A 57,189-nucleotide genomic window follows, 5' to 3' on the forward strand; every position below is an offset into this window, starting at 1 on the left:
CCGCCAACTTCAATCTGATCACGCCGAATCTGTGCGACGACGGTCACGACTCGCCGTGCGTGAACGGCCAGCCGGGCGGCCTGACGAGCGCGAACACGTTCCTGCAGAAGTGGGTGCCGATTATCACCGCTTCGCCGGCGTTCCAGCAGGACGGCCTGCTGATCATCAACTTCGACGAAAGCAGTTACGCGTCAGTGAGCCAGCCCGCAGCGGGTCAAACGCAACTGACTTTCGCGGGTACAACGTGCTGCAGCCAGCAGCCGGGTCCGAATCTGCCGGCTTTCCCGGAGACTTCGTCGCTGACGTACAAGGGGGCGACGATCACCTTGACCAAGCAGAGCTTCGGCGGCGACCGCACCGGCGCGGTCATGATCTCGAAGTTCATCAAGCCGGGCACGGTGTCGACGGTGCAGTACAACCACTACTCCATGCTCAAGAGCATTGAAGATATCTTCCAGCTCGACCATCTCGGTTACGCGGCGCAGGCAGGCCTCGTAGGGTTCGGCAGCGACATCTTTACGAACCTCTAAGCCGATGAGGGTTTCCGCAATGCGATTCGCAGTGCTCGTTGCGCTGGCGGGCGCTGTAATGCTGCCGATAGCAGCGCATGCGGCGTCTGCCGACGCGAAGCCGGTCTATAGCGACGCCGCCGCGCTCGGCAAGCTGATGTTCTTCGATGCATCGTTATCGGCCTCGGGCAAGATGTCGTGCGCGAGCTGTCATAGTCCGTCGCACGCGTACGGGCCGCCCAATGGCCTCGCAGCGCAACTGGGCGGGGCAGATATGCACTCGCAGGGCACGCGCGCTGTGCCGAGCTTGCGCTACGTTCTGAACCGCACGCCCATGTGGAGCCACGCGCAGGCGGCCAGCATGTCCGAGCGGCTGAGCGAAACGGACAATGCGCCGGTGGGCGGATTCGGCTGGGATGGACGCTTCAACCGCTTGCGGGATCAAGCGAGTTTCCCGCTGCTCAATCCGGATGAGATGGCGAACAGGGATCCGGCGGCAGTGCTCGTCAAACTCGAGCGCGCGCCGTACGCGGCACGCTTCAGGGAAGTGTTCGGCCAGAATATTTTTGCCGACCCGGCCAGGGCGTTCACGCAGGCGATGTACGCCATCGAGCGCTTCGAACTTGAAGACCCGAGCTTTCATCCGTACACCAGTAAGTTCGATTACTACCTGGATGGAAAGGCGCAACTGACGGCAAAAGAACTGAGAGGCAAAAAGCTGTTCGATGATCCGTCGGGCGGCAATTGCGCCTCCTGCCACATCGATCAGGCGGGTGTCGACGGTTCCCATCCGCTGTTCACCGATTTCAATTTCCAGGCGCTCGGTGTGCCACGCAATCCGGAGTTGCGGGCGAACGCCGATCCGAAGTACTTCGACATGGGTTTGTGCGGACCACTACGCACCGATCAGTCCAGCGACACGAGCAACTGCGGCCTGTTCAAATCGGTCTCGCTGCGCAACACGGCGACGCGCCAGGTGTTCTTCCACAACGGTCGCTTTCACACGCTAAAGGACGCGCTGCGTTTCTACGTTCAGCGCGACACCAATCCGGCGAAGTGGTATCCAAATGACGCCCACGGCAAGGTCGACAAATTCAACGACTTGCCGGTTGCGTTACGCGTGAACGTCGACACGACCGACGAACCGCTCACGCGCAAAGCAGGAGAGCGCCCCGTCTGGTCTGAGCAGGACATCGACGACGTCGCCGCGTTTCTTTCGACGCTGAATGACGGGTACAGGCGATAGAGGGGGCACGGTCAAGTTGACGAGCGCCGCCTACATTTCTGACGCAACTTTCTGCGCGCGAAACCTCAGGCCGACGCGCGCTCGATCAGCGTAAAACCCACGTCGACCTTGGCGCGCTTGCTGGCGCCGGTCTCGATCTTTTCGATCAGCATTGAAGCTGCGAGCTTGCCAATCCTTGTGCCGTCGATGCGGATCGTCGTCAGCGGTGGCTCCGTGTCGGCGGAGAAATTCTGGTCGCCATAGCCGATCACCTTGAGCCGTCCCGGCACCTCAAGCTTGCGCGCGTGTGCTTCCATGAGCACACCGAGCGCCATGATGTCAGCGCCGCAGAAAATCGCGTCGATCTGTGGATGTTCGTCGAGCAGCTTCGCGAGCGCGCGCCGTCCGTCGCCGAGATGGGCGGGCGAGGCCACGGCCGCCACGGGAATCTCGCGGTCGCTGCCGAACGCGTCCGCAACGCCGCTGGATCATCGATTCGAACGTCGCCGCGCTCATCGCCGACAACGTGGCTGTCGAAATGTTGCCGGCCTCGCCGGGCAATGATGCGCGTTATCCCTCGCATCCGCTGCATGATTTGTGCTTGTTCCGTCTCGGTGTGCATCTCGGCGAGCTGTGGCATTTGAGCGGACTCGCCGACTGGCTGCACGCCAACGGCCGCAACCGATTCCTGCTCATGGCGCCGCCATTGCGGCTGCCGCGCGCGGTCGGCTCGCCCGCGACGCCGGTCGCGACGGCCTGAGTGCGCACTGAGCTTGAGAGGAATTGTCCCGTACGGGTCATGCGTGCGAAACTGCAGCCAGGTCCGTCGTTAACAGACTGATCGCCCGATCTTGGCAATCCATAAGGAATGCTACGAGCCATTTTCATGGACCAAAATAGGCCGTGATGTCACCGGCTGCCGTGTTGACGGTCTTTGTTCAATCGGCCTTCGCGGCAACGCCCCAAGAAGAAGCGCGCTCGCTGTCCGGGCACTTCGTCGCAGCATAGAATAAATAGACGTAGGCGGATTGACGCCACGATCGTGTGAGAGAAGGGTATGGAGTTACCGGCTGCCAGCGTCTATGCTTGTGTTACCCCTTGTCGGCCCATTGTGTCAAAGATCCCTGTCGCGCGAATCAAAAGCGACCGGGGCGTCATTAAAGGGGGAAACTCAACACGGAGAAAACCAAATGACTGTTTCGATCTCGCGACGTGCCCTGATGCTGTTCGCCGGTCTCGCACTATCGGGCACGATGACGCTCGCACAAGCGGCACCGGTTTCTTTTACCGTACCGCTGACGGGCGACCAGGAGGTGCCTCCAGTGCAAACACCGGGCAGTGGCACCGCCAACCTCACTTATGACGCCAGTACGCACGTGGTGACGTGGAACATTACCTTTAGTGGCTTGACGGCTCCGGCGACCATGTCGCATTTCCACGGCCCAGCCCCGGTCGGAAAAAACGCCAACGTGAAAATCTGGCTGTCACAGAAAGGGTCGATGGAATTGACGAGTCCGTTCAGCGGTCAGGCCACGCTGTCAGCGGATGAAGCCCAGATGTTCGAATCCGGCAATATGTACGTCAACGTCCACACCAAGACCAATCCGAATGGAGAGATTCGCGGCCAGGTCATGCCGCCGAAGGGCAACTGACGAAACCACCGGCGCCCCGAGCCCGGTTATAGTCCAGTCGCGACAGGCTCAGAGATAAGCCGCGAGCAACAGCACCACAGCGGTACTGATCATGAGGAGCAGCAGCGCCAGCCACGCTGGCGCCTGCCGCGGCGCGGACACGGAAGCAGGCAACGCCTTGTATCCGTTCAACATCGGACGCACCAGGTCGTGTCCCTTGACCACCGCGTAGAGCGCGATCACCAGCACGTGCAGCGCGACTGCCGCCAGCAGCAGATTCCACACCACCGCATGCAGCGTCGAGATCGCATTAGCAAACCAGGCGGGTACCCATTCGCTCAACGGCCCGTTGTCCGCCACCTCGTTGTTGACATAGAGGCCGCTTAGCGTCTCCAGCAACAATAACGTGAGCAGCAGCAGAACCATCCAGCCTCCCGCCGCGTTGTGGCCGACCTGCACATCCGGCTCACGGCGAAACAGGTGCGGCAAATGCCGCAACGCGGACACCGGCGAAGTCACGAAGCTTCTGAACCGCGCAGTCTCGCTACCGAAGCAGCCCCACAGCAACCTGAAGAGCAGCAGCACCAGCACCGCTTCGCCGCTGCGCACGTGCCAGTCGATCCAGTTCAGCTTCAGCGTCGTGTAAGCCACTGCGACCAGCACCACCAACAGCCAATGAAACAGCCGGGTCGGAGCATCCCAAACGAGCACGCGGCGATTGACCGGTCGCACCGCCGGAGTAACCGGTTCGTCAGCGTTCATACGTCACGCCTCCTCAAGCTTTGTCTGGGTGCACAGCGGATACTCCAATCGCTAGTCTCTTCAAGTGCTCCATTCATGATATGACATGCAGGAAGGCACCACACGCGTGCAATGCGGGCGCCATGATCCTCGCGACGCATATCGAACACCTGGCAGTCGATGTTTGGCCGCTCGTCTATCGGTTGACAGCGCGGTTAGATTCGTAGGAGTATGTCGTGAAGTGCATACGCACATATTAACCACGTCGCAGCCCTTTTGCCTCGATAGCAGGTGAAATGGACAGATGAATTGGCGGCCGACGCTGCCAGCGAAAAAACGCAACGTAACAGAATTCGGAGAATCAACATGACCAGCGAAAGCGCACGAAGAATTGTCCTGGCGTCCCGCCCGAAGGGACAACCCACCGCAGACGATTTCCGCCTTGAGCCGTTTCCCGTTCCGAAGCCAGGCGCCCAGCAACTGCTGCTCAGAACACTCTATCTATCTCTCGATCCCTATATGCGGGGACGCATGGACAGCGCGAAATCCTATGCCTCGCCGGTTGCTATCGGCGATGTCATGACAGGCGAGTGCATCGCGCAGGTCGTCGAGTCCAATCATGCGGGGTATGCCGTCGGAGATATCGTTCTCGCTCACGCTGGCTGGCAGACGCATGCCATTTCCGATGGCGCAGGCGTTCGAAAGATCGATTCCACCGACGCACCTTTGACAACCCGTCTCGGGGTACTCGGCATGCCGGGCTTTACGGCCTATTCCGGCATGCGCGTCATCGGCCAGCCCAAAGCGGGGGAAACGGTCGTTGTCGCGGCTGCCAGCGGCCCGGTCGGGGCCACTGTCGGGCAACTGGCCCGGCTCGCGGGCGCCCGCGCCGTCGGCATCGCGGGTGGGCCGGAGAAATGCGCTTTCGTGCAAGACGAACTCGGCTTCGACTCATGCATTGACCATCGGGCGCCTGACTTCGCGGAACGTCTTGCCAACGCATGCCCGAACGGCGTCGATGTCTACTTTGAAAATGTTGGGGGCGCCATCTGGCGCGCAGTGGCACCCTTGCTCAACAAGTTTGCAAGAGTGCCGGTATGTGGCCTTATCAGCCAATTCGGCGTGTCCGAATATCCTGGACCCGATCGGCTGCCCGGCACCATGCGTGACGTCCTGAGCAAAAGCCTCACCATCCGCGGATTCATCAACTACGATTTCGCCGAGTTGTATCCGGACTTCCTTCGCGAAGTCGGCGCCGGCATCAAGAGCGGCGCGATCAGGTACAAGGAAGACATCGTCGATGGATTCGAGAACACGCCGACGGCCTTCATCGGCATGTTGAACGGTCGAAATTTCGGCAAGCTGCTGATCCGGGTTGCAAGCTGATAGGGAACTGCTGCAACGTCTGCCCCGCTTATGCTGCCACCGTTTCGTCGCTATGGAACGGGTAGTCGGTGTAGCCGACGTCTGCGCCGCCGAAGAAGCTGTCCCGGTCGTACGGATTCAGTGGCAATTGAAGACGCAGGCGCTCGGGCAGATCCGGGTTGGCGATGAAGTCGCGGCCAAAAGCAACCAGGTCGGCGTCGCCTGCCTGCAGAATGGCTTCGGCCGTGTGACCCTTGAACCCGCCGGCAGCAATGATGATGCCTTTGTAGTGCTGACGGATCAGTTGCGCGGCGACCGGGTTCTGATCCTTGCTTTCATCATCCACGTTGCCCACTACGCGCGGCTCGATCAGGTGCAGGTACGCCAGATTCAGTTTGCCCAGTTCCTCCGCGACATAAGTGAAGAGTCCCGCTGGGTCGCTGTCGGACATATCGCCAAAACTGCCGCTCGGACCGAGGCGCACGGCCACTCGGTCGCTACCCCAAACCGAGATGACGGCCCGTGTGGCTTCCATCAGGAAACGGGCACGGTTCTCGAACGAGCCGCCGTAGATGTCGCTGCGCTTGTTGCTGCCGTCCTGCAGGAACTGATCGAACAGGTAGCCGTTGGCGGCGTGCAGTTCGACGCCGTCGAAACCGGCCTCTTTGCCCCGAATCGCGGCGGTGCGGAAGCGCTCGACCAACTCGGCGATTTCGGGGATCGTCAGTTCGCGGCTCGGCGTGTTCGGGATCCAGCCCGCTTCGGTATAGGCCACGCCGCCGTGTGGCACGGCGGACGGCGCCACCGGCTGCGCGCCGCCCGGCTGCAACTGGCTGTTGGACTGGCGCCCGGCGTGATACAGCTGCAGGAAGATGCGGCCTCCCTTCGCGTGCACGGCGTGCGTTACCTGCTTCCAGCCGGCGATCTGGCTATCGTCGTAGAGACCAGGCGCGCCGAGGTAGCCGTTTCCATTGGGCGCTGCGATGGTGGCTTCGCCGATCAGGAAGCCGCCTTCCGACGCGCGCTGGGCGTAGTACTCGGCCATCAAGGGGCCGGGCCTTGCGCCTGCTTCAGCGCGCATGCGGGTGAGGGGCGCCAGCACCACGCGATGGGAAAGTTCGTACGGACCAATTCTGACTGCGGAATGAAGTTTGGACATGATTGCCTCGAGATTGAGTGGCTGGTGATGCTCGATCAACAGCGGGCTTTCGACCTTGAGGAGCAGTGTATGGGTGGACGCGGATAAGAAAAATAGGCTAAGGTTCCAGACATATCGGACAAAAATGTCCTTAATCGGCCTCGGATGCGGCAATGGACAGTCTCAGTGGCATGTCGGTGTTTGTGCAGGTGGCGGAGACTCGCAGCTTTACCGAGGCGGGACGGCTGCTCGGCGTGTCGTCGTCGGCGGTCGGCAAAAGCATTGCGCGTACCGAGGAGCGCCTTGGCGTGCGGCTCTTTCACCGCAGCACGCGAAGCATCACCCTGACGGCTGAAGGGGCGTTATTCCTGGAGCGATGCCGGCGCATCCTCGGCGAGGTCGAAGCCGCCGAAGCCGAGTTGTCCGATGCCGCCGGCAGTCCACGGGGCAGACTGCGGATCAGCACGCCACAACTGTCCGAATTGATCGTGCCGGCGCTGGATGGCTTCATGACGGCCTACCCGGACATCGAACTCGATGTCGATCTCTCCGATCGCATGGTGGACATCATCGACGAAGGCTTCGATGCAGTGATACGCACGGGGGAGCAGCACGATTCGAGGCTGGTATCGCGGCGCCTCGGCTCCTGTGGTCAGGTTCTGGTCGCTTCGCCCGGCTATCTCGAGCGGCACGGCATACCTGCGCATCCATCTGAACTCGTGCGGCACGCCTGCTTACTCCATAAGTTTCCCGCTAGTGGCAAGCTGGAACGCTGGCCGTTTCAGCTCGCTGCATCTGAAGCAGAGCCGGAGTTGCCGCAAACCTTCGTCAGCAACACCGTTGAAGTGCTGGCCTTTCTCGCGGTTCAGAACAAGGGGCTTGCCTTCCTGCCGACCTTCCTTGTGCGCGATGCGCTCGCGAGCGGTGCGTTACAGATCGTGCTCGACGATTTCATCGACCAGACCGTCACTTTCTGGATCCTGTGGCCGGCAAGCCGTTACGCGTCGCCGAAGCTGCGTGCCTTTATCGACTACGTCAGCCAGAATCTGCGGATCTAGCTGCCCCTCAAACGCCGCACCACCTCAGCGCGTCAACCGCGAAACTTCGCGAGACGGCGGCGCCTGCAGCGCGGCGGGCTCGTTCGGGTCGGACATTTGACCGATACCGATGCGGCGGCCAGGCTGGGATCATTGTCGCCAAGCCAATACCGTCGACAGTGAGGTCGTCTTGAGCCACGCAACCATCCATCCCGTATGGGTTCGCATTTTTCACTGGATCAATGCCGCGGCCGTCATCGCAATGTGCCTGAGCGGCTGGCAGGTGTACGACGCGTCCCCGATCTTCAAGGCTATTCGCTTTCCGGCGTCCGTTACGCTTGGCGGCTGGCTAGGCGGCGCGCTGCTTTGGCACTTCGCGGTCATGTGGATCCTCGTCGCAAACTTCGTCGCTTACGTGGTCTTGAACTTCGTCACCGGACGGCTGCGCAGGAAACTCTTTCCCATCAGCATCCGCGCGATCGTTGGCGACCTCATTGCAGCGGTGAAAGGCAAGCTCAGTCACGGCGATCTCAGCCAATACAACGCCGTGCAGAAGTTTGCCTATCTCGCCGTGATAGCCGATATCGCGCTGCTGGTGGTGTCGGGCCTGGCTATCTGGAAGCCGGTGCAGTTCCCGGTTCTGCGAACGTTGATGGGCGGCTTCGACAACGCGCGCATCGTCCACTTCGCCGCAATGAGCGGGCTCGTTGGCTTCTTCGTGGTGCACGTGGTGATGGTCGCGCTCGTTCCACGCTCTTTGCTCACCATGATTCGGGGCCGCTAACCATGACTCCACGCAAACCTCTACAGACGCTCGACGCCGAGTCGATCATCAAGGATGCGCGACGCGAACTGCAATCGTCGTCACGGCGCCTCTTTGGCAAGCGAATCCTGACATTGGGCGGACTGGCGCTATTGTCAGGCTGCGATTTGACGAACGACAAGTCGGTCAACACCATGCTGCGCAGAATGTCATCCTTCAACGACGACGCGCAAGCGCTGCTATTCGATTCGCGCAAGCTGGCGCCGACCTATCCGGAATCGATGATCACCCGGCCGTTTCCGTTCAATGCCTTTTACGACATCGACCAGGTGCCCGACGTGGATGCGCAGACTTATCGTCTCGAACTCAGTGGACGTGTCAAAGGCAAACGCATCTGGACGCTCGATGAACTGCATGCGTTGCCCCAGCAGAGCCAGGTGACGCGGCATATCTGCATCGAAGGATGGAGCGCAATCGGCAAGTGGGGCGGGGTGCGATTTTCTGATTTCCTCCTGCAAGCCGGCGCCGATACCACCGCGAAATACGTCGCGCTGCACTGCGCCGACAACTACTGGACGAGCATCGACATGCCGACCGCGTTGCATCCGCAAACGCAGCTCACGCTCACCTACGACGGCAACATTCTGCCCGCGAAGTATGGATTCCCGATGAAGCTGCGCATGCCAACCAAGCTCGGCTACAAGAATCCAAAGCACATCGTTGCCATTACCGTAACCAATGAGTTTCCTGGTGGCTATTGGGAAAACCAGGGCTACAACTGGTTCGGTGGTTCCTGATCCACTCGCCGCAACTATCTCTTAACCGCAACAACCAATACGGAGTACTTATGTCAATTAAACTCAAACTCGCTGCTTCCTTTGTCGCGTTGACGTTCGCCGGCGCGGCTTTCGCTCAATCCTCCGCTGACAAGCCCGAACGGATCCGTGGCGACATCGTGTCTCTTTCGGGTACCACCCTGAAGGTGCATCGCCGCAGCGGCGACACCGTGACGATCGAAGTGAAGGACTCGACGGGCGTGAATGCCGTGAAGGCGATCCAGCTTGCCGATATCAAGCAGGGTTCTTATGTCGGCGCGGCGGCGATGCCCGGCGCTGACGGCAAGTTGACCGCGAAGGAAGTCGTGGTCTTTCCGGAGGCCGCACGCGGCACCGGCGAGGGGCATTACGCGTGGGATCTCGGCACAAACAGCACAATGACGAACGCAAACGTGGATACCGTTGTGCAAGGCACCAGCGGCCGCGATCTCAAGCTGTCGTACAAGGGCGGTAGCAACTCCATCAACGTGCCGGCCAATGTTCCGGTCGTGACGCTGATTCCCGCGACGCGCACCGACTTGACGACAGGCAAGAAGGTGTTCATCGTGGCAATTCCGGAGAAGGACGGCACCTACGACGGCAAAGTGGTCGTGGTCGAGAAGGACGGTGTAGTGCCGCCGATGTAAATCCGAGCGGGAGGGGCGGCTTCCAGTGGGTTGTCACGCTCCCTGGCGCCGCACTCCTGGTTACTTTCTGATTGCGGATAGGCTTGCGCTTCGCAGTGTCACGACAGTCGAGATCAACTCGAGCCACGTCGCCTATATCTCGCATCCGGCCGAAGTCGCGAAGCTGATCGAGCAGGCCGCAACAAAGTCCGGCAAGCAATGATTGAACGCGATACGCGGCCTGTGATTCGAGTGATTGCCCGGCGGCGTATCGCGCTAGCGCTTAAGGTCAGCCGCCAGCCGGAATTCCCGGCACCGCAACCCCAAAAGTCTGCAGCAACAGAATCACGTTGAGGACCAGAATCACCACGGTCCCCACTATCGCCGTGCCGGACACCAGCCGGCTGTTCACAAACACGCCCATGATCTCGCGCCGGCTAGTAAAGATCACGAGCGCAATCATCGGCACCGGCAGGGCAAAGCTCAGTACGACCTGGCTGTAGACAAGCGCATCGGTTGCATTGACACCTAACGCCACGACAATGAACGCAGGCAGCATGGTCGCAAGACGGCGCAGCCAGACCGGAAGACGAAAACCCACGAAGCCTTGCATGATCATTTGCCCCGCCATCGTTCCGACCACCGAACTCGAAACGCCGGAGGCCAGCAGCGAAACCAGAAAAATCCCGGCCGCGCCGGCGCCGAGCAAAGGCGTCAATGTGTGATAGGCCGTCTCGATCTGTGCCACTTCAGGATGACCCGCGTGAAACGCCCCGGACGCCATGATGACCATCGCCATGTTGACGAGCCCGGCGAGCGTCAGCGCGATCACGACTTCGCGGTTCGAAAAGCGCACCAGCTTCCGGCGGGCGGCATCGGTGCGCGCGGGTGCGCGATTTTGCGTCAGGCCGGAGTGCAGGTAGATCGCGTGCGGCATCACCGTGGCACCAATAATGCCGACCGCGACACCGAGTGCGCCGGAACCATGCAACTGCGGCACGAACGCTCCGTGTACCGCGGCTCCCCACGTTACATGGACAATCGCCAGTTCGATCACATAAGACAGGGCGATGGCACCGATGAGACCGCCGATAATCAGCTCGATCGGCCGGAAGCCCTGCTTCTCGGCCATCAGGATCGCGTAGGTAACGAGTCCGGTCACCCCCATGTCGACGAGCAAGGGCAGGTGAAACAGTAGTGCCAGACCAATCGCGCCACCGAGAAATTCGGCGAGATCTGTCGCCATTGCCGCGATTTCGCTGATTCCCCACATCGCATAGACCACCGCAGCCGGAAAATGCTCGCGGGACATCTCGGCGAGATTGCGGTTCGTGACGATGCCCAGTCTTGCCGAAAGCGCCTGGAACAGCATGGCGATGACGTTGGCAGCCAGCACGACCCAAAGCAGCGAGTAGCCGTACTTGGCCCCCGCCTGAAGGTTCGTGGCGAAATTGCCCGGATCCATGTAAGCGATGGAAGCCACGACGGCAGGGCCGGCAAACAGCAGAGCTGACCGGATGCCGAACTTGCGTCCAGCCACGACCTCGCCGATGGCCAGGGTGGTTCGTTCGGTCATCCCCAGGCGTGCGGCTGGTGTACTCATCGCAGAAATCCTCTCGCGTGAAACAGGCTGTCGGTGCTATGGCGATAGCCGGGGCCACGGGACGGGTGCTGCACCCTGGACGACAATCCATGCCAGCCGCTTCGCACTACGTCTGCATAATGCGTCGAGGGGCAGGAAAAGACCAATTGAACGTTCTCATCGCTTCGATAAGGAAGCCGCGAAGCGTGCTCAACCCTTTCAGGCCCTACTCCGGCGCGGACGCGTGGCGTTTGCGATATTCAGCGGGAGTGACGCCAACGTGCTTGGAAAATGTCCGCCTCAGTGTATCCACGCTGGTGTAGCCGCACTTCGCCGCGACCTGTTTGGGGGTGTCGTGGCCATTCTCCAGAAGTTTGCGGGCCGCGGAGATACGCGCCGCCTCGACCCACGCGGCAGGGGTCATACCGACTTCAGCATGAAAGAGCCGTGCGAAGTGGCGCGGGCTAATCCCCGCATGTCGTGCCAGATCAGCTACGTTGTGATCGAGCTCCGGGTTGGCGGCGACCCAACGCTGTACCTCCTGTAGAACGGAGCGTCCAGCAGGACGTGCCTCGCCTTTCTGACTGAATTGCAACTGCCCGCCGGGGCGCTTGAAAAACATCACCAGCTGAGCTGCAACACGCCGTGCCACGTCGCGCCCGAGATCTTCTTCGACCAACGCCAAAGCAAGATCCAGCCCGGCCGTGACGCCCGCGGCGGTGCGCAGCTTGCCATCCCTCACGTACAGCGCGTCTTCGTCAATCGTCAGAGAGGGATGTGCCTCGGCTAAAGCCTCGGCCACGGCCCAATGAGTCGTGACATGACGTCCGTCCAGCAAGCCGGTCGACGCGAGAAAAAAGGCGCCCGTGCAGATTGAACCGTACCGCCGGCTGCGTAGGGCTGTTGAGCGCAACCACGCGACGATCCCGGTGGAAAGCGTGACCTGTCCGGCGCCAGGCGCACCTGCTACCAGCAGTGTGTCGATGCGTTCGTCCACGTCTGGAGCGACCCAATCCGCGAGTAGCCGCGCGCCGGACGAGCTGCGGATCGGACCGGACTCACAGGAAATGATACGCAGTGCGTAGAACTCCTTGCGCGCTTCAATATTGGCTTGTGCGAACACATCAAGCGGTCCGGAGACGTCAAGAAGCTGAACCCCTGGCAGGGCAAAAATAGCGATGATTCTGGACATGGCCAATTCTCACGTATGCACTCGGTCAAATACCGCATTCATGGCAGTGTGTCTGATAATCGCGCGAAATGGCAGAATTTGTCGTGCTACGTCTATTGAAGACATCTATCGGGTTGAGGAGAATCGATCATGTTTTCTATGGAGATCAATCATGACTTTGAACGTTGCCGGAATCGCCGTCCCCGATAGTCAACTGGCTCGCGAGATCACCGAACTCGTCCGCGATACTGCCTCGCCCTTGCTGTTTCATCACTCCAGCCGTGTGTACTACTTTGGAGCCCTGGCAGGCAAGCATCGCGGCCTGAAGTTCGACCCGGAACTGCTTTACTGCGGATGCATGTTCCACGACATGGGCCTGACACACAAGCATAGCAGCGCATGTGAGCGCTTCGAGGTGGACGGTGCAAATGCTGCGCGCGATTTTCTGAAGAGCCATGGAATCAATCAGCAGGACATCGACACCGTATGGACTGCAATCGCGCTGCACACGACCCCGGGCATTCCGCAGCACATGCATCCGGTCGTCGCTCTTGTCACCGCGGGAGTGGAAATGGACGTCCTGGGGCTGACCTATCCCGACTATAGCGAGGTTGAACGGGAAGCGGTGGTCCACGCTCATCCGCGCACGCCGCACTTCAAGGAAGACATCATCCAGGCGTTCTACGACGGAATCAAGCATAAGCCGGATACGACTTTCGGTAACGTCAAGGCGGACGTGCTTGCCGACAAGGATCCGCATTTCCACGCCGGGAATTTCTGTAGCGTCATCAGGTCATCGGCCTGGGGCGGTTGAACTGAGCAGCGCGAGGTCTGATCCTCGTGAGTCCATCGCGCTGTGCGTACCACGTCGGCGCTCGTCCGTCATTGTTTAGGATAACTGTCATGGCCGAAAATTCGTCCAATCGGAAATTGACCCACGCAACGGGGGCACCCGTCAGCGACAACGTCAACATTCAGACGGCCGGTCCGCGCGGTCCGGCGCTCTTGCAGGATGTCTGGCTGATCGAGAAGCTCGCGCATTTCGACCGCGAGGTGATTCCCGAGCGGCGCATGCACGCCAAGGGTGCCGGCGCGCATGGAACGTTCACTGTGACGCACGACATCACGCGTTACACGCGAGCGAAGATCTTCTCCGAGATCGGCAAGCAGACACCGATGTTCGCACGGTTCTCGACGGTAGCCGGTGAACGTGGCGCGGCGGACGCCGAGCGCGACATCCGCGGTTTCGCGCTGAAGTTTTACACGGAGGAGGGCAATTGGGATGTCGTGGGCAACAATACCCCCGTGTTTTTCTTCCGCGATCCGCTGCGTTTCCCCGATCTGAATCATGCCATCAAGCGCGATCCCCGCACGGGGATGCGCAGCGCCGACAGCAACTGGGACTTCTGGTCTTTGCTGCCCGAGGCATTGCATCAGGTCACTGTCGTTATGAGTGAGCGCGGTATCCCGCGGAGCTTCCGGCACATGCACGGCTTCGGGAGCCACACCTACAGCTTCCTGAATGCCGCGAATGAGCGGACATGGGTGAAATTCCACTTCCGCACCAATCAGGGCATCGAGAACCTGACGGACGCGGAGGCGGAGGCCATGGTAGGCAAAGACCGCGAGACGCATCAACGTGATCTTTACAACAGTATCGAAGCAGGGGACTTCCCGCGGTGGACCTTGTCCGTTCAGGTCATGACGGATGCGCAGGCCAAGGCGTTCGCGTTCAACCCTTTCGATTTGACCAAGGTGTGGCCGAAGGCAGCTTTCCCACTGATGGAGGTCGGATATTTCGAGCTGAACCGGAACCCCGACAACTTCTTCGCGGAAACGGAACAGTCGGCGTTCTCGCCGGCCAACATCGTGCCCGGGATCAGCTATTCGCCGGACAAGATGCTGCAGGCGAGATTGTTCTCCTATGCCGACGCTCAACGTTACCGCCTTGGGGTGAACTTCAACCATATTCCGGTGAATGCGCCGAAGTGTCCTTTCCACAGCTATCACCGTGACGGTGCGATGCGCGCGGATGGCAACCTCGGCGGCACGCCTTCGTACTGGCCAAACAGCAAGGGCATCTGGACCGATCAGCCGCAGCTCAACGAACCGCCGCTGGAAATTGATGGCGCGGCGGCGCATTGGGATCATCGGGTCGATGAGGATCACTACCAGCAGCCAGGCGATCTGTTCCGCAAGATGAGCGCGGCCCAGCGTCAGACGCTCTTCGACAACACGGCGCGCGCGATGGGCGATGCGAGGGATGAGGTGAAGCAGCGCCACATCGATAACTGTGCCAAGGCCGATCCGGCGTATGGCGCGGGTGTCGCCGCCGCGGTGGCGCGCTTTGCTGCTGGAGCGTTGTAGGGCACACCGTCAAGGCAATGAGGTGAGTGACGGACAAGATTGCAAGCCGGGCGCCGGCCAGGTCAGCGGTGGTACCGCTGACCTCGGCCACTCCATTCAAACCACCATATTCCCCGGCTCGCCACCCACAAAGCGGTCAATGTTATCCATCAACTGATCCGCCAGCCGTTGCTGCGCTTCGTCGGAAGCCCAGGCTACATGCGGTGTCACGATCACGTTCGGCCGCTTCGCGATTCGCATCAGCGGATTGTCGTCATCGGGCGGCTCGCCTGAAAGCACATCAAAGCCGATGCCGCCAATCAGCCCCTCATCCAGTGCGCGTACCAGCGCCTCTTCATCGACAAGCCCGCCCCGCGCCGTATTGATGATGAGCGGCTTGCGCTTCATCGCACGGAACTCCGGCATCGCCAGCATGCCGCGCGTCTGAGGCGTCAGCGGGCTGTGTATCGTGATGACGTCGCTGGTCGCAAGAACTTCATCCCATGGCGTGTAGAGCGGCCCGAGCCCTTCGCGGCCCTTGTGCGCAGCGAAAAGCGGACGCATGCCGAAGGCTTTCGCGATCTCCGCGACACGTTGCCCAAGCACACCCTCGCCGATAATGCCGAGGGTCATCCCGCCCAGATCATGAATCGCGTGATTGAAGAAGCAGAACTGGCCTGACTTCTGCCATTCGCCGTTGAGCACGTCGTCGCGATAGGCGATCAGATTGCGCCGCAATGCGAGCATCAATGCGAAAGTATGCTCAGGCACCGTGTTCACCGCATAGCCACGAATATTCGACACACGGATGCCGTGCTGTTTGCACGCTTCCTTGTCGACGCAATCGGTACCCGTCGCGGCAACGGCTATGAGCTTCAACGAAGGCAACTGCGCGATCACCTCCGCCGTCAGCGGCACCTTGTTGGTGATCGCGATGGTCGCGCCGTCCAGGCGCGCGGCGATCTGATCGGGGGATGTATGGTCGTACTCGATGAGCTGATGTTCGAATGCCGGACGCGAGAGCCTGATTTGCGGCGCGAGCGTCGCACGGTCGAGAAAGACGATCTTCTGCATGCCAAGTCCTGGTGAGCTGATGAAAGGGAATTAAAGACGACGCTTCGCTTCAGCGGCGATATGCCCGGGTGTGATGCCGAAGCGCTCGTACAGCGCCTCGGCGGGGCCCGATGCGCCGAACCCGCTCATGCCGACAAAGCCGCCGCGCTCGCCGAGGTAACGGTCCCAGCCGAAACGCACGGCGGCTTCGACACCGATGCGCACCGTGTCAATGCCGAGCACTGCCTGGCGATACGTGGGGTCCTGTTCGTCGAACAGCTCCCAGCAGGGCAGCGAGACGACCGCGGCCGGGATGCCTTCCTGCTGCAGACGTTCACGCGCTTCGACGGCGAGTGCGACCTCCGAGCCCGTTGCGAGCAACGTAACGAGACGCTTGCCGCCTTCGGCTTCGGCAAGCACATAGCCGCCGCGCGCGCAGAGGTTATCCATGCTGTAACGGTTGCGCACGAGTGGCAGGTTTTGACGCGCGAACACCATCGTGCTTGGGCCTCGGCGATGTTCATAGGCGAGCGCCCAGCATTCGGCGGCTTCGACGGCATCGGCTGGGCGGAAAACCCGCATGTTCGGCATCGCGCGCAACGACGCGAGAATCTCGACGGGTTGGTGTGTCGGCCCATTCTTGCCAACGCCGATCGAATCGTGGCTGAACACGAATTTCACCGGCAGGCCCATCAGCGCCGCCATGCGCATGGCGGGCCGTTCGTAGTCCGAGAACGCGAGGTAGGTGACGGCGAGCGGTATCACGCCGCCGTGCGCGGCCATGCCGTTAGCCATCGCGCCCATCAGATGCTCGCGCACGCCGCAATGCACGTACGCGCCGCTGCGATCCTCTGCGGTGAATGCAAGCAGGCTGCGCTTGTGGCTCGTCGGCGCTTCGAGGTCCGCGCAGCCGACCATGCGCTCCGGCAACTGCGCGAGCAGATCGTTGATCTCTGCGGAGATCATGATGCCGGCCTGGGCTTCGCCTCGTTCGATGGTTTGCTTTTTATAGTCTTCGAGCACCCGTTGCCAGCCGTCCGGCAAACGGCCCGCCTGAATGCGCTCGAATTCCGCGCGCTCCTCGTCGGGCAGCGCGACCAGCCGTTCGTGCCAGTTCAGGTATTCGCGTTCACTGCGTCGTCCGGCGGCGCGCCACGCATCGAGCGCGTCGTGCGGCATCTCGAACGGCGCGTGCGGCCAGCCAAGCTGCTTGCGTGCCGCATCGGCATCGGCAGCGAACAGTTTGCCGCTGTGCCCGCCACGCTGCCCCTGCAAACGCGCAAGGCCGCGTGCGATGACCGTGCGGCATGCGAGCATCGAAGGGCGCGGATCGCATTTCGCTTCCGCGAGTGCTGCCGAGATGGCATCGATATCGTGTCCATCGACTTCGATCACGTGCCATCCGGCGACGCGAAACCGTGCGCTCACGTCTTCGCTGATCGACAGCGATGTGCTGCCGTCGTCGGTGATACGGTTGTCGTCCCAGCACAGAATCAGCTTGCCGAGTTGCAGATGCCCCGCGAGCGAGATCATTTCCTGGCCGACGCCTTCCTGCAGGCAGCCGTCGCCGACGAACGCATACGTGTAGTGGTTCACGATGCCCTCGCCGAATTTCGCGTTCAGATACGCCTCGGCGACGGCCATGCCGAACGCGTTCGCGATGCCTTGTCCGAGCGGCCCCGTCGTCACTTCGATGCCTGATGCGGTATCGAGCTCCGGGTGGCCCTCGCAGTGCGAACCCATCTCGCGGAAACTCTTGATCTGGTCGATGCCGAACTGCGCGTATCCCGTCAGATGCAGCAAGGCATAGAGCAGCATCGAGCCGTGTCCGTTGGAGAGCACGAAGCGGTCGCGGTCGGGCCATTGTGGATCGGCCGGATTGAACTTCATATGCTGCGTGAAGAGCGCCGTCGCGATTTCGGCCATACCGAGCGGGACTCCCTGATGGCCTTCTCCGGCGCGCACGATGGCGTCGATGGCAAGAAAGCGGATCGCGTTGGCGAGCGGTCGCGTTTCGTGCAACGGCCCGTGTGCGGACATGAGTGCGGACATGACTTCTCCTTGCCGCAGCGCCCGTCAGGCGGCGGCGATTGCATGAGTGATAGAGGGAGGCGCGCTGCGTCCGTGAGAAGACGCAGCGCGATGCGTCAATGCAGGAACCCGATCGAGATCCAGGGCACCGCGGCGACCACGATCAGACCGACCACGAGCGCCGCGATATAGCCGATGATCGGCTTCATGCCTTCGTCGGGATGGATGCGGCTCACCGCGCACGCCGAGTAGTAACCGACGCCGAACGGCGGCGCAAAGAGGCCCACGCCCATCGACAGGATCACGACCATCGCGTAGTGCACCTCATGCACACCCATCTGCCGGGCGATCGGGAACATCAGCGGGCCGAACAGCACGATGGCGGGAATGCCTTCGAGCACGCTGCCGAGCACGACGAATACGAGTATCGACGCAGCCATGAACATGAAGGCGCCGCCGGGCAGTGCGCCCAGCGTCTGTGCCAGTTGCCCCGAGAAGCCGGACTGCGTGAGCGCCCATGCCATGCCCGTCGCCGCGCCGATAATCAGCAGGATCGAGCCGGACAATGCGGCCGTGTCGATCAGCATCGGCTTCAGGCGCGCCCACTCGAAACGCCGGTAAATGAACAGGCCCGCAAACACCGCATACGCAATGCCGATCGTCGATACCTCCGTCGCCGTCGCGACACCCTTGACCACCGCGAGGCGGATCACGAACGGCAGCGCGAGTGCGGGCAGCGCAATGGCCAGCTTGAGGACGATTTCACCGCGTGTCGCGCGGCGCACGCCCGACAGGTCGTCGCCGCGATAGCGCCACCAGACGACGGCGCATAGCGTGATCGCGAGCACGATGCCGGGCAGCATGCCGCCCGTGAAGAGCGCGGAGATCGACACGCCTGTCACCGAGCCGAGCGTGATCAGCACGAGGCTCGGCGGAATGGTCTCCGTCTGCGCGCCGGTGGCGGCGAGCAGCGCGACAAGATCGCCGGGCTTCGCGCCGCGCGCCTTCATCTCGGGGAACAGCACGGGCGCGATGGCGGCCATGTCGGCGGCCTTCGAGCCGGAGATGCCCGACACCAGATACATCGCACCGACCAGCACATACGACAGACCGCCGCGCACGTGCCCGAGCAGGCTCGCGAGGAACGAGATCATCGCGTTCGCCATTCCCGTCATCTCGATCAGCTGGCCGAGAAACACGAAGAGCGGCACCGAGAGCAGGATCAGGTGCGACATGCCTTCGTCCATGCGGCCGACGACGACGCTGAGCGGCGTGCTCGTGGTGAGCGCCAGATAGCCGAAGGTCGCGAGTCCGAACGAAAAGGCGATCGGCACGCCGCCCAGCACGCACAGCGCCACCAGGCCGACAAAGAAAATCAGCAGGTTCAGGTTGCCCAGATCGTGCAGCAGCGGACTCACTGCGACGAAGCCGCCGGCAATCGCCGCCACTAGCGCGAGCGCCGCGATTGTCATCTGCCAGGTCGCGGTGCGCAGCAGCCGCAGACAGGCGACGGCGAGCATCAGCGCGCAGCCGACGGGCAGTGCCGCGGCGCGCCAGGTGTTCGAGATATCGAGCGCGGGCGTCGTGATGAAGCCTTCATCCTGTGCGAACTCGACGGCGGGCCCGATCACCAGCAGCAGAAAAGCAAGTGGCGCGGCGATCGCGACGACATCGAGAAAAGCGCGCGCTTGAGGCGACGCCTTGCTGACCAGCGCCGTCATCCGCATATGCTCGCCGCGCCGCAAGGCGATCACGGCGCCGAGCATCGCGAGCCACAGGAACAGCATCGACGCCAGTTCATCGGACCAGACGAGCGGCGCATGCAGCAGATAGCGGCTCGTGACGCCCGCCAGCAGCACGAAAATCTCGGCGACGACCAGAAGCGCCGCCGGTATCTCGACAAGGTACGCGAGCATGGTGTCGAAGAAATCGACAATGCGGCGCGGCGACGGATGAGGGAAAGTGATGGTGTGCATGGTGTTCATACCAGTTTTCCGGCGTATTTTTCGAGCAGGCTCCAGCCTTGGTCCCCATACTTGCTTTTCCAGTCGCCATAGAAGCTGGTTTTGCGCAACGCGTCGCGGAACGACTGGCGGTCCACGTCGACGATATTGACGCCCTTTGCCTTCAGGTCGTTGCGCAACGAGCCGTTGAGCTTCGCAATGTCGGCGCGTTGCAGCATCCCCGCCGCTTCGAATTCGCGAGTGACGATGGCGCGCATGTCGGCGGGCAGCTTCTCCCATGCACGGCGGTTGCCCAGTATCCAGTAGCCGTCCCACACGTGCGACGTGAGGCTGATCGACTTCTGCACTTCGTAGAGTTTCGCCGTCGCGATGATGGGCAGCGCGTTCTCCTGCCCTTCGACGACACCCGTTTGCAGCGCCGAATACAGCTCGTTGAAATTGATCGGAGCAGGGCCCGCGTCCAGCGCCCTGAACAATGACGTCAGCATCGGCGCTTGCGGCACGCGGATCTTGAAGCCCTTCAGGTCGCCAGGCTGCTTGATGACGCGCGTTGACGAACTCACTTGCCGGAAGCCGTTGTCCCACGGGCGCGACACGGTGACGATGCCGGTCTTCTCGATCTGCGCGCGGATGTAGGCGCCGAGGTCGCCGTCCATCGCTTTCCAGACGGTGTCGTAGTCGGGGAAGGCAAAGCCCGTGTTGACGATGCCCGCCGCGGGCGCAAGCGTCGCGAGAATCGACGACGCCTGGTTGAAGAATTCGACACCGCCGCTTCTCACCTGCGACAGCAGATCGGTATCGGAGCCGAGCTGGTTTGCGGGGAAAACCTTGATGTCGAGCTTGCCGGCTGTCGCGGTACGGATCTTGTCGCAGGCCTGCTGAGCCCGGATGTTGACCGGGTGCGTCGGGTCCTGTCCGGTCGCGAGCTTGTACGAGAAGTCGGCAGCCGAAGCACGGCTGATCGACAGGCCCCAGAGCGGCGCCGCCGCGGCGATGCTCGCGCCCGCTTTCAGAAACGTGCGCCGGTCGATGCCGCTACCAATGGTCGAGCGGTTGCTCATGATGTGCTCCTCCAATACGGATAGGTATATATCGGGTTACAGGTTTTCCCTGCTCCCGGACAGCACGCTCTGCGGCGTTTGTGCCTGCTCCCGGCAACTGCATCGTCGCGCGCGGCTGGCCGGACCCTGCCACGCGCCGCGGATGGCTGAACCGGCGTCAGCCGTGAATCAGCATGCCGCCGTTGACGTCGATGACGGCGCCGGTGATGTACGACGAAATCGGCGACGCGAGAAACAGGAAGGCGCCGGCCACGTCGTCGGGCACGCCCAGACGGTTCAGCGGAATGCCCGCGAGAATCTCGCCGCGCTTGTCGTCGGTGATCTTGCCCGCGTTGATGTCGGTCTGGATCAGGCCTGGCGTCACGCAGTTCACGCGAATGCCGTCGGGGCCGAGTTCACGCGCCATCGCTTTGGCGAGACCGAGCACGCCCGCTTTCGCGGCCGAATAATGCGGGCCGCCGAGAATGCCGCCGCCGCGCTGCGCCGATACCGACGACATGCAGCCGATCGAACCGCTTTTCTGCTTCTTCATTTGCGGCACGACAGCCTGCGACAGATACAGCACGCCGCGCAGGTTCACATCGAGAATACGATCCCAGCTTTCGGAGTCGATGTCGAGCAGCTTGACCGCTTGCGTGACGCCCGCGTTGTTGATGAGCACGTCGATGGCGCCGAAGTCGGCGACGATCTGTTCGACGGCGGCCTGGCATGCTTGCCGGTCGGTGACGTTGCAGGCGTAGCCGCGATGTTCCGGGCCAATCGTTGCTGCCGCGTCGCGTGCCGCCGACGCGTCGAGATCGAGAATGGCGATCTTTGCGCCGTGGTTCGCGAACATGCGCGCGGTGGCCATGCCGATGCCTCGCAGCGAAGCTGCACCGGTAATGACGGCGACCTTGCCGTCGAGAAGGCGCGACTCTGACATAGTGGTGTTCTCCTGATAGTGAATTTGTAGGGGTTGTTGTGCCGGCTGGCCGATGGGTTTAGCCGAGCCAGCCCTTGATGGTGTCGCTCATGGTTTCTGTCGAGATGCCGTAGCGATCGTGCAGCGTCGGCAGCGCGCCGGCGTCGAGGAACGCGTCGGGCAGCGCGATCTGCCGGAACGGCGGCGTGACGCCTGCGCCGAGCAGCGTGCGGGCGACCGCTTCACCCAGGCCGCCGATCACCGTATGGTTCTCCGCGACGATCACCATGCGGCCCGTGCGCTTTGCTTCGCGCAGGATCGTGGCCGTATCGAGCGGCTTGATGGTCGGAACGTGCAGCACGCCGACGCCGATGTTGTCCGCTGCCAGTGCTTTCGCGACTTCCAGCGAGCGCATCGTCATGATCCCGGACGAGATCAGCAGCACGTCGTTGCCGTCGCGCAGCAGCTTGGCTTTGCCGAGTTCGAAGCGGTAGTCGTATTCATCGAGCACGGCGGGCACGTTGCCGCGCAGGAGGCGCGCGTAGACCGGGCCCTTGTGCGCGGCAATCGCGGGCACCATCTGTTCGATATCGAGCGCGTCGCACGGATCGATCACGGTCATGTTCGGCATCGCCCGCATCAGCGCGAGGTCTTCGGCGGCCTGATGGCTCGGGCCGTAGCCGGTCGTGAGACCCGGCAGCGCGCAGACGATCTTCACGTCGAGGTTGTCTTCCGCGATCGTCTGATGGATGAAGTCATAAGCACGGCGCGTCGCGAACACGGCGTAGGTCGTGACGAACGGTTGCGCGCCTTCGTGGGCGAAGCCGGCCGCGGCGCCCATCAGCAGTTGCTCGGCCATGCCCATCTGGTAGTAACGCTCGGGGAATTCCTTCGCGAAGAGGTGCAGGTCGGTGTATTTGCCGAGGTCGGCCGTCATGCCGATCACGCTGCTCTTCGTCCGCGCAAGTTCACAAAGCGCGTGGCCGAATGGCGCGGAACGCGTGGCCTGCCCTTCGCCCGCGATCGAGGCGATCATCGCGGAGGTTTTCAGACGTGGCTTTTTCAAGGCGGTGCTCATGCTTGTCTCCCGGCTTCGAGTGCTTCGAGCGCAAGCTTCCACTCGTGCGCATCGACGCGGATGAAATGGTTCTTCTCGCGTTCTTCGAGGAACGGCACGCCGCGGCCCATCTTCGTATCGCACACGATGATGCGCGGCTGCTTTTCGCTGTGCTGGCGTGCGTTGTCGAACGCTTGCGCGACGGCTGCGATGTCGTTGCCGTCCACACGCTGCACGTACCAGCCGAACGCTTCGAGCTTGTCGGCCAGCGGCTCGAACGCCATGATCTGCGTCGACGGGCCATCGGCTTGCTGGTTGTTCACGTCGACCATGGCGATCAGGTTGTCGAGCTTCCAGTGCGCGGCGGACATGAGGCCTTCCCAGATCGCGCCTTCGTCGAGTTCGCCATCGGAGAAGAGGGTGTAGACGAAGGCGTCCGAGCCTTTGCGCTTGAGGCCGAGGCAGCGGCCCACCGCGATCGTCAGGCCCTGGCCGAGCGAGCCGCCCGACATCTCCATGCCGGGCGTGTAGCTCGCCATGCCCGACATGGGCAGGCGGCTGTCGTCGCTGCCGTAGGTTTCGAGTTCGTCGGCGGGCAGGATGCCGGCTTCGAAGAGCGCCGCGTACAGCGCGATCGCGTAGTGGCCATTCGACAGCAGAAAGCGGTCGCGTCCTTCCCACTCGGGGTCTTCGGGGCGGTAACGCATCGCACCGAAGTAGGCCACGGCCAGTACGTCCGCTATGTCGAGCGCCTGGCCGATATAGCCCTGTCCCTGCACTTCGCCCATCAATAGCGCGTTGCGGCGGATGCGGTAGGCGTGTTCCGAGAGTTGGGCAATGCGCCCGGCGTCGCTCGTATTCACACGTGTCTCCTTCTTGCAGCCCCCGGGCCGGTTAAAGCCCGGAGGCCGATGATTCATGGCGGGATGATTCGTCCTGCTCACAGCTCCGGGTAATCCCTTGATTCAAAAGCGCTGCGAGTGAGTAACAGCGTATTCGCTTGGATGAATCGACTCAAACGAATTAAAGTGGCTTATTGCTGAATTGAATTCATGCTGATACTGCAATGCACAATCGCGTCACACTGAAGTCCATACAGGCTTTCGAGGCCGCCGCGCGGCTCGCTTCGTTCGCACTCGCAGCAGACGAACTGTTCGTGACGCCGTCCGCGGTCAGTCATCAGATCAAGCTGCTCGAGGAGCAATTGGGCGTGCGGCTCTTTCATCGCGTGCATCGCGCGGTGATTCTTACGGACACGGGCCGTCAATATGCTGAGGAAATCGGCGCGGCGTTCGCGCGCATCGACAAGGCGACGCGCGATATCGGCCGCGTCGAGAAGAGCGACATCCTGACCGTGCACGCCACGCCGAGCATCGCGACGCAATGGCTGATGCCGCGGCTCGCGCGTTTCAGCGCGCTGCATCCTGATATCGACGTGCGGCTCAATGCATCGTCGGCGCCGGTGGATCTGATCAAGGAGTCGGTCGATATCGACATTCGCTACGGCGCGCGGCGCTTGCAGCCGGCGGGCACGATGGTGCTCGACCTGCCGCTGGAAACGATCGTGCCGCTATGTTCGCCGCGCCTCGCGAACGGCGAGCATCCGATACGCACGGTAGCGGACCTGCGGCATCACGCGCTGATTCACAGCGAGGGTTGTCTGGTTGGATGGCGCGACTGGATGCGCCTGCATCGCAAGGTCGTGCTCGACATTACGCGCGGCCCGCGCTTCGATCGCTCGTTTATGGCGATCAGCGCGGCGGCGGATGGCATGGGCGTGTGTCTGGAGAGCCTGTTGCTCGTGCAGCGCGAACTGGAGACGGGCACGCTGGTGGCGCCGTTGGGCTTCGAGGGTTTGAGGGTGAATGGTTATACGCTCAACCTGCTGAAATCGCGCGCGGATTTGCCGAAATTGAAGAGCTTTCAGGATTGGCTGTTTGCGGAACTCGAGGCGCACTGACCAGGAGGCAGCGCGGCGGGCGGGGTTGAAGAACAGCTGTATGGAGGCTTGATGTGGGGGTTAGGGCATGCGACAGCGCATCGCGTCGATAGTCGCATGGATGTGCTCTGTCGACCAGGCGCTCAAACGCTCGCCGAGGGCTCGACAGTCGTGACGCGCGCGGCTTTTCTGTTTCGGATCCATGCCGCCACCGCGGTGTGGATCCACACATCGAGCATCCCCATTCCGACACCCGCCAGCAACGCCACGACGAGCCCGAGGAAGGCGAAGCTCGAGTCGAGCGCGCCGAAGTGCTTCATGCCGAGCGTGAACACGATCCATAGCGCGGTGGTGTGCAACAAATAGATCCCGTACGAGTATTCGCCGGCCCGATTCAGTAGCCGCACGAGAATGTTCTTCGACGAGTCCGATCCTACGGTGGACGTCGCAAGCAGAATTCCGACGCACAACGCCGCGAACACCGAGAACTTTTCCTGCTCGAAAGAGCGAATGCGTTCGAGGAACGGGTCTACGATTTCAATCGCCCCGGTTATGGGCGGCCAGCCGCGGTCTGATCGGCCTCAATCTCAATCATCGGATGGCGCCGCAGAACGCCTGGCCTGCGGGCACCGCTGCCGCTGATGGTCGCAACTGCGGAACTGGATCCCGTCGCCGTCGAGCGCCAGGCGTTGCAACTCCACGACGCACTTTGCGAAGCGAACCGCTGTCCGACATCCGTGCGCTTTGCGCAACAGAACCACTTCTCCGAGGTTTTCTCAATCTACAGCCCGGACGATGCGGTAGGCGCGGCAATACTGGCGTTCATTCGCGGCGTTCGATAACGACTTTGCCCGCGCTTGCCTCATACGCCAATCTGCCGGCCCACGCAGTAGATGGCGACAGCACGGCGGCCATCGCACTATCAACTCCCTAAGAGCCAACCCTAATGAGTAGCGTGATGTCTTTGGCGATGATCGTCCGCTCGGATCCGAACACACCCGCCGGAATGACAAACTTCCCACCATAGCGAATCGTGTGCAACCCTGCGGGGAACGGCTGCAGCAGCAAGTAGTAGCCGTCTGCGATGGAAGTCCCTTTGCCGCCCGTATTGCTAAAGATCCAGGGGCTCGGAGCAGAAAACGAGAATACGTCTGTCTTCGTGCGATAAGCCGTGATATTGGCTACGGGAACACCGTCGATGGTGCAGAACGGATCCTTGATGTCGTTTGCGAAGGCGCTGACGATTCTCAGTTGGTCCCCAGTGAATGTCCGGATCGGCGGTTTGTTCAGTGACGTTGCCCCATCGAACACGGGCAGGAAGATGGACGAGCCGTCGAGTATCACCAGGAGGATAGATGTCCCCGCAGGGATTGTTGTCGCCCTCTGATTGCAGGTCAATTGCGCTGAAATGGGCGCGTCCCAATACCATACGCTTCCCGTTTGCGCCGCTGAGATCGGTCGGCGATTGCAGTCGTCGAACGGATGAGGAAAGGGGCTGAGCGGCAATTCCAGTGCCCATTGCCAGAAGGAGACCACCCACTGCCTGGGTGTTTTTCCCCGGTACTGCGCGTCTTGCGGCACGACATGGGGATTTACGACCCATTCCGGCGTTTTGGCGCTAATGGCGACCGCCGAGTTGGGTGCTCCCCTGCTGCCGCCACGTCCATCGCTCCCTTCGCCGCCTTCTCCTCCGCCACATCCCGTCAATGGCATCGCAGCTGCCATCAACACTGCTGAATTCCGCAGTATGCTTCCCGCAAAAGAGAAGATCGCGGTCCGCTCTCGCGTTGCGACATGGAGGCTCATGCTGCTCTCCGCAGGGTTTAGCTTTGTTCGCTGCTACCCAACACTTGGCCGAGGGTGCCTATCTTGAAGACGATTGTCGCGGGCATAACTCAATCGTCATGTCGCCATTCGGTCCAGTGCGCTGTCTCAAGATAAAAGCATAGGCGAGCGCCTGTTGGTCCGCGTCCGCAGAAACCATGAATACGCGTGAGAGCACCCGGTGCGTTCTGTTTTGTGCCGCGCAGCGGCGCACGGTTTGCCTGCGATGGGCAGCGTTCTTTAAGTAGCCCGCGAATGAGGCGATGCTCCATGTTCGCAGGCTTTGCTTCACCGGCCGAGTTGGGTGTGCGCCGTAGAAAGAAACATGGATCAATGTGGACGCAGCGTCTCCACGAGTAATTGCCGGAACCACCGATTTCCCTCGTCGTTGTCGAACGTCGAATGCCAATACACGGTCGAGGCGATGTGAGGCAGCTCGACCGGCAGCGGATAGATCTGAAACTGCCCGGATTCGTTGAGCAAATACGCCACACCTCGAGGTAACGTCACCATCCAGTCCGTGCGCTGGAGAATTTGCGGAATGACCGTGAAATGCGGCACGCGCAACGCAATACGCCGGTGGAGTCCGCTCGCGCGCAATGACTCGTCGATCTCCACGTAACTGCTGTCGGTGGAGGTCACGGCCACATGCGAAAACTCCATAAACTTTTGCTGCGACAATTTTCGAGCGGGTAGTCCGGGCCGCTTGCGTGTCATGCACGCATACTCGTCATGAAAAAGAAGTGCCGAGTTCATCACCGGCTTGAGTGCCGATATATTGCCAATCGCGAAATCGAGTTGTCCGAGTCGTAGCTTCTCCTCGATCTCGGGCAAGGGAACGCGTTCGGCGGCGATCCGCATTAACGGTGCCAACTGCTGCACCTTCTCACAGATGCTCGGTAGAAACGTCTGTATTCCAACGTCGGACATCGACAGGCGAAACTCTCGCGAGCTTGTTGCCGCGTCGAACCGTTCCAGATGACGCAGCGTTTCTCGAATCGACGCGATCGCGTTGCCGAGCGGCGCAGCCAATTGCTCGGCCTTCGGGGTCGGCAACATTCCATCTGGAGTCCGTATAAACAGAGGGTCGTCAAACAACGCGCGCAAGCGTCCCAGCGAATAGCTGACGGCCGGCTGCGACAGCCCGAGTTGTTGGCCGGCACGCGTCAGGCTCCGCTCTTCGAGGATCACCTGGAATACGCGCAGCAGGTTCAAATCGATTTTATGAAAATCAGCCATGCTTATGGGCGAAAGAAAATTGATTAATTTGACGGATATACTACCCGATCCTAGACTCGGCCTCATACATAGCAGAGGCACGAGCACATGAGACTTTTCGAAACCCTCGTCGAACCGAGCATTTGTCTGGAGGATGGGCTCGATGCGCGGCGCACGTTGCCGGCACTGTTGGCCGCACGCGCAGCCCGAAACGGCGCAGCACCGTTGTTCTCTGATCGGACGACGACGTGGACCGCTTCGGAGGCAGTCGACATCGCCGCACGCCGCGCGGGAGCGCTCGCTGCGCAAGGCGTCGGACGCGGCGACCACGTTGCGCTGCTGTGCGGCAATCGCAGCGAATTCATGGAAATAGTGCTCGGCTGTGGCTGGCTCGGCGCGGTGGTCGTGCCGATCAATACCGCGTCGCGCGGGCTGCAACTGGAACATATCCTGCGCAACTGCGGTGCGCGCCTGCTCGTAGCGGAGGCGCATCTTGTCGACGCCGTGCATGCACTAGACGCCCAGGATCTGCCCCTGGAAACGATCTGGCTGATTGGCGAACCCACGATGAATGCGCCGGAGTCTTCGACTTATGCCACGGCTCCGCTGCCGCCGGCGCGCGAGCCGGCAGCACCGGCCAGACTCACTGATGGCGATCCATTCGCGGTGCTCTACACGTCCGGGACCTCGGGACTGTCGAAGGGGGTGATATGCCCGCACGCGCAGTTCTATTGGTGGGGCCACTACACCGCGCGCGATCTCGGCGTAACGGCGGGCGACGTGCTCTACACATGCCTGCCTTTATTTCACACGAATGCGCTCAACAGTTTTTTTCAGGCGTTGATTCACGACGCGGAACTGGTGGTCGATCGGCGTTTCTCCGCGAGGGGATTTTTTGACGCGCTGGTTGAAACACGCGCGACGGTGACCTACGTGCTCGGTGCGATGGTGCCGATCCTGCTCGGCCGTCCGGTCACCGCGAACGAGCGCGAGCACCGTGTGCGTGTTGCGCTGGCGCCGGGCGTGCCAGAGAATTTCCAGCAGGACTTCACAACGCGCTGCGGCATCGCACTGGTCGACGGCTACGGCTCGACGGAGACCAACTGCGTGATCAGCGGTGCACTCGGGGCGCAGCGTCCCGGCTACATGGGCAAACTCGCGCCGGGCTTTGATGCCCGCGTCGTCGATGAACAAGACCAGGCTGTTCCGGATGGCGAGGCGGGTGAACTGATCCTGCGTGCCGATATGCCTTTCGCGTTCGCAAGTGGCTACCTGGGCATGCCGGAGAAAACGGTAGAAGCCTGGCGCAACCTCTGGTTTCATACAGGCGATCGAGTGGTGCGCGACGCCGACGGTTATTACCGTTTCATCGACCGCCTGAAGGACACGATTCGCCGCCGCGGCGAGAACGTGTCCTCGTTTGAAGTCGAGCAAGTCCTGCTGAGCCATCCGTCAGTCGAGACTGCGGCCGTGTTCGCGGTGAAATCGGCGCTTGCCGAAGACGAAGTGATGGCCGCGATCGTGCTGCGCGAAGGCAAGACGCTGGAACCTCTCGAGCTGACTCGCTACTGCGAACCGCGCTTGCCGTATTTCGCCGTGCCACGTTACCTCGATTTCGTGCGAGACCTCCCAAAGACGGAGAACGGCAAGATCCAGAAGTTCAAGTTGCGGGAAACCGGCGTCACCGCGAAGACCTGGGATCTCGACGCCTCGGGATACCGGCTCAGACGTTCATGACTTCAACCCGGCCCGTCGTACTCTAAACGCACCCGACCCGAGCACGGTGCGCAGAAACTACAGCACTATTGAGTGCGTCGACAGACGCACGCCAGGAGACACAGATGGCTAGCACGCGAACGTTTTCTGCCGCAGGCAACCACCACGACGAAGTGGCCGAGGTGCCAACCGGCTCGGTCGACAACAAGTCGCTGCGACGTATCGTCTTCGCATCGGTTGTGGGCAATGCGCTCGAATGGTACGACTTCTTCCTATACAGCACGGCTGCGGCGCTCGTGTTCGGCGCGCTATTTTTCCCGAAGGGCACGGATCCGCTCCTCGGAACACTCGCCGCATTCGCCGGCTTTGCGGTCGGCTTCGCGGCGCGGCCGCTCGGCGGCGTGCTGTTCGGTCATATCGGCGATCGCTACGGGCGCAAGGGCGCGCTGGTCTGGACGCTGTCGATCATGGGCGGTGCGACGTTCCTGATCGGTTTGCTGCCAACGTATGCGCAGGTCGGGATGTGGGCGCCCATGCTGCTGCTGGTGCTGCGTCTGTTGCAAGGCGCCGCGGCGGGCGGCGAATGGGGCGGTGGGGTGCTGATGATCAGCGAGTCGGCGCCGCCCGAGAAGCGCGGCTATTACGCGGCGTGGAGCCAGATCGGCGTGGGCGGCGGTTTTGTACTCTCGGCGGCTGTGTTCTTTCTCGTGCAGATGCTGCCGAAGGACGCGTTCATGAGCTGGGGATGGCGCATCCCGTTCCTGTTGTCGATTGTCATTTTCGGCGTCGGAGTCTACGTTCGCTCGAGATTGCCGGAGAGCGCCGAGTTCGCGAAGGCCGAAGCCGCGGGCAAGAAAGCGCGCATGCCGGTGTTCGAAGTGATCCGCAAACACCCGAAGGAGATCCTGATGGCGATGGGTCTGCGAGTTGCGGAGAACGGCGGTTCGTACATCGTGCTGGCCTTTTCGCTCGTGTACGGCAAGTTTATCGGTGTGCCCAATCAGATCATGCTGGCCGGCGTGATCGTGTCGATGAGTGTCGAACTCGGCACGATGCTGCTGTGGGGGCGGCTCTCCGACCGCATCGGCCGCAAGCCGGTGTACATGATTGGTGCGGCGGGTTTCGTGGTCATCGCGTTTCCGTTCTTCTGGCTGATCGGTACCCAGGTGCCCGCGCTGATCTGGCTGGCTTTCCTGCTGGGCAACGCGGTTTGCCACGGCGCCATGATCGGCACGCAGCCGAGCTTGATGGGCGAATTGTTCAGCACGGAGGTGCGTTACTCAGGCATGGCGCTGGGGCACGAAGTTGCCTCGGTATTTGCGGGCGGTCTGTCGCCGCTGCTTGCGACCGCGTTGCTCGCGCACTATCACGCGGCCTGGCCGGTGGCGCTGTTGTTGATCGCGATGGGCATGATCACGGTGATCTCCCTCCTGTTCACTCACGAGACCGCGCGTCCGCGCGCGCCTTGATCCTCCCTGCGCCAAGGACTCCACCTATGCAACGCAGTCCATTTGCCGACGTTGTCCTGACGGCCGGCGTAGAAGTGCCGTACCGGCGCCAGGCGGGCGCCGCTGCCACGGGCGATCTGCTTGATCAGGCGTTTGCCGCGGCACTCGCTGAATCGGGATTCACGGCGATAGACATCGACGGTTTGGGTGTTGCGTCGTTCACGCTCGCACCCGATCACGCGATCGACCTGGCGTGGCGGCTCGGCTTGAGCCCACGCTGGTGCATGGACGATTGTCACGGCGGCGCGAGTGCGATCAACATGCTGCAGCACGCGATCCGCGCGATCCAGCACGGCGACGCGAATGTGATCGCACTCGTGTCCGGAGACCGCTTCGAGCCGGCCGATTTCAAGCAACTGGTCGAACACTACAACCTGACGACTCGCACCTGGCTGCGTCCGCTCGAGAACGGTGGCCCGAACAGCCTGTTTGCGATGCTCACGCAGCGTCACGCGCAACAACACGGCCTGACGCGCCGCGACTATGGGGCGCTCTGTGTGGCGCAGCGCGCGTGGGCCGCGCTCAATCCGCGCGCCGTCTACCGGACGCCGTTGACCATCGACGACTACCTCGAGGCGCCGCTCGTCGCAGACCCGCTGGGCCGCTTCGATTGCGTGCCGGTCGTGTGCGGCGCGAATGCGGTGATCATCGCCCGCGCGGACCTCGTCCGCCACGCGGAGAATGTGCGCGTGCGTGCCTTGCAATGCCGCTACAACCTCGACCATCAGGCGGGCGATGGATTGCGGACTTCGCTGGCAACGATTGCCGGTGACTTGTGGCGACAGGCCGGCACAACGCCTGAGGATATCGACGTGGTGTCCGTCTACGACGACTACCCCGTCATGGCGCTGGTGCAGCTCGCCGATCTCGGCTTCGCACCGGACGGCGATCTGCGCGGGCTGATATCTCGCGTCGCTGCGCGCGAGCTTGCCGTTAACACCTCGGGTGGGCAACTGTCCGCGGGACAGGCCGGCGCCGCGGGCGGCATGCATGGCCTCGTCGAAGCAATCACGCAATTGCGCGGCGGCGCGGGCGAGCGGCAGGTGGAGGCCGCGCGCCTCGCGGTGGTGAGCGGCTACGGCATGGTCGAGTATCGCTACGGAATGTGCGCGAACGCCGTTGTACTTGAAAGCGATCCGCGAGGTGCGCAATGACACTCAAGGTTTTTCAATGCACGCAGTGCGGGCTCGCGTTGTTTCCGGCTCGCTATTTTTGCCCCGCATGCGGCGGCGGCCAATGGCGCGATTGCGCCGTGGAGCACGGCACGGTCGCGGAGTCGACTGTTGTGAGGCATCGCGTCGGCACGCACGGTGATGGCGACGTGCGTCTCGCGAGCGTGGTGACGAGCGCAGGCCCCATCGTGATCGCGCGGCTCGAGGACGCCTTGCGATCCGGGGATGCGGTGAGTCTCGATGTCGACGACACCGGTCGTGTGATCGGCCGCGCGTTTTGAGCCAATATAAGCTATTCGGAGATCGAGATGCAGATTGAGGGCTGTGTAGCGTTTGTGAGCGGAGCGAATCGCGGCGTCGGTGCATGCTTCGTGGAGAAACTGCTGGAGCAGGGCGCGCGGAAGGTGTACGCAGGCGCACGCGATATCAGAGCGCTGGGCAGCCACGACCCTCGAATGGTGCCGGTCGAACTCGACATCACCAACGCGGAGCACGTAGCGCGCGCAGCTGCTTTCGCGGAGGATGCAAACCTCCTTGTGAACAACGCAGGAATCAACCGTCTCGAGCCTGCGCTTGCGGCAACCGACCCGAGCGCCGCGCGCGAGGAGATGGAGGTCAATTACTTCGGCACGCTGAACATGATCCGCGCATTTGCTCCGTCGTTACGACTGAGTGGCGGCGCGATCATCAATGTGTCGTCGATTCTTGCGCGGATTGCGTTGCCGTCCATGGCGTCGCTCTGCGCGTCGAAAGCAGCCGCGTTGAGGATGACCGAAGGGGTGCGCGCGGAACTCGCGCCACATGGCGTGCGCGTGCTGTCGATTCTCCCCGGAGCAATCGATACGGACATGAGCCGCGATTTTCCTCCACCGAAGATTCCGGCCGCCGAAGTCGTTCAGGCGGTTTTTGCGGCGCTGAGGGAAGAAGGCGACGAAGTCTACGTCGGCACGATGGCCCAACAGATCGCGGCGGACCTGGCAGCAGACCGTCGGGCGATCCAGACGATCCTGGCAGGCGGCGTGTGAACAGCGGACAAATAGATTGCACCAACACTTCTAGACGGAAAGGAACAGATCATGAGCGGCGAGTTCATCCAGATCGATGCAGGCCATGGGCAGGCGTTTTCGGCATATATGGCGAAACCCAGGCAGGGCTCGGGGCCGGGGCTGATCCTGTTGCAGGAGATCTTCGGCATCAACGGGTACATGAAAGCGATGGCCGACCGTTTTGCAGAGGAAGGCTACGTGGTGCTGGTGCCGGATCTGTTCTGGCGCATGCAGCCGCGCGTCGAACTTGGGTATGGCGAAGCAGACTTTGCGGCCGCGCTCGATTACAACGCGCGGCTTGATCTGGGGCTTGCAGTCGAAGACGTCGCTGCGACGCTCAAGGCACTGCGCGCGCTGCCGCAGCAGGCAGGCAAGGTGGGCGCGCTGGGATACTGCCTCGGCGGCAAGCTCGCGATGCTGGCTGCGGCCCGGACGGATGTCGATTGCGCAGTGAGTTACTACGGTGTGGGCCTCGACGCATTTCTGGATGAAATGCCCTCGATCCAATGCCCGATGGTGTTCCATTTTGCCGGCCGTGACGCGCTGTGCCCGCCTGAGACACGCGAAAAGATCCAGGCGGCACTCGGGAAAAATCCGCGGATCGAACAATATACCTACGCTGATTGCGATCACGCGTTCGCGACCCCGGAGCGCGACCATTTCGACAAGCCGGCCGCCATGATGGCTTACTCACGCTCGCTTGCGATGTTGCGCAAGGTGCTGGGCCCGGTCTACGACCTGAATGCACTTTGGGATTTGCACTGCTACTACGAATTCGCCACGCGCGACGTGAACGCTGTCATGCCCACCATGGTTGCCGAGCCGTATGTCAACCACGTTCCAACGATGACGGGTGGCGTCGGCCATGACGAACTCAAGCGCTTTTATAAATACCACTTCGTTCATGCGAATCCCGACGACACGCGACTGATTCCGTTGTCTCGCACAGTTGGCGCAGATCGGATCGTCGACGAGTTTGTTTTCTGTGCCACCCACGATCGCGAAATCGACTGGCTACTGCCGGGATTGGCGCCCACCGGGAAGTACATTGAAATCCCCATGCTTGCGGTCGTCTGCTTTCGGGGCGACAAGCTGTACAACGAGCATATCTATTGGGACCAGGCGTCGGTGCTCGTGCAGATTGGTGTGCTCGACCCAACGGGACTGCCGATTGCCGGAATTGCCACTGCAAAGAAAATGGTCGATGAGAGCTTGCCGAGCAATACGCTGATGCGGAATTGGGAGTCCAGTGAGGGTAAGCCGATCTGATCGGAGAGCAGGGCCCGCCTGCTAGCAACGAGAGCAGGCGGGAGCAGTTCGGCAATAGAGCGGTTCGTTGTGCCATTCGAGTTTTGCATTTATTTCGGTATGCATATTAAAAATGCGATAGTTTACAAGGGAAATCCTTCATGAAAAAGCTGCTCGTCGTCTTTCCCGCAATGCTATTCATCAGCCATGAGGCGTACGCCCAGAGCAGCGTGACGATCTACGGCATCATCGACGACGGTCTGACCTGGTCGAGCAATCAGGGCGGCAAGAGCGCCTTCCAGATGCAAGGCAGCATTTCGCAGGGCAATCGCTGGGGGCTTAAGGGCGCGGAAGACCTCGGCGGCGGCACAACCGCTATTTTCCGGCTCGAAAGCGGCTTTAACGTCAACACGGGCGCATTCAGCCAGGGCGGTCGGGAGTTTGGCCGGCTCGCCTATGTGGGCCTGTCCAGCAACAGCTATGGCACGTTGACGCTGGGGCGGCAGGGCGAAGCGGTGGGCGACTATATTGGCTCACTGTCCGCCAATGGCACCCTGCCGGGCGGCATCCTGTTTCCGCATCCTGGAGACCTGGACAACAACGGCATCGATTTTCGCCTCAACAATGCCGTCAAGTACGTTACGCCGACCATTGCCGGTTTAACCGGTGTCGCGATCTATAGCCTTGGCGGGGTCGCCGGCAATTTTGCGCAGAACAGCGCCAAATCCTTCGCTCTTCAATACGTGAATGGAAACTTGCATCTGGTAGGCGCGTATACATCGATCGATCACCCGGCAACTTCTGTACCGGAAGGCGTGTGGACGGCTGCCAACACCGTTGACGGCAACTACGGACTCGCTGCCGGCGGCTACAAGGTGTTTGGCCTCGCCGCAGCCTACGCTTTCGGTGCGATGAAGATCAGCGCCGATTGGACGCACACGCAGTTTGGCGACCTCGATCCCGCTCTGGGCGCGAAGATCCGCGGACACGTGACCTTCAATATCGGCGAAGTCGTGGCGAGCTACATGGTGACGCCGGCGCTACAGCTTGGCGCTGCGTACAGCTATACGGAGGGCAATGTGTCGGCAACCGGGCAGGAGCCTCGATACCACGAGGTTGACGCGAGCGCTGACTACTTCCTGTCGAAAGCGACCGACGTCTATGCCAGCGCGACTTATATGCGAGCGGGCGGCGGCGCGGTCGCCGACCTCGCGCCTGTACTGGCGGCGTCCAGTTCGGCCAATCAGGTGGCGTTGCGTATCGGGATCCGGAAGAAGTTTTGAGGCGGCGCATCAACATGACAGCTGAGACTTTCGATCAGATTCGTGAAGGCAAGCCGCTCTGACGTGCGCCTTGCCGCAGTGCCAATCATGCTTGCAAAGTCGTGGCGCGCGCATTGGCCGGCACCGGTTGGTGGGAGAGGGTCCGTGCGAGAAGTGACCCGTAGCGCGTGGGTCGCTCGACAATTCCGAACTGGCAAAGGCAATGCCACAGCAATGCGGCATTGCTCGTGACAACGGGAACGCCGATCTCTTTCTCAAGCGCCTCGATCACTGGGCTGACATGAATCCCCGCACAACTTATCAATAAGGCGTCAAAGCTGCTTGCAATTCCTGCCGCAAGATCGAGCCAGGATTGTGGTGGGATGGCCGCCTGCTCCAGGGGCGTCTGGCATGGCTGGCTTGCGTGGTCGACGACCTCGATCCCATGTTCACGCAGAAAGCCGATTTCCTTCAGTACAACCTCCTGCCGATAAGGTGTCAGCAACGCAATTCTTGGGGCCGACAGTGCTTCCAAAGCAGCGAGTACCGCGTCGATCGTTGTCACGGCGGCGATACCCGTCGCGTCTGTGATTCGCCGCCTGATCGCCTCGGGGCCATTGACCACGCCTGCCGCCGTGCAATTCAACGCGATCAGATCGACTTTCGCGTCGGCGAGCAAGCCGGCATGGTATTCGAGGTCATCAATGATCTTCGTGTCGGATTCGAGTGACGTATCGCGGAACGGCAAGCGCGTTGTCACGAACTGCACCCCTTCGGGCGCCATCAACTGAACCTCGAAATCGCAGAGCCCTCCGGACGGATAGAGATGACCGATCCGGGCCAAGGTGCCTAAGCCGATGCTCATCGCTTTGCCTCGGTGGTGTGTTGTTGGGAACGTGAGCGGCGTGGCAATGCTGAACGTTGCGCGATCTGCGTGTCCTCTTGCCAATCCATTCAGCCTTCCAGAGGAACACTCGACGAGTCGACACGTGCCACGCGTGAGCGCGGCTTGCCGGTCAAAGCAATCGCCAGCGCCGCAACGAGCGCGGAGGTGGCAAACGCGTAGAAATTCCATTGGATCTCGACGTTGTGCGCGGCAAGATAGGCACCGACCATCGGACCGCCCATCGCGCCAAAACGTCCGATGCCAACGGCCCATCCGGTCGCGCTTGCACGCGCATGCGCGCGATAGAAATTGGCGATGAAGCCCAGCTGAACCATCGCGACGCCAATGCTGCCAAAACCGGCGAGTGCGACGAGCGCATAGTTAAAGACGAGGCTTCCCTTGAGGGTGAGGCAGCACACGGAGAGCGCGCCGATGATATAGCCCCCGACGATGGTCTTGCGCGCGCCCAATCGGTCGCTGATCTGGCCAATGAGGATGCCGCCCAACGCGGATGACAGCATGAACACCGCGAGAAACGACAGGCTCGAACCAAGGTCATAACCGAGCTTGCGCATGAGTTGCGGCAACCACGTGCCCAACCCGTAAATCACCAGGACGGCGGCAACCTGCGCAACCCACAGACAAACCGTTGCCCAGAAATTCTGCGGCGAGAACACTTCGCGGAACACCGCGCCAAGCGAGGGTTTCGGTGCCGCGCCGTGGCTTGCACGTTGAAACATGGATGAATCGATACCCAGGCGTTGGGCCAAAGTCTTCGCCTGAGTCTCTTTGCCCTTCGCAAGCAGAAAGTCGAGTGATTCGGGCAGAAACCACAGGAGAAAAGGAAGCGCCAGCAGCGGACTCGCCCCTAGCGCAACGACGAAGCGCCACCCGTGCGACTGCACAAAGAAAATACCGATGACCGCAGATAGCAGCGCACCGAGCGAGTAGCCCGAGTACATCAGCGCGAAATTCAGATTGCGCTTGTCAGAGGGCGAATATTCGACGGTTAGCGCGGCTGCCGCTGAAATGACTCCGCCAAGGCCGAGCCCGCCGATGAACCGGCTAACGGAGAACACGAACGGCGTCGGCGCCCACGCCGCGCCGAGCATGGACAGGGAGAAGAGGGCGACACAACTGATCAGCAGCAGTTTTCTGCCGACCAGGTCGCTGATCACGCTGATGAAATACGACCCAAACAAGGTGCCGAACAGAGCGGCGCTACCCATGGCGCCGATTTCCATCGGGGTGAGCTTCCAGACGGGATCGCTTAGCAGGGACGGGACGATCGTTCCCATCACGCCGATGTCGTAACCCTCGGCGACGATCGTCAGAAAACACAGGACCAGGACCCGATACGTGGTTGCGGACGGCGGGTTGAACGAACGTAATTGCGCGTTTTCGGAGATTGCGGCCATGCCAGCACCTCAGGCAAAGAGTAACGCCATTGATTGCCCGACCACCTGATTGTCCGGCAGGTTCGGTCCGCGCTCCAGCGCTGTTTCAATGTGCGCCGCAGCGAGGGATTCCGCCGTGAATGATCAGAGGATTAGGGATTAAGGCCGCTCAAGACAGCAGCCTAAATACAGAATGACATTCTTTTTTGCGTGCTGTCAAAGTTTTCAAAATTCCGCTTCGTCGCGGATCAACGGCTAGCGCGTTTCCGGCTCCTGCTCGCCGAGCAGCAGGTCGGCCATCATGCAGGAGATTTTGTCGATGTCGCGATCGTCGCCGATACGGTGATTGATGACGAATCCATCGAACGCCATCCAGATGAGGTGCGACAGCAAATCGCCGTGCACCACGCCGGCTCGTTCCGGCGGAAGCGAGTCGAGCAACAGCTGCGTCACGAACACCTCAACGGGTTGCAACAGATTGACCGGCTTGCGAAGGTCTGCCGGCGCGGTCGCCAGTGCGTCGATGAGCGAGTTCGCAAAGGCATGATCGGCCGCCGGAATATCCGCCCAGATTCCGCTGATGATACGGCGGATCTTGCTGCGCGGATTCGACAGCAGCATGACCTCGGCACGCAGCGCGTGCAGCTTCTGGGTCAGCCACGGCTGATAAATCTCGTACAGGATGATCAGCTTCGAATCGAAGTACACGTACAGGTTCGCCACGGTGGTCCCCGCCTCGCGCGCGATCTCTGTCATCGTGGTCGCCGAATAGCCTTTGCGGCTGAATGCCGCGAAGGCCGACGCCAGAATTGCCTCGCGAATTTCTGCTTTTTTTACCTGCGGCACCACGCCTCCTGCGGTAGGTGATTCAACGAATTGACTCGCCATTCTAGCAATCGTCCGCGCGCTGAACGCCTCGCGATCGGCGGCGCTTCAAAAAGTTTTCACAAAGCGCTTGACAGCGATTTTGGTTGAAAACAGAATGACATTCATTATTCAGCGATTCAGCTTTCACCTTACGAAGGACGCCGTTCATGAATGCGATTCCCGCCCCGGAGGGCACGTTGACCGCGCGCTACGCGGAGTTGGGCTCTGGACTGATTCCCGTCGAGCCCTATATTTCGCCTGAGTACTACGAGCGCGAGAAGGCGCATATCTTCAGGAAGACCTGGCTGCAGGTCGGCCGTGTCGAGGAAATCCCCGAGGCGGGCGACTATTTCGTCAAGAAACTCGACGCTTGCGACACGGAGATCATCGTTGTGCGCAACAAGCGCGGTGAGATTCGCGCGATGCACAATGTCTGCTCGCATCGGCTGAATCAGATTGCGTATGACAAAACCGGACATGCGCGCAAGTTCTTCTGCAAGTTCCACGGCTGGGCGTACGACCTGGACGGCAATCTCACCGGCGTGCCAGACGAGCAATGTTTTTTTGGGCTCGATTTCAAGGACTACGCACTGACACGCGTTGCATGCGACGTATGGCAAGGATTCATTTTCGTGAACATGGATCCGCAGCCCAGGCTCTCGCTCGCGGACTTTCTCAGGCCGATGTACGCAGAAGTCGAAGGCTATCCGTTCGACAAGCTGAAAGTGGGCTTCGCGTGGGAAACGGTGGTCGACTGCAACTGGAAGCTCGCACTCGACGCGTTCCAGGAGGCCTATCACGTCGCGTATGTGCATGGCAATTCGATTGCCGACGCGATCGACAAGAGCGCGGGTGGCAGCATGCCGCCGCTCGACGCGCTGTGTGGCGAGTTCCATCGGCGTCTGTCGCTGGCGGGCAACCAGAAATCGGTCTATGGCAACCCGAAAGCGGTGACCTCGGGCGGCGCAGCCGCAGCCGAAGCGTTGTCGGATGCGGGCTCGAAGCGCCCGATTGCCGCCTCGGCGTTGCGTGCGGGTATCGGCAGCGCGCGTCATGAGTTCCCTCTCGATGCGTTGCCCAAGGGCGTCAACTGGACGAAAAGCGAGAACTGGCTGTTCGACATCAACGTGATGTTTCCGGACTTCTATCTGTCGCTGCGTCCCAACTACTGCCAAGCCTACAACTTCCGTCCGATCGCGCATAACAAAACGCTTTTTGAAGCGCGCGTGTACTACCCGGAAATGACGACGCCCGGCGGCCGCTTTTTCCTCGAGTACATGAAAGTGGCTTTGCGCGACGTGCTGCTCGAAGACCTCAGCACGCTCGAGCGTACGCAACGGGCGGCGGAAACCGGCGTGAAGAAATTCATGGTGTTGCAGGACAACGAATTGCTGGTACGGCACAGCTATCACGTCATCGAACGCCTGTTGGCGCAAGCCGAAGCCACTGTGGAGTAAAGGTCATGGAACAGAAAGTCATCGTCGTCACCCAGCGCACGAATCACACGAAGGACGCGCCGTCACCCGCTCCGCTGCCTGCCGCCTTCGATGAACTGAGCCGGTTTGTCGACACATGGGCGTTGCCGACCGAAACCGGACGCATGACGCAGCGTCATACGGTGGGCATGGCCGCCATTGTCGAATTCAAGGACGCGATGCTCGCCAGGGTCGACGACATCGTGGCATGGCTCAACCAGTTCGAACTGCACAGGCTGCCCGAAGACGCAAAGACGCTGATGTATCTGCTTCTCTCGCTGGCAGAAGTCGCACCAGCTGTCGAGTTCTATCAGCAGCCTTTCGTGATCGACGGATACGATCCGTTCCGCTTCGTGGCGGACGAAACGTTTTCCATGCGCCCCGCCATCTGACGCTCACGCGTTCGATCAGTCAAGGATCAGATCATGCCCAAGTGCCGCATTTTTGGTGTTGACCATGCGCTCAAGGAGGTTGTCGCCAACGGCCTCTACATGAAGACGATGATCGGCGAGACGATGAGCGTCGCGGTCATCAAGTTTGTCGAAACAGCGGGCCACGGGCTGCCCGCGAAAGCGCACAGCCACGGAGAAGAGGCGTCGTTGCAGATCAGGGGCGGCTGTTCGATTTTCGAGGTGCACGGCAACGGCGAGGAGATCGAGCGGCGCCTGAACACGGGCGAGGGCATGATCATTCCCGCCGGCTTGAGTCACTACGGCGTCAACACCTACGAGGGCGCCGGCGTGAGCATGCGTCTGAACGTGGTGACGCCGCCGCGTGCCGAATATCGCAGCGATGACGAAGCTCCCTATTACCCGCTGGCCAATCGGGAGAACGAATCGCGGGGGAACGCATCGTGAGTGAAGCGATTCCGTCGAATGCCGGCGCCGCGCATTGCACGCTGTTGCCGGCCATTCCTTCTGAAGGAGCGGCGGCGGCCCTGCCGGTCCAGCGAAATATCGCTGATGGCGCGGCGCTTTCAGCGTCGACTCAACGGATGCAATGCGACGAGCTGGTCGAACTCGCAGCGGGCCTTCTTGGTGAAGAGCTTGCCGCCGTGCTGGAAGGGCGCGTCGACATCGTCGCAGCGGATGAACACTACATCCTCTCGGCGGGCGAGGCGATCCTGATCCCGCCGCGGGAAGCGCGCCGCTATCGTTGCGTCACGCCAAGCTGCGTGCTGTATCGCGTGACGTGCAACGCAGAAGCAAACAAGGAGCCGCAGGTATGAACTCGCCACATGTCGCGATAGTCGGCGCGGGCCATGCCGGCGGACGCGTCGCACAGCATCTGAGGGCACTTGGCCATGCCGGGCAAGTCACGCTGATCGGCGACGAGCCGCATGCGCCTTACGAGCGTCCCGCACTCTCGAAAGAGCTGCTGCTGGGTACGAAGACGCAAGACAGCCTTGTGCTGACCTCGTCCGGCTATTGGACCAGCGAGTCGCTGACGCAAACCGGCATCGAGCGCGTGTGCGCGAGTGCGCGGAAACTCGACGTCGATTCACGGCGCCTGCATCTCGACAGCGGCGCAGTCGTGGACTTCGACTTGCTGGTCGTTGCGACGGGCGGCATGGCGAGGCGTCCGCATTGGCTCGCTCGACCCATTGAAGGCGTGCATGTGCTGCGTACGGTGGACGATTGTCTCGCATTGCGCGCGTCGCTTGAGGGTTGCCGCAAGCTGGCGATCATCGGCGCGGGCGTGATTGGAATGGAGGTGGCGTCGACAGCGATGTCGCTCGGCGTACCGGTGACGGTGCTGGAGGCGGGTGACGGCATTATGGGGCGTTGTCTGCCGCCGCTGGTCGCCAGCTGGCTTGCGCAGGAGCATGCCGCGAAGGGCGTCGATTTGCGAACACGTGTCCACGTCACGGACGTCGTGCGCGCGGGCAGCACGGATGGCAGCGCGTTGGCGTTGCGCATCGAAGCCCGGCAGGACGGCGCGCCGGTGAGTATCGAGGCCGACTGCGTGTTGATCGCGATCGGCGTCGACTGCAATCCGGCCTTCCTGCGCGGCACAGGACTTTCGGACGAGCGTGGCGTACTGGTCGACGAATTCTGCCGCAGCCCTCGCGCGCCCTGGCTGTACGCCGCCGGAGACGCGGCATGCACATTGGACAGCGCTTCCAGCCGCCACTTCAGGCAGGAAACGTGGCGCAACGCCGAGAATCAGGCGCGTGCCGTAGCCGGAATCATCAGCGGCAAAGAAGAACCCTATGCCGAGATTCAGTGGATGTGGACCGATCAACTCGGCCACGCCATTCAGGTGACGGGCGTGCATGAGCCCGGCGATGAGATCGTCGTGCGCGGTTCGCTGTCTTCGGCGGATGCAACGGTCATTTCTCTGCGCGACGGTTGCGTGAGCGCGGGTGTGACGGTCAACCAGAGCCGTGAAAGGCGGCATCTGGAACGTCTCGTGGGCACGCGCAGGCGGATCGACGCGGGCCAATTGGCCGACACGTCGATTCCGTTGAAGGAGCTGGTGTGATGGCAGAACGTGATACGCCGGTACTGTCGCTCGAGGCGCGCGTCGCCCGGCTCGAAGCGGTCGACGCGATCCGCTCGCTGAAGGCACGCTATGGCGCGCTCGCCGATGCGAAATACACGAGTGACTACCAACGGCAGCCGCCGCATGTGATGCGCGAAATCGCGTTGCAACAGGCCGCATGCTTCACCGAGCGCGCAGTGTGGATCGGCGGCGCGGGATTTGGCAACGACCTCACCGGGCGTGCCGCGCTCGGCGAATGGTTTCAGCGCTCGCCGTGGCGTTTCGCGATGCATTACTACGTGAGTGAAGAACTCGAGGTTACCGACGCCACTCACGCAACCGGCACCTGGAGGCTCTGGCAGCTTGCGTTGCGTGATGATGACGCGCATGCGGTATTGCTTGGGGCGGTCACCAACGAGAAATATGAGCGCACGCCCACCGGCACGTGGCTGATCAGTGAAATGCGCTTCACGCAGCTTCACATGATGGAGCCCGACGACAGGATGTTGCCGCTAGCCAGTGATTTCGCTTCGCTCACCGCATTGCGCAAGTCCGCATGCAGCGAAATGACCCGAACCGTTTGATGGATGGAATGCTCATGAACACACTTACGACAGGCCCGAATGCGGCGCGAAGCGACACGGCCGCGGATCACGCCACCGCGCGCGTGATTGCGTTATGTCCGGATCACGCGAACGCGGATGCCGCTCACACCTGCCGGAATACGGCGACGATCGCGGAGAACGAATGCCAGGTGCGCTCGAACGCGTGGGTCAACGCGGAGTACAAGCATCTCGTGCTGACGGCGCCTGACCTCGCGCTGACGGCGCGCGCCGGGCAGTTCTTTCATCTCGCGTGTCCGGCTTCGAACGACGACACGCCCTATCTGCGCCGGCCAATGAGCATCTACTGTGTGGCCGCCGAAGACAGCCGCATCGAGTTTCTCTACAAGGTGCAAGGCGCGGGAACACGTGGCCTCGCCCAGCTTCAGCCGGGCGATACGCTCGACGCGCTGGGTCCGCTCGGAAACGGCTTCGCGCTTCCCGTGTCGGCGGAACCGGCGCACGTTCTGCTGCTTGGCCGCGGCGTCGGGCTCGCGACGATGGCGCCGCTCGCGCAGCAGGCGATCGCGGCGAGGGCGCACGTCACCGCTATTCTCAGCGCGCGCAGTGAGGCGCTGATGATGTCGGCGGACTATCTGAGAGCCGCGGGCGCCGATGTCATCACCGTCACCGATAGCGAGCAGACCAGCGACGTGGTCCAGGTCGAGAGCCTGATCCGGAAGATTCACGCGCAACGGCGCATTACATTCGTCAGCACGTGCGGGTCGAACCGCCTGCTCGTCATGTTGCAGCGCGTGGCCGCGCAGTTGAGCATTGCTGGCCAGGTCGCGCTCGAACAGCGCATGGGCTGCGGTTATGGAGCGTGCTACGCATGCGTGCGGCCATTTCGAAAGGAGGCGGGCTCACAGGAGCTCAGTTATCGCCGCGTGTGCTGGGAAGGCCCGGTCTTCGATCTTCAGGAAACGACATCATGGTAGATCTCAGTGTCAATATCGGTTCGCTCAAGCTCGCCAATCCGGTGATGCCCGCGTCGGGTACGTTCGCCGAAGGCACAGCGCAGATTTTCGACCTCAATTGTCTCGGCGCAATCGTTACCAAGACCATTACTCATGACGTGCGCGAAGGCGTGCCGCCGCCGCGCGTCGCCGAGTTTCGCGACGCCACGCTCTTTTCGATCGGCATTCCCAGCAAGGGCAGCGACTATTACGTCGAACACACCGTGCCGTACTACCGGCGCTACAGTCCGCCGCTCGTCGCGAGCATTTCGGCCAACACGATCGAGGAGTTCGGCAGGCTCGCGGAAAAAATCAGTGTGCCGGGTGTCGCGGCGATCGAAGCGAATGTCTCCTGTCCCAACCTGAAGAAGAATGGTCAGGCGTTCGGCATGGATCCGGAAGCCACCTGGCAGGTGGTCAGGGCGATGAAGTCCGCAACCTCGCTGCCCGTCTGGCCGAAGATGACGCCCAATGCGGGCAACGTCGTCGAGGTTGCGCTGGCGGCTCAGGACGCGGGTGCGGATGCGCTCGTGGTGAGCAATGCGATTCTTGCCATGGCGATCGATGTCGAGACATTCCGGCCACGTGTGGCGAATGTCATGGGTGGCCTGACGGGTGCCGCCACGAGGCCGATCATGCTGCGGATCGCCTATCAATGTGTCCAGGCCGTCGAGATTCCCGTCATCGGATGCGGCGGCATAGCCACGGCCGCGGATGCGCTCGAATTTCTTCTTGCGGGCTGCTGCGCGGTGCAGGTCGGCACCGCCAACTTCGTTTCACCGACAGCGATGCCGCGCCTGATCGACGATCTGACAGAGTGGTGCAAGCGGCACGGAGTGTCAAAACTCACCGACCTGATCGGCGCGGTGAAGATGCATGAACCTGTCGATCTCCAGCAACGGGTGGCGCTATGAACGCAGTGATTCAGATAAATTCCGCCGACGCGCGCGAGTACGTGCGTGGCGACGACGGCTGGTTTGCAATCGGATCGCTTGACGAGGTGTTCGGCGCGCGCGCATGCCGTGGCATCGACATCGAGGGCGTCAAGATCGGACTGTTCCGTGTCGACGACGAGATTCACGCGCTTGACGACATCTGCACGCACGGTGCGGCTTTGCTCAGCGATGGCGAATTCGAGGGGCACGAAGTGGAATGTCCGCTGCATGCCGGTCTGGTGGATGTGAGAACGGGCCGTGCGCTTGCCGCGCCCGTGTCGCGCGACACCCGACATCATGAGACCAGGGTCGAAGCCGATGTGCTGTTCGTGAGGGTGCAACCATGAGCGGCGCTCAAGTGGCTGAACCAGTGGCTCCTGCCGTGTCGGCGTTGGTTGACGAAAACGCTGCGCCTGCAAAGCGTCCTCGCATCGCCGTGATCGGTACCGGCGGCACGTTCGCGATGCACGGCCGTCATCGGTTCGACTGGATCGAGTACGCCGACAGCGGCGTCATCCATCCAATCGACGATCTGCTGGAACGCCTGGGCGAACTGGTTCCGCATGTCGAGATCGTGCCTGTGCCGTTTCGCGCTTTGGGAAGCGTGTCCATCGGTCCGGGCGACTGGCTGGAGCTTGCCACGCTGATCCGCGACACCGCCGCGAGCGATGCCACGCTGACGGGTTTCGTGATCACCCACGGCACGGCGACGCTCGAGGAGACCGCCTGGTTTCTCGACCTCGTGCTGGAACTCGATCAACCCGTCGTGCTGACGGGCGCTCAGCGCCCCGCAAACACGGATGGCAGTGACGCCGCGGCGAATTTGCGCGGCGCGGTTGCTCTCGCCGCCGCCCAGGACTCGCGCGGTTCGGGCGTGCTCGTTGCGATGGGCGGCCTCTTCTTTGCTGCGCGCGACGTGACCAAGGCGGCCAGCTTCGAACTGGCGGCATTCGAGGCCGCGCCGTATGGACCGCTCGGCAGGATCGATGCGGACGCCGGCGTGGTCTGGCGACGCCGCGTGTTTCGTGATGAGAGGCCGGCGCGGCGGGCCTCGCGTTTTGCACCGATACTGGATGCGGCAACGCGCAGCGGATTGCCGCGCGTCGACATTGCCCTATCGTATGCGGGTGCGGACGGCGCGGCAATCGACGCGTTTGTCGCGGCGGGTGCGCGCGGCATCGTCTGCGCGGGGCTTGCGCCTGGGCGCCCCGCATCTGGAGAACGCGAGGCGCTGTGTTGCGCCGCCGGGGCCGGCGTGGTGGTCGTGCAGGCCACGCGCGCACCTCGCGGCACGGTGCCGAAGCAGCGTTTCCTCGCTGCCGACGGATTCGTTGCGGGGGGCGATCTCTCGCCGCAGAAGTTGCGCATCGCTCTTATGCTGATACTCGCGAGCTTCGGCACGAGCAATGTGGCCCCGCATGATCGCGCGCAAACGGAGCGCGATACCGTGCAACGCATTTTGCTCGAACTTTGAAGTGAATTGCCCGCCTCGCGCCGTCAATCCATTTGCTTGATTCACTCGGACCGAACATGCAATTCTCCTATCTGGTCACCTTCCAGCACCCCGACCCGAGCGCGCGCATCAGCGACGAAGATCGGCAGCGTATCCGCGCGTGCGTGGAGGATACGCCCGCGTTGAGCCGCGCGCGCCTGTACACGCCGTCCGCGGCGAAAGACTATTACACGAACGACGGACCATCGCCGATCTTCGCCATGCAACTCGATTTCGAAAGGCTCGCCGATCTGGAGTCGGCGATTGCCTCCGGCGGACATCTGCTGCAACTCGCAACGGGCGACTACTCAAGCCTCGCGACATGTGCGGTCGAGCAGCAGGTTATGGCAAGGCGGCCTTTTCCGGTGCTCGATTCGCACGCGCAGGTGCCGCAAGGCGCGTTGCCCTGTCAGTTTCTCGTTCACTATCCGGGCCGCGCCGAGAACTTCGACGATTGGCTTGCGTATTACCTGTCGCATCACCCGCAGATCATGAAGTTCTTCGACGGCGTGCGCGAGATCGAAATCTTCACGCGGGTCGATTGGGTTGATGCGATGCCGTGGAAGCGGGTGCACTACATGCAGCGCAACAAGCTGATGTTCGACAGCGCCGACGCAATCACGCGCGCGATGAACTCGCCGATTCGACACGAGATGCGCGCGGATTTCGAAAAATTCCCGCCGTTTGAAGGCAGCAACATCCATCACCCGATGTGGGCGGAAACGCTCTTCGCACCGACGCCCTAGTCGGCCCTGTCACGGCCGTCGTCATACAGGGGCAGGAAGCGGTGGTCTCTTCCACACCACCCAACAATGAACCTGAATAGAGCAGGCACGCTCGTGATCGCGAGCGTCCTCGCGTCCGCGTCCGCGTGCGCGGACGCAAACGCACAATCGAGCTATACGCTTTACGGCAGCATCGACGAGAGCATTGGGTATGTGACCAACACGAAGGGCGGCCGCGCAGCGGTGATGGGGCCGATAGCCGTACCGGACCAGTTCGGTTTCAAGGGAAGCGAAGACCTGGGCGGCGGCACGAACGCGATTTTCCGGCTTAAGAACGGCTATTTTTCGAATACCGGCAGTTTTACGACGGCGGCCCTGCCGTCGCTCGCTCCTTCGTCGACGAGTTCGCAGGCCTCGCTGCGCTTCGGAGTGCAGCACTTCTTCTGATAGGGTGCGAGCACGTTGGCCCTGAGGACACGGGCCGTTCCGTTCGCGGCGTCTTCGTTGCGGCGTGCATCTGCGCCTCGCGCGCTACTCTGTCTGTTCGCCCTCATGCCATTCCTTCCGTGCGTCGTGCGGCCTGCCCATCCGGCAGGGTCGCGCTTTTCCCTTTATTGACGCGGCGGACTGCATTACCTTGGCACTATGTTCCACCACGTGCTCGGATTTCCACAGGCGAATTCGCCCATCGGCACACAAGGGAGCCGCACCCGTTCGCAAGCGCACCAGGCGAGAAGGGCTGCGGCTGGCATTAATGAAAGTAAGCACGTTCACTTTTAGTTGCGAACTGGATGTGGAGACACCACCCTCATGAAGATCCATCAACTGCGCACACTCGTCGCAATTTCCGATACTGGAAGCATTCGCAACGCGGCGAAGGCGCTCGAACTTTCACCTGCGGCGGTCACCAAGGCGATGCGCGAACTCGAAGCCCAGGTTGGCGTGGCATTGATCGTCCGCGAGGCCTCCGGGATCATTCTGACCGACGCCGGGCAGGCTTTGCTGGCGCATGCCCGTCTGATGATTCAGCAGTTGCGACGCGCGCAAGACGAGATGGACCGCTTCTCCGGAGCGGGCAGGGAGCGGCTGACAGTCGCATTGCCGACCTGGATCGCCATCGCGCTGCTTGGCGGCATCATGAAGCGCTTCGAGCAGGAGATGCCCGATACGCGGCTTGTCTTCTACGAGAGCCTGCTGAGCGTCGCCGTGCCGAAATTGCGTGACGGTACGCTCGACCTCTCGGTGAATCGCGCCTGTCCGCCGTCATGCCGGGACGAATTCCAGCAAGTGCCGCTCTTCCTGGTGAGTTACGCGGTAGTGGGGCGTGCGGGACATCCGCTTGCGAAATGCCGCACGCTGTCGCAACTGAAGGGCGCGAGCTGGGTGTTGAACCGTGACTTCACGGAAAACGACGTTGAAGGTGACGGCCCATTCGGCGAGTACTTTCGCCGCCACAAGCCGCGCGTGCACGTCGCGCATTCCTCGTCGATGATGATCGGGCTGATTTGCAACACCGACGTCCTTTCGATCATGCCCTGGCCACTCGCGGAACTGCTCGTCGCGAAAGAGGGGTTGTGCGTGCTGCCCGTCACCGAGAGCATCCCTGAAGTGGAAGTGAACCTGATGTACCGGCGCGGCACCCCGCTAAGCGCTGCGGCAAAGGTCTTCATTCAAAGCCTTAAGGACACCATACTCGACGCGGCCAATTCGCCCGACCCAATGAGCAGGCGTGTCTTTCATGCGGTCGAATGCGTGTTGAGCTAATCCTGGCAATGTACTGAGCGCGGGACAAAGCAAAACGCAAAGCAAAACGCAAAGCAAAACGCGGGCCACAGCAATTTGACACGCGTTTTACGCGCATCTTTTTTTTCGCGGTTTGACCCGTCAACGAATAAACATAACCATTTCTCACGCCGATGACAGTGCTCCGGCGTTTGATATGAAGTGACGGTGCGTCGCGATCTTTTTTCTCGCCTCGAGCGAAGTGTCCACCGCGCTGATTCTTCATACCGCGCCAGTCATCGAGCGTCGATCCTGCCGCGCAATCTCGCGCTGCACCGAAACACCTTTCGATCAGTCACATTATGTTGAAGCTCAACGAAGCAGAACGGGACGTGGTCGCTCGCATCGAGCCTCATCGCGCGCTGTGCACGCACCTGAGCGACAGGCTCTGGGATCTTGCTGAGACCGCTTACTCGGAACACGTGTCCGCCGACCTTCAGATAAGGGAGTTGACGCGCGAAGGCTTTCGGGTGACGCAAGGCCTTGCGGGCATTCCGACAGCGTTCGTTGCGCAATGGGGCGAGGACGGACCGGTGATCGGTTTGCTGGGCGAGTACGATGCATTGCCCCAGTTGAGTCAGGTGGCGGGTTCCGCGACGCGCGCGCCGGTCGTGAATGCAGGCAACGGTCATGGTTGCGGTCACAATCTGCTGGGCGGTGCCGCATTGCTCGCCGCGCTGGCGGTGCGCGATCATTTGCGTGACAGGGGTGTCGCCGGCCGGATCCGCTACTACGGTTGCCCCGCGGAGGAAGGTGGCGCGGGCAAGACGTTCATGACGCGTGCCGGTGTGTTCGACGACCTCGACGCCGCGCTGACATGGCACCCGTCCAGCATCTATGCGATCGACGCAATGTCGACGCTCGCCACACTGCATGCGCGCTTCACATTTGCCGGCCGGGCCGCTCATGCGGCCGCCGCGCCGCATCTCGGCCGCAGCGCGCTCGACGCGGTCGCGTTGATGAACGTGGCGGCCAATTACCTGCGCGAGCACATTCCGTCCGACGCGCGCCTGCACTACGCGATTCACGATACGGGCGGTCGCGCGCCGAACGTCGTGCAGGCTCGCGCGGAGGTCGTCTACCAGATACGCGCGCCCGAGCTTGAAGTCGTGCGTTCGCTTCATGCGCGTCTGCTACGGATCGCCGAGGGCGCCGCGATGATGACCGAGACGGCGATGCACGCACGCGTTGAGAAGGCGATGTCGAATATGCGCCCGAATCCCGTGCTCTCGGATCTGATGCATGCGCGCATGCAGGCGCTCGGCCCCGTCCCGTTCGACGATGAAGACCGGGCTTTCGCGCGTGTGATGCAGCAAGCCATTTCGAAGGAAGAAGCGCGTGCGAGCCTCGCCATATTCGGTGCCGCGCATCTAGAGGGCGAACTCCACGACGCTGTTTTGCCGGCGGAGCGGATTCCGGCCGTTCTGGCCGCTTCGACCGACGTCGGCGATGTCAGCTGGGTGGTGCCGACGGCCCGCTGCCTCGTGCCATGCTTCGCGCTCGGCACGCCGTTCCATTCATGGCAACTGGTCGCGCAGGGCAAGTCGTCGCTGGCCCACAAGGGGATGACGCATACCGCCAAGGCGCTGGCCGTCACGGCGGCGGCGCTGTATCGCGATCCGGCTACGCTCGCAGCCGCGAAACGGGCGCTGCGGGAGCAGTCGGCCGATGCGGCGTACCAGTGTCCCATTCCGTCCGACGTCGAACCGCCCGTCGCCGCTGCCACCGGCGATGCGCGCCGGCGCAGCACGTTGCGTGGCGCGTTTCCGTCGCAGTATGCAGGAGTGCAATCGTGAGTCAGTTGTGCAATGAGCGCATGGTCGAAATCGCGGCTCTCGTCGATGCGAAGAAGGACGGCTTGATCCGGCTTTCCGACGAGATATGGGGGTTCGCCGAAACGCGCTGGCAGGAGTTTCAATCCGTTGAAGCGCAGCTTGCCGTGCTCGAGCGCGAAGGATTCCATGTGACGCGCAACGTCGGCGGTATTCCGACCGCGTTCAGCGCGCAGTGTGGAGAGAGTGGCCCCGTCATCGGCTTTCTCGGTGAATACGATGCGCTTTCGGAAATGAGCCAGCTCGCGGGAGCGGTCGAGCCGATGCCGGCGTGCGAGGGCGCGAATGGTCACGGGTGCGGCCACCATCTGCTCGGTGCCGGCGCACTGCTGGCGGCGATCGCCATGCGCGACTATCTCGCGCGCCATCAGCTTGCGGGCATCGTGCGTTATTACGGTTGCCCTGCGGAAGAGGGCGGCGCGGGCAAGACCTACATGGCGCGCGCAAATGCATTCGATGACCTCGACGCGGCGTTGGCCTGGCATCCAGGCCCTTATTCGGGCGTGTTCAAGTACAAGTCACTCGCCGTCATTCAGATGGCGTTCCGTTTCGCGGGAATCGCGTCTCACGCGGCCGCGTCGCCGCAGCTCGGGCGCAGTGCGCTGGACGCCGTCGAGCTCATGAACGTCGGCGCGAACTTCATGCGCGAGCACATGCCGTCGGATGCACGGGTGCATTACGCAATCACCGATGCCGGCGGATATGCGCCGAATGTGGTGCAGGCCAATGCCGAAGTGTTGTACGTCGTGCGCTCCCCCAATCTCGACGACGCCCGCCAACTGGCGGCCCGCGTCGAGCAGATTGGACGTGCCGCGGCGCTGATGACGGATACGCAGGTCAGCATCGAATTCGATCGCGCATGCTCGAACGTACTGCGCAACGGCGTGATCGAGCAGTTGATGATGGACGCGCTCGCGACGCTCGGCGCACCGCCCTTCGATGAAGTCGATCAGGCATTCGCAACCGAACTGACGCGGCATATGGCCGACGCCGATCTGCGCGAGTGCATCGAATCGTATCGCGGCGATCCGGGCGAACGCGGCCTGAGCGTGCGCGCACTTGTGCTGCACGATGAGCCGGGCACGCTGACGGGTTCCAGCGACGTCGGCGACGTGAGCTGGATCGCGCCGACGGCGCAGTATCTCGGCGCGTGCTACGCGATCGGCACAAACATGCACACGTGGCAGCTCGTCGCGCAGGGAAAGCTGCCGGCCGCGCACAAGGGCATGGTGCACGCCGCCAAAGTCATGGCCGGCACGGCGGTCCAGTTGTGCCTCGACCCCGCGCATCTCGAGGCCGCGAAGGCCGAGCACGCACTTCATTCGGGCGGACGTCCTTACGTCAGCCCGATTCCTCCCGACGTGCAGGCGCCACCCGTGCGAAAGGCGAAGCAACCCTCAATCGAACAGGAGAAGGCCTGACGTGACAATGATTTCTTACTTCCTGACTGCTCGGGAGCCCACACGGCCGGCGGAGACCGACGCTTTTGCCGAATTCCGTACGGAACTCGCGCGGATTCCGCATCTGCGCCACGCCGATTTGCACAGACCGGCGGATGTCGAAACTTATCATCGCGACGGCGCCGCTCCACGTGCCGCGATGAGACTCGTATTCGATTCGATCGAGGCGCTGGAGTCGCAATTGATGCCCGGGGGCCGACTGCTCGAACTTGCCGGCTCAGCGTTGTGGCGGCATGTTGCCGGCGAGCAGATGACGCAGCAGGCCATGCTCACGCGGAGCTTCCTGTCGTCCGGCCACCCGCCGGCAGGCGCGGATGACACGCAAGCATGCAGCTACCTCGTGCATTACCCCGGACAGGCGGAGGACTTCAACGCGTGGCTGCGCCACTACGTCAGCCACCATCCGCAAATCATGCTCGACTATCCCGACGTGATGCAGGTGCAGGTATTCACCCGTCTTGACTGGTGCGACGCGATGCCTTTCGAGCGTGTCTCGTACATGCAGCGCAACCAGCTGACCTTCCCTTCGATCGACGCGCTGATGCACGCGCTCGAGTCGCCCGTACGCGCGCGGATGCGGAAGGATAACCAGAACTTCCCCGCGTTCTCCGGCGGCGCCAGGCACTTTGCGATGCGCACGTCATTCGTGAACGGAATCTGACAGGCTGCAGGCGGATGTGTTCTAAATAACTATTAATCGACCAATTGGTTTGGAGTACATATAAAATGACAAAGTGTGGGAAGACCGTCGTCGCATTAGCGGTCGCAGAACTGCTTTGCGCATCATCTGCATGGGCCGGTGAGTCGTTTCAGATTCTGGTGCCGGATGCATTCGTGGGGACGAGTGGAACGATCCTGTATGGCGTCGCCGATGCCGGTCTGCAGTACAGCCACGCCGGCAGCAAAGAGGTGCTGGGCATGGAAAGCGGCGCGGGAGCGACCTCGCGGTTCGGTTTTCTGGGCGTTGAGCAACTGGGCGGCGGCTTTTACGTGCGCTTTAACCTGGAGTCGGCCCTCAAGCTGACGAACGGCACGGCAGGCAGCACCACGGCGCAGGGCGAGAGCACGTTTTTCAGCCGGGAAGCGAATATCTCACTTATTTCGAACGACTGGGGGCGGATCAAAATGGGCCGCCAGTATCCGACCGAGCTCTCCCTTTCGCTCGACCCGTTCTATGGCGTCGGCGCCTTTTCTCCGTACGGCTCGCTGGCGGCGCTCAGCCTGGATCTGGGCAAGGCGGCGACGATCGGCGACTCCCGGATCAGCAATGCGGTCGCGTATATGACGCCGGTCATCGGCGGGTTTCAGTTCGAGGTGATGGGCGCACCGCGCGGTGTTACGACTCCTGGCTATCCGGAAAGCTACTTTCAGGGCGCCCAGCTGGAATACCTGAATGGTCCGCTATATCTCGGCGCGTTCTACGATGTCATCCGCACGGACCCGACGGCGGCATTGCCTTCAGTCAAGAACAAGTGGCTGGGCGCGGGCGCAATGTACGACTTCGGCGGCGTCAGGCTGTCGTACGAGTTCAACATGACGGTGCCGGATTACCCGCAGTATTGCATTGCCACGACGCACATGATCGGCGTGAATGCGCGGCAAGGGACCAACGACATCAAGTTCTCCGCCGTCTATCGCAATGTTGCGGGCAAACCAGCGGCGAACTCATTGGCGTTTGGACTTGGATACGACTACAACCTCTCCAAAGTGACGGCTCTCTATGTGCGCCTCGGTTACGTCGTCAATCAGAAGAATGCAATCGCGACGCTGGCGAACGGCTCGTTGAGCCAACCGGGCGACGATCAAAGCGTGGTTGCAATCGGTATCCGCAAGCGCTTCTAATCGAGCCGCAAGCGTCCAGAACGAGCTTCGCCGCACGCGTTGGGCGTGCGGCGAGCCATGCAACCGCGATTGAACGTGGAGTGACCTTAGGCCGTCACGGCTTGCGACGCAGGTGCGGGTGTGCCCGCAGCGCGTGCCGGCGGCGGCGTGACGTCGCCGGGGATCGGGCATTGATACGGCTTCATGCCGCGTTTGCGATGCAGTTCTTCGCGAGCGGCGCGCAAGGTTTCGGGTTGTCCCGCGAGGTCGATGCCGGTGGCGGCGAGGGTCTTGGCGGCGAGCAGCATGCCCTTGTGAGCCAGCGAAAGCTTGCCTTGCGAGACCATCTGCCATGAATGAAAACCCGTGCCCCATGCATAACAGGCTGTCAGGCATTGGGTCGTCGGCGCTGCCCAGCTCACGTCGCCGACGTCCGTCGACCCCGTAACGGGCCGCTCCACCTCCGGGCGATACGGCAGGATCTCGGGAATGATGGGGCGGGGATCGCGCAGCGCCGCTGCGAAATGCCGCGACGCGTTCGCGAGATCGTCAGGGTTGATGGTCTTCTGAATCTCCGTGGCGAAAGCGACTTCGTCCGCCGTCACGTTCATGCTGCCGATGGCTTGCATGTTCCGATCCAGCACCGTGTCGAGCGTGTCGTTGTGCAGCACGTTGGAGCAGGCCTTGTCGAACACCATCTCGACGCGCGTGCCGGTCATCAGGGCGGCGCCCTCGGCGATCTGCTTCACGCGCTCGAACAGTTCGATCGCTTCCGGGCTGCTTCGAGCGCGAATCGTATAGAGCGTTTCGGCGAGAGCCGGCACGACATTCGTCGATATGCCGCCGGAGTTGATGTAGGCGAAATGGACGCGAGCCTGATCGGGCATGTGCTCGCGCAGATAATTGACGCCGATGTTCATGAGCTCGGCTGCGTCGAGCGCGCTGCGGCCCAGGTGCGGTGCGAGCGCGGCATGCGACGCTTTGCCGTGAAAGCGGAAATACGCCTGAACGTTGGCCAGCGTCGCGTTCATGAAGACGGAGTTGGCCACCGATGGATGCCAGCACAGCGCGACATCCAGATCGTCGAAGAGACCGGCGCGAGCCATGAAGGTCTTGCCCGCCGCGGCCTCTTCCGCAGGGCAACCGTAAAAGCGCACGGTGGCCTCGATGCCGTGCGCCACGAAATAGTCGCGCGCTACGACGGCGGCCAGATGCGAGGCGGTGCCGAGCAGGTGGTGGCCGCAGCCGTGACCGTTGCCGTTCGCCTCGCCCGTGGCGGGCCGGCACGCCGTGGCACCGCTCTCCTGGTTTAGGCCCGCGAGTGCGTCGTATTCGCCGAGAAAACCGATCACGGGGCCGCCGCTGCCGGCTTGCGCCATGAACGCCGTCGGCATGCCGGCGACGCCGCGCGTCACGGTAAAGCCGGCCGCCTCGATCGCTGACGCGTGCCGTTCAGCCGATTCGAATTCGGCATAACGCATTTCAGCCAGTGACCAGATATCGTTGGCCAGCGCGATGTAGCCGTCTTTTTTCGACTCGACGAGTTCCACCACCTTTGCAATATGTTTCACTACGACTCCTGGCGTTGTTGCACGCGCCTGCAGCACATGCGATGAGGGAAACGGGCGGTATGTCGGTGCCGCCTCTTTTTTAGCGTATTGCGTGATGATGACAAGTGGAAGGAGGGTTCAGGTGGCGTTGTTCACTTTTGGTTGCGCATGGATCGATTGCCTCGTGACATGCTTGGCATGACGTATCGGCAGGGCGCGCAGGAGCGTTATTCACGATCTGAGGCATCGCGTGAGTGACGGTGCAAGAGTTGCGCCATCGTTTCCTTTTTATGAGGATTTTTGGCGTTGCGTTGACAGTCTTAATGTGGAAAGTCACTATTTTTTCAAGCGGACGGCAGGGGTCGTCGGCACCTCGAATAAACGGGAGACAGTTTGTGTCGCAACTTTCCGCTGGTACCCAGGCAACGTCCGTGGGGCGATCCGAAGGTCGCGCTTCGCCATCCATGCGCGACGTCGTGGCAGTTGTCGCCGGCAACGCGCTAGAGTTTTACGATTTCACTGTCTACGCATTCTTTTCGGTATTCATCGGCCGTGCGTTCTTTCCGTCGTTCTCGCCGGCGACGCAGATTATCGGCGCGGTGGCCGTGTTCGGCGTCGGCTTCGTCGCGCGTCCGCTTGGCGGGGTGGTTATCGGCGCGTATGCCGATCGGCGGGGGCGCAAGGCGGCGCTGACGTTGACGTTTGGCCTGATGGCTCTGGGCACCGCGATCATCGCGTTCACGCCGACCTATGCGCATATCGGCATCTTCGCACCGTTGCTGGTCGTTATTGGGCGTCTGCTGCAAGGACTGTCCGCCGGGGGCGAAGCCGGACCCGCCACGTCGTATCTGCTCGAAACCGCAGCGGCGGGCCGCCGCGGCCTCTATACGAGCTGGCAACTTGCGACGCAAGGCATCGCCGCGCTGATGGGCGGACTGGTCGGCTATACCGTGTCGTCGGTGCTTTCTGTTGAAGC

Annotated in this window: 55 protein-coding genes and 1 pseudogene (1 of these 56 only partly in view); 37 read left to right on the top strand and 19 right to left on the bottom strand. The window is 61.9% G+C overall.

What is annotated here, in order from left to right:
- Positions 1-530: alkaline phosphatase family protein (locus A6V37_RS16540; RefSeq protein ID WP_244174040.1), on the top strand; the 530-nt coding region annotated here is incomplete at its 5' end.
- 19 nt (positions 531-549) lie between these two features.
- Complete coding sequence (locus tag A6V37_RS16545) at positions 550-1,755, top strand: cytochrome-c peroxidase (RefSeq protein WP_242665895.1); 1,206 nt, start codon at positions 550-552, stop codon at positions 1,753-1,755.
- A gap of 65 nt (positions 1,756-1,820) precedes the next feature.
- Here the strand turns inward: A6V37_RS16545 and A6V37_RS16550 are convergent, their stop codons facing one another.
- Positions 1,821-2,177 (bottom strand): substrate-binding domain-containing protein, encoded by a 357-nt coding sequence (locus A6V37_RS16550; protein WP_242665896.1) that lies wholly within the window; start codon positions 2,175-2,177, stop codon positions 1,821-1,823.
- 38 nt (positions 2,178-2,215) lie between these two features.
- On the opposite strand from A6V37_RS16550, the pseudogene A6V37_RS16555 reads away from it, so the two are divergent.
- Positions 2,216-2,494: pseudogene (locus A6V37_RS16555) on the top strand (cyclase family protein); the annotation flags it as partial.
- Between the two features lie 430 nt (positions 2,495-2,924).
- The gene (locus A6V37_RS16560; protein ID WP_064270327.1) at positions 2,925-3,386 is read left to right on the top strand and encodes a CHRD domain-containing protein; all 462 of its coding nucleotides are present in this window, start codon (positions 2,925-2,927) and stop codon (positions 3,384-3,386) included.
- Positions 3,387-3,434: 48 nt separating this feature from the next.
- On the opposite strand, the gene A6V37_RS16565 is transcribed toward A6V37_RS16560, so the two are convergent.
- Complete coding sequence (locus A6V37_RS16565) at positions 3,435-4,127, bottom strand: cytochrome b/b6 domain-containing protein (RefSeq protein ID WP_064270328.1); 693 nt, start codon at positions 4,125-4,127, stop codon at positions 3,435-3,437.
- Positions 4,128-4,472: 345 nt separating this feature from the next.
- On the opposite strand from A6V37_RS16565, the gene A6V37_RS16570 reads away from it, so the two are divergent.
- Positions 4,473-5,492 carry an NADP-dependent oxidoreductase gene (locus A6V37_RS16570; RefSeq protein ID WP_064270329.1) on the top strand — a complete coding sequence of 340 codons (1,020 nt, stop codon included), beginning with the start codon at positions 4,473-4,475 and terminating at the stop codon, positions 5,490-5,492.
- Between the two features lie 28 nt (positions 5,493-5,520).
- Here the strand turns inward: A6V37_RS16570 and A6V37_RS16575 are convergent, their stop codons facing one another.
- Positions 5,521-6,630 (bottom strand): alkene reductase, encoded by a 1,110-nt coding sequence (locus A6V37_RS16575; RefSeq protein ID WP_064270627.1) that lies wholly within the window; start codon positions 6,628-6,630, stop codon positions 5,521-5,523.
- Positions 6,631-6,782: 152 nt separating this feature from the next.
- On the opposite strand from A6V37_RS16575, the gene A6V37_RS16580 reads away from it, so the two are divergent.
- From A6V37_RS16580 to A6V37_RS16595, 4 genes are all read left to right on the top strand, one after another.
- Entirely contained in the window at positions 6,783-7,667 is an 885-nt protein-coding gene (locus tag A6V37_RS16580) for a LysR family transcriptional regulator (protein ID WP_064270330.1), read from the top strand.
- 109 nt (positions 7,668-7,776) lie between these two features.
- A complete protein-coding gene (locus tag A6V37_RS16585) occupies positions 7,777-8,430 on the top strand; it encodes a cytochrome b/b6 domain-containing protein (RefSeq protein ID WP_242665897.1) in 654 nt (217 codons plus the stop codon).
- 2 nt (positions 8,431-8,432) lie between these two features.
- Entirely contained in the window at positions 8,433-9,206 is a 774-nt protein-coding gene (locus A6V37_RS16590; protein WP_064270331.1) for a molybdopterin-dependent oxidoreductase, read from the top strand.
- Between the two features lie 50 nt (positions 9,207-9,256).
- Positions 9,257-9,871: a hypothetical protein gene (locus A6V37_RS16595; protein ID WP_064270332.1), complete on the top strand. Its 615-nt coding sequence runs from the start codon at positions 9,257-9,259 to the stop codon at positions 9,869-9,871.
- Between the two features lie 268 nt (positions 9,872-10,139).
- Here the strand turns inward: A6V37_RS16595 and A6V37_RS16600 are convergent, their stop codons facing one another.
- Both A6V37_RS16600 and A6V37_RS16605 read right to left on the bottom strand, forming a co-directional pair.
- Positions 10,140-11,453, bottom strand: a complete 1,314-nt coding sequence (locus A6V37_RS16600; protein ID WP_064270333.1) for an Nramp family divalent metal transporter — start codon at positions 11,451-11,453, stop codon at positions 10,140-10,142.
- 205 nt (positions 11,454-11,658) lie between these two features.
- The gene (locus A6V37_RS16605) at positions 11,659-12,624 is read right to left on the bottom strand and encodes a GlxA family transcriptional regulator (RefSeq protein WP_064270334.1); all 966 of its coding nucleotides are present in this window, start codon (positions 12,622-12,624) and stop codon (positions 11,659-11,661) included.
- Positions 12,625-12,775: 151 nt separating this feature from the next.
- On the opposite strand from A6V37_RS16605, the gene A6V37_RS16610 reads away from it, so the two are divergent.
- Both A6V37_RS16610 and A6V37_RS16615 read left to right on the top strand, forming a co-directional pair.
- On the top strand, positions 12,776-13,417 hold the full coding sequence (locus A6V37_RS16610; RefSeq protein ID WP_064270335.1) for an HD domain-containing protein: 642 nt from the start codon (positions 12,776-12,778) through the stop codon (positions 13,415-13,417).
- Between the two features lie 89 nt (positions 13,418-13,506).
- Positions 13,507-14,970 carry a catalase gene (locus A6V37_RS16615; RefSeq protein WP_064270336.1) on the top strand — a complete coding sequence of 488 codons (1,464 nt, stop codon included), beginning with the start codon at positions 13,507-13,509 and terminating at the stop codon, positions 14,968-14,970.
- A gap of 96 nt (positions 14,971-15,066) precedes the next feature.
- Here the strand turns inward: A6V37_RS16615 and A6V37_RS16620 are convergent, their stop codons facing one another.
- The 7 genes from A6V37_RS16620 to A6V37_RS16650 form a co-directional block, all read right to left on the bottom strand.
- Entirely contained in the window at positions 15,067-16,023 is a 957-nt protein-coding gene (locus A6V37_RS16620; RefSeq protein WP_064270337.1) for a D-2-hydroxyacid dehydrogenase, read from the bottom strand.
- Positions 16,024-16,053: 30 nt separating this feature from the next.
- The gene (tkt, locus tag A6V37_RS16625) at positions 16,054-18,054 is read right to left on the bottom strand and encodes a transketolase (protein WP_423213155.1); all 2,001 of its coding nucleotides are present in this window, start codon (positions 18,052-18,054) and stop codon (positions 16,054-16,056) included.
- A gap of 95 nt (positions 18,055-18,149) precedes the next feature.
- Positions 18,150-20,009, bottom strand: a complete 1,860-nt coding sequence (locus A6V37_RS16630) for a TRAP transporter large permease (RefSeq protein WP_064270630.1) — start codon at positions 20,007-20,009, stop codon at positions 18,150-18,152.
- 5 nt (positions 20,010-20,014) lie between these two features.
- On the bottom strand, positions 20,015-21,058 hold the full coding sequence (locus A6V37_RS16635; RefSeq protein WP_064270338.1) for a TRAP transporter substrate-binding protein: 1,044 nt from the start codon (positions 21,056-21,058) through the stop codon (positions 20,015-20,017).
- A gap of 157 nt (positions 21,059-21,215) precedes the next feature.
- Positions 21,216-21,980, bottom strand: coding sequence for an SDR family NAD(P)-dependent oxidoreductase (locus A6V37_RS16640; RefSeq protein WP_064270339.1), 765 nt, complete (start codon positions 21,978-21,980; stop codon positions 21,216-21,218).
- A 58-nt stretch (positions 21,981-22,038) separates the two neighbouring features.
- Positions 22,039-23,037, bottom strand: a complete 999-nt coding sequence (locus A6V37_RS16645; protein WP_064270340.1) for a transketolase family protein — start codon at positions 23,035-23,037, stop codon at positions 22,039-22,041.
- A complete protein-coding gene (locus tag A6V37_RS16650; RefSeq protein ID WP_064270341.1) occupies positions 23,034-23,879 on the bottom strand; it encodes a transketolase in 846 nt (281 codons plus the stop codon). The genes A6V37_RS16645 and A6V37_RS16650 overlap by 4 nt, the downstream gene beginning before the upstream one ends.
- Before the next feature lie 203 nt (positions 23,880-24,082).
- On the opposite strand from A6V37_RS16650, the gene gcvA reads away from it, so the two are divergent.
- A complete protein-coding gene (gene gcvA / locus A6V37_RS16655) occupies positions 24,083-24,976 on the top strand; it encodes a transcriptional regulator GcvA (RefSeq protein ID WP_064270342.1) in 894 nt (297 codons plus the stop codon).
- Positions 24,977-25,098: 122 nt separating this feature from the next.
- Here the strand turns inward: gcvA and A6V37_RS16660 are convergent, their stop codons facing one another.
- The 3 genes from A6V37_RS16660 to A6V37_RS16675 form a co-directional block, all read right to left on the bottom strand.
- Positions 25,099-25,437: a hypothetical protein gene (locus A6V37_RS16660; protein WP_064270343.1), complete on the bottom strand. Its 339-nt coding sequence runs from the start codon at positions 25,435-25,437 to the stop codon at positions 25,099-25,101.
- A 448-nt stretch (positions 25,438-25,885) separates the two neighbouring features.
- A complete protein-coding gene (locus tag A6V37_RS16670) occupies positions 25,886-26,761 on the bottom strand; it encodes a hypothetical protein (protein ID WP_064270345.1) in 876 nt (291 codons plus the stop codon).
- Between the two features lie 348 nt (positions 26,762-27,109).
- Positions 27,110-28,018 carry a LysR family transcriptional regulator gene (locus A6V37_RS16675; protein WP_064270346.1) on the bottom strand — a complete coding sequence of 303 codons (909 nt, stop codon included), beginning with the start codon at positions 28,016-28,018 and terminating at the stop codon, positions 27,110-27,112.
- Positions 28,019-28,105: 87 nt separating this feature from the next.
- Between A6V37_RS16675 and A6V37_RS16680 the strand changes: the two genes are divergently transcribed.
- The 7 genes from A6V37_RS16680 to A6V37_RS16710 all read left to right on the top strand — a co-directional run bounded on the left by A6V37_RS16680 (position 28,106) and on the right by A6V37_RS16710 (position 35,970).
- Positions 28,106-29,734 carry an ATP-dependent acyl-CoA ligase gene (locus A6V37_RS16680; protein WP_064270347.1) on the top strand — a complete coding sequence of 543 codons (1,629 nt, stop codon included), beginning with the start codon at positions 28,106-28,108 and terminating at the stop codon, positions 29,732-29,734.
- Between the two features lie 104 nt (positions 29,735-29,838).
- Positions 29,839-31,182 carry an MFS transporter gene (locus tag A6V37_RS16685; protein ID WP_064286141.1) on the top strand — a complete coding sequence of 448 codons (1,344 nt, stop codon included), beginning with the start codon at positions 29,839-29,841 and terminating at the stop codon, positions 31,180-31,182.
- A gap of 26 nt (positions 31,183-31,208) precedes the next feature.
- Positions 31,209-32,375: a thiolase family protein gene (locus A6V37_RS16690; RefSeq protein ID WP_064270349.1), complete on the top strand. Its 1,167-nt coding sequence runs from the start codon at positions 31,209-31,211 to the stop codon at positions 32,373-32,375.
- Positions 32,372-32,674, top strand: a complete 303-nt coding sequence (locus A6V37_RS16695) for a zinc ribbon domain-containing protein (RefSeq protein WP_064270350.1) — start codon at positions 32,372-32,374, stop codon at positions 32,672-32,674. Before A6V37_RS16690 ends, A6V37_RS16695 begins: the two co-directional genes overlap by 4 nt.
- 27 nt (positions 32,675-32,701) lie before the next feature.
- On the top strand, positions 32,702-33,418 hold the full coding sequence (locus A6V37_RS16700; RefSeq protein WP_064270351.1) for an SDR family NAD(P)-dependent oxidoreductase: 717 nt from the start codon (positions 32,702-32,704) through the stop codon (positions 33,416-33,418).
- Positions 33,419-33,469: 51 nt separating this feature from the next.
- Positions 33,470-34,708, top strand: coding sequence for a dienelactone hydrolase family protein (locus A6V37_RS16705; RefSeq protein ID WP_064270352.1), 1,239 nt, complete (start codon positions 33,470-33,472; stop codon positions 34,706-34,708).
- A 140-nt stretch (positions 34,709-34,848) separates the two neighbouring features.
- The gene (locus A6V37_RS16710) at positions 34,849-35,970 is read left to right on the top strand and encodes a porin (RefSeq protein WP_207547659.1); all 1,122 of its coding nucleotides are present in this window, start codon (positions 34,849-34,851) and stop codon (positions 35,968-35,970) included.
- An 85-nt stretch (positions 35,971-36,055) separates the two neighbouring features.
- On the opposite strand, the gene A6V37_RS16715 is transcribed toward A6V37_RS16710, so the two are convergent.
- From A6V37_RS16715 to A6V37_RS16725, 3 genes are all read right to left on the bottom strand, one after another.
- On the bottom strand, positions 36,056-36,814 hold the full coding sequence (locus A6V37_RS16715; protein ID WP_064270353.1) for a maleate cis-trans isomerase family protein: 759 nt from the start codon (positions 36,812-36,814) through the stop codon (positions 36,056-36,058).
- 89 nt (positions 36,815-36,903) lie between these two features.
- Entirely contained in the window at positions 36,904-38,253 is a 1,350-nt protein-coding gene (locus tag A6V37_RS16720; protein ID WP_064270354.1) for an MFS transporter, read from the bottom strand.
- Between the two features lie 234 nt (positions 38,254-38,487).
- A complete protein-coding gene (locus tag A6V37_RS16725) occupies positions 38,488-39,120 on the bottom strand; it encodes a TetR/AcrR family transcriptional regulator (RefSeq protein WP_341272027.1) in 633 nt (210 codons plus the stop codon).
- A gap of 146 nt (positions 39,121-39,266) precedes the next feature.
- Between A6V37_RS16725 and A6V37_RS16730 the strand changes: the two genes are divergently transcribed.
- The 17 genes from A6V37_RS16730 (at position 39,267) to A6V37_RS16810 (ending at position 54,684) form a co-directional block, all read left to right on the top strand.
- Complete coding sequence (locus A6V37_RS16730) at positions 39,267-40,556, top strand: aromatic ring-hydroxylating oxygenase subunit alpha (protein WP_064270356.1); 1,290 nt, start codon at positions 39,267-39,269, stop codon at positions 40,554-40,556.
- A gap of 5 nt (positions 40,557-40,561) precedes the next feature.
- Positions 40,562-40,966: a hypothetical protein gene (locus A6V37_RS16735; RefSeq protein WP_064270357.1), complete on the top strand. Its 405-nt coding sequence runs from the start codon at positions 40,562-40,564 to the stop codon at positions 40,964-40,966.
- A gap of 33 nt (positions 40,967-40,999) precedes the next feature.
- Positions 41,000-41,431, top strand: coding sequence for a cupin domain-containing protein (locus A6V37_RS16740; RefSeq protein WP_064270358.1), 432 nt, complete (start codon positions 41,000-41,002; stop codon positions 41,429-41,431).
- The gene (locus A6V37_RS16745; RefSeq protein ID WP_064270359.1) at positions 41,428-41,802 is read left to right on the top strand and encodes a cupin domain-containing protein; all 375 of its coding nucleotides are present in this window, start codon (positions 41,428-41,430) and stop codon (positions 41,800-41,802) included. Before A6V37_RS16740 ends, A6V37_RS16745 begins: the two co-directional genes overlap by 4 nt.
- The gene (locus A6V37_RS16750; RefSeq protein ID WP_064270360.1) at positions 41,799-43,058 is read left to right on the top strand and encodes an NAD(P)/FAD-dependent oxidoreductase; all 1,260 of its coding nucleotides are present in this window, start codon (positions 41,799-41,801) and stop codon (positions 43,056-43,058) included. Before A6V37_RS16745 ends, A6V37_RS16750 begins: the two co-directional genes overlap by 4 nt.
- Positions 43,058-43,642 (top strand): nuclear transport factor 2 family protein, encoded by a 585-nt coding sequence (locus tag A6V37_RS16755; protein ID WP_064286142.1) that lies wholly within the window; start codon positions 43,058-43,060, stop codon positions 43,640-43,642. Before A6V37_RS16750 ends, A6V37_RS16755 begins: the two co-directional genes overlap by 1 nt.
- Before the next feature lie 14 nt (positions 43,643-43,656).
- Positions 43,657-44,598, top strand: a complete 942-nt coding sequence (locus A6V37_RS16760) for a dihydroorotate dehydrogenase electron transfer subunit (protein ID WP_242665898.1) — start codon at positions 43,657-43,659, stop codon at positions 44,596-44,598.
- The gene (locus A6V37_RS16765; RefSeq protein WP_064286143.1) at positions 44,592-45,530 is read left to right on the top strand and encodes a dihydroorotate dehydrogenase; all 939 of its coding nucleotides are present in this window, start codon (positions 44,592-44,594) and stop codon (positions 45,528-45,530) included. Before A6V37_RS16760 ends, A6V37_RS16765 begins: the two co-directional genes overlap by 7 nt.
- The gene (locus A6V37_RS16770) at positions 45,527-45,898 is read left to right on the top strand and encodes a non-heme iron oxygenase ferredoxin subunit (RefSeq protein WP_064270364.1); all 372 of its coding nucleotides are present in this window, start codon (positions 45,527-45,529) and stop codon (positions 45,896-45,898) included. Before A6V37_RS16765 ends, A6V37_RS16770 begins: the two co-directional genes overlap by 4 nt.
- Complete coding sequence (locus A6V37_RS16775) at positions 45,895-47,025, top strand: asparaginase (protein ID WP_064270365.1); 1,131 nt, start codon at positions 45,895-45,897, stop codon at positions 47,023-47,025. The genes A6V37_RS16770 and A6V37_RS16775 overlap by 4 nt, the downstream gene beginning before the upstream one ends.
- Before the next feature lie 56 nt (positions 47,026-47,081).
- Positions 47,082-47,789 (top strand): hypothetical protein, encoded by a 708-nt coding sequence (locus A6V37_RS16780; RefSeq protein WP_064270366.1) that lies wholly within the window; start codon positions 47,082-47,084, stop codon positions 47,787-47,789.
- 66 nt (positions 47,790-47,855) lie between these two features.
- On the top strand, positions 47,856-48,215 hold the full coding sequence (locus A6V37_RS16785; protein WP_064270367.1) for a porin: 360 nt from the start codon (positions 47,856-47,858) through the stop codon (positions 48,213-48,215).
- Positions 48,216-48,578: 363 nt separating this feature from the next.
- Positions 48,579-49,532, top strand: coding sequence for a LysR family transcriptional regulator (locus A6V37_RS16790; protein ID WP_064270368.1), 954 nt, complete (start codon positions 48,579-48,581; stop codon positions 49,530-49,532).
- A gap of 320 nt (positions 49,533-49,852) precedes the next feature.
- Positions 49,853-51,346 (top strand): amidohydrolase, encoded by a 1,494-nt coding sequence (locus tag A6V37_RS16795; RefSeq protein WP_064286144.1) that lies wholly within the window; start codon positions 49,853-49,855, stop codon positions 51,344-51,346.
- Positions 51,343-52,803 carry an amidohydrolase gene (locus A6V37_RS16800; RefSeq protein WP_082902814.1) on the top strand — a complete coding sequence of 487 codons (1,461 nt, stop codon included), beginning with the start codon at positions 51,343-51,345 and terminating at the stop codon, positions 52,801-52,803. Before A6V37_RS16795 ends, A6V37_RS16800 begins: the two co-directional genes overlap by 4 nt.
- Before the next feature lie 7 nt (positions 52,804-52,810).
- Positions 52,811-53,503, top strand: a complete 693-nt coding sequence (locus A6V37_RS16805; RefSeq protein ID WP_064270370.1) for a hypothetical protein — start codon at positions 52,811-52,813, stop codon at positions 53,501-53,503.
- Positions 53,504-53,568: 65 nt separating this feature from the next.
- Positions 53,569-54,684, top strand: coding sequence for a porin (locus A6V37_RS16810; RefSeq protein WP_064270371.1), 1,116 nt, complete (start codon positions 53,569-53,571; stop codon positions 54,682-54,684).
- 86 nt (positions 54,685-54,770) lie between these two features.
- Here A6V37_RS16810 and A6V37_RS16815 read toward each other — a convergent pair whose 3' ends face one another.
- Positions 54,771-56,234, bottom strand: a complete 1,464-nt coding sequence (locus tag A6V37_RS16815) for an amidohydrolase (RefSeq protein WP_064270372.1) — start codon at positions 56,232-56,234, stop codon at positions 54,771-54,773.
- 410 nt (positions 56,235-56,644) lie between these two features.
- On the opposite strand from A6V37_RS16815, the gene A6V37_RS16820 reads away from it, so the two are divergent.
- Positions 56,645-57,189, top strand: the 5' portion of a protein-coding gene (locus tag A6V37_RS16820) for an MFS transporter (RefSeq protein ID WP_242665899.1). Its footprint extends 757 nt past the window's final position; the window shows 545 of its 1,302 coding nt (coding positions 1-545); its start codon is at positions 56,645-56,647; its stop codon lies off the right edge, out of view.

Source organism: Paraburkholderia ginsengiterrae (assembly GCF_001645125.1).
Taxonomy (GTDB): Bacteria; Pseudomonadota; Gammaproteobacteria; order Burkholderiales; family Burkholderiaceae; genus Paraburkholderia; species Paraburkholderia ginsengiterrae.

Coding starts and splice junctions, on each gene's coding strand:
- A6V37_RS16545 (WP_242665895.1), top strand. CDS start 550: ATGCGATTCGCAGTGCTCGTTGCGCTGGCGGGCGCTGTAATGCTGCCG.
- A6V37_RS16560 (WP_064270327.1), top strand. CDS start 2,925: ATGACTGTTTCGATCTCGCGACGTGCCCTGATGCTGTTCGCCGGTCTC.
- A6V37_RS16565 (WP_064270328.1), bottom strand. CDS start 4,127: ATGAACGCTGACGAACCGGTTACTCCGGCGGTGCGACCGGTCAATCGC.
- A6V37_RS16570 (WP_064270329.1), top strand. CDS start 4,473: ATGACCAGCGAAAGCGCACGAAGAATTGTCCTGGCGTCCCGCCCGAAG.
- A6V37_RS16575 (WP_064270627.1), bottom strand. CDS start 6,630: ATGTCCAAACTTCATTCCGCAGTCAGAATTGGTCCGTACGAACTTTCC.
- A6V37_RS16580 (WP_064270330.1), top strand. CDS start 6,783: ATGGACAGTCTCAGTGGCATGTCGGTGTTTGTGCAGGTGGCGGAGACT.
- A6V37_RS16585 (WP_242665897.1), top strand. CDS start 7,777: ATGCGGCGGCCAGGCTGGGATCATTGTCGCCAAGCCAATACCGTCGAC.
- A6V37_RS16590 (WP_064270331.1), top strand. CDS start 8,433: ATGACTCCACGCAAACCTCTACAGACGCTCGACGCCGAGTCGATCATC.
- A6V37_RS16595 (WP_064270332.1), top strand. CDS start 9,257: ATGTCAATTAAACTCAAACTCGCTGCTTCCTTTGTCGCGTTGACGTTC.
- A6V37_RS16600 (WP_064270333.1), bottom strand. CDS start 11,453: ATGAGTACACCAGCCGCACGCCTGGGGATGACCGAACGAACCACCCTG.
- A6V37_RS16605 (WP_064270334.1), bottom strand. CDS start 12,624: ATGTCCAGAATCATCGCTATTTTTGCCCTGCCAGGGGTTCAGCTTCTT.
- A6V37_RS16610 (WP_064270335.1), top strand. CDS start 12,776: ATGACTTTGAACGTTGCCGGAATCGCCGTCCCCGATAGTCAACTGGCT.
- A6V37_RS16615 (WP_064270336.1), top strand. CDS start 13,507: ATGGCCGAAAATTCGTCCAATCGGAAATTGACCCACGCAACGGGGGCA.
- A6V37_RS16620 (WP_064270337.1), bottom strand. CDS start 16,023: ATGCAGAAGATCGTCTTTCTCGACCGTGCGACGCTCGCGCCGCAAATC.
- tkt (WP_423213155.1), bottom strand. CDS start 18,054: ATGTCCGCACTCATGTCCGCACACGGGCCGTTGCACGAAACGCGACCG.
- A6V37_RS16630 (WP_064270630.1), bottom strand. CDS start 20,009: ATGCACACCATCACTTTCCCTCATCCGTCGCCGCGCCGCATTGTCGAT.
- A6V37_RS16635 (WP_064270338.1), bottom strand. CDS start 21,058: ATGAGCAACCGCTCGACCATTGGTAGCGGCATCGACCGGCGCACGTTT.
- A6V37_RS16640 (WP_064270339.1), bottom strand. CDS start 21,980: ATGTCAGAGTCGCGCCTTCTCGACGGCAAGGTCGCCGTCATTACCGGT.
- A6V37_RS16645 (WP_064270340.1), bottom strand. CDS start 23,037: ATGAGCACCGCCTTGAAAAAGCCACGTCTGAAAACCTCCGCGATGATC.
- gcvA (WP_064270342.1), top strand. CDS start 24,083: ATGCACAATCGCGTCACACTGAAGTCCATACAGGCTTTCGAGGCCGCC.
- A6V37_RS16670 (WP_064270345.1), bottom strand. CDS start 26,761: ATGAGCCTCCATGTCGCAACGCGAGAGCGGACCGCGATCTTCTCTTTT.
- A6V37_RS16675 (WP_064270346.1), bottom strand. CDS start 28,018: ATGGCTGATTTTCATAAAATCGATTTGAACCTGCTGCGCGTATTCCAG.
- A6V37_RS16680 (WP_064270347.1), top strand. CDS start 28,106: ATGAGACTTTTCGAAACCCTCGTCGAACCGAGCATTTGTCTGGAGGAT.
- A6V37_RS16685 (WP_064286141.1), top strand. CDS start 29,839: ATGGCTAGCACGCGAACGTTTTCTGCCGCAGGCAACCACCACGACGAA.
- A6V37_RS16690 (WP_064270349.1), top strand. CDS start 31,209: ATGCAACGCAGTCCATTTGCCGACGTTGTCCTGACGGCCGGCGTAGAA.
- A6V37_RS16695 (WP_064270350.1), top strand. CDS start 32,372: ATGACACTCAAGGTTTTTCAATGCACGCAGTGCGGGCTCGCGTTGTTT.
- A6V37_RS16700 (WP_064270351.1), top strand. CDS start 32,702: ATGCAGATTGAGGGCTGTGTAGCGTTTGTGAGCGGAGCGAATCGCGGC.
- A6V37_RS16705 (WP_064270352.1), top strand. CDS start 33,470: ATGAGCGGCGAGTTCATCCAGATCGATGCAGGCCATGGGCAGGCGTTT.
- A6V37_RS16710 (WP_207547659.1), top strand. CDS start 34,849: ATGAAAAAGCTGCTCGTCGTCTTTCCCGCAATGCTATTCATCAGCCAT.
- A6V37_RS16715 (WP_064270353.1), bottom strand. CDS start 36,814: ATGAGCATCGGCTTAGGCACCTTGGCCCGGATCGGTCATCTCTATCCG.
- A6V37_RS16720 (WP_064270354.1), bottom strand. CDS start 38,253: ATGGCCGCAATCTCCGAAAACGCGCAATTACGTTCGTTCAACCCGCCG.
- A6V37_RS16725 (WP_341272027.1), bottom strand. CDS start 39,120: ATGGCGAGTCAATTCGTTGAATCACCTACCGCAGGAGGCGTGGTGCCG.
- A6V37_RS16730 (WP_064270356.1), top strand. CDS start 39,267: ATGAATGCGATTCCCGCCCCGGAGGGCACGTTGACCGCGCGCTACGCG.
- A6V37_RS16735 (WP_064270357.1), top strand. CDS start 40,562: ATGGAACAGAAAGTCATCGTCGTCACCCAGCGCACGAATCACACGAAG.
- A6V37_RS16740 (WP_064270358.1), top strand. CDS start 41,000: ATGCCCAAGTGCCGCATTTTTGGTGTTGACCATGCGCTCAAGGAGGTT.
- A6V37_RS16750 (WP_064270360.1), top strand. CDS start 41,799: ATGAACTCGCCACATGTCGCGATAGTCGGCGCGGGCCATGCCGGCGGA.
- A6V37_RS16755 (WP_064286142.1), top strand. CDS start 43,058: ATGGCAGAACGTGATACGCCGGTACTGTCGCTCGAGGCGCGCGTCGCC.
- A6V37_RS16760 (WP_242665898.1), top strand. CDS start 43,657: ATGAACACACTTACGACAGGCCCGAATGCGGCGCGAAGCGACACGGCC.
- A6V37_RS16765 (WP_064286143.1), top strand. CDS start 44,592: ATGGTAGATCTCAGTGTCAATATCGGTTCGCTCAAGCTCGCCAATCCG.
- A6V37_RS16770 (WP_064270364.1), top strand. CDS start 45,527: ATGAACGCAGTGATTCAGATAAATTCCGCCGACGCGCGCGAGTACGTG.
- A6V37_RS16775 (WP_064270365.1), top strand. CDS start 45,895: ATGAGCGGCGCTCAAGTGGCTGAACCAGTGGCTCCTGCCGTGTCGGCG.
- A6V37_RS16780 (WP_064270366.1), top strand. CDS start 47,082: ATGCAATTCTCCTATCTGGTCACCTTCCAGCACCCCGACCCGAGCGCG.
- A6V37_RS16785 (WP_064270367.1), top strand. CDS start 47,856: ATGAACCTGAATAGAGCAGGCACGCTCGTGATCGCGAGCGTCCTCGCG.
- A6V37_RS16790 (WP_064270368.1), top strand. CDS start 48,579: ATGAAGATCCATCAACTGCGCACACTCGTCGCAATTTCCGATACTGGA.
- A6V37_RS16795 (WP_064286144.1), top strand. CDS start 49,853: ATGTTGAAGCTCAACGAAGCAGAACGGGACGTGGTCGCTCGCATCGAG.
- A6V37_RS16805 (WP_064270370.1), top strand. CDS start 52,811: ATGATTTCTTACTTCCTGACTGCTCGGGAGCCCACACGGCCGGCGGAG.
- A6V37_RS16810 (WP_064270371.1), top strand. CDS start 53,569: ATGACAAAGTGTGGGAAGACCGTCGTCGCATTAGCGGTCGCAGAACTG.